The sequence below is a fragment of the Pigmentiphaga litoralis genome, assembly GCF_014651835.1.
In the GTDB taxonomy this organism is placed as follows: Bacteria; Pseudomonadota; Gammaproteobacteria; order Burkholderiales; family Burkholderiaceae_B; genus Pigmentiphaga; species Pigmentiphaga litoralis.
The window spans coordinates 1,596,735-1,653,565 of record NZ_BMXQ01000001.1 but is presented as its reverse complement, the minus strand read 5'-3'; the positions used below and the strand labels follow the sequence as shown (position 1 = coordinate 1,653,565).

At 64.8% G+C, this 56,831-nt stretch carries 51 protein-coding genes and 1 tRNA gene (2 of these 52 cut by a window edge); 26 read left to right on the top strand and 26 right to left on the bottom strand.

Annotated elements, in window-relative coordinates:
* The 3 genes from malQ to IE116_RS07325 form a co-directional block, all read left to right on the top strand.
* On the top strand, window positions 1-2,083 hold the 3' portion of the coding sequence (malQ, locus tag IE116_RS07335; protein ID WP_189611131.1) for a 4-alpha-glucanotransferase. 53 nt of this gene lie to the left of the window's left edge; the window shows 2,083 of its 2,136 coding nt (coding positions 54-2,136); the start codon falls outside the window, past its left edge; it ends in the stop codon at window positions 2,081-2,083.
* On the top strand, window positions 2,080-4,734 hold the full coding sequence (gene treY, locus IE116_RS07330) for a malto-oligosyltrehalose synthase (protein WP_189611129.1): 2,655 nt from the start codon (window positions 2,080-2,082) through the stop codon (window positions 4,732-4,734). Before malQ ends, treY begins: the two co-directional genes overlap by 4 nt.
* Before the next feature lie 110 nt (window positions 4,735-4,844).
* Complete coding sequence (locus IE116_RS07325) at window positions 4,845-6,140, top strand: solute carrier family 23 protein (protein WP_189611128.1); 1,296 nt, start codon at window positions 4,845-4,847, stop codon at window positions 6,138-6,140.
* Window positions 6,141-6,277: 137 nt separating this feature from the next.
* Here IE116_RS07325 and IE116_RS07320 read toward each other — a convergent pair whose 3' ends face one another.
* Entirely contained in the window at window positions 6,278-6,646 is a 369-nt protein-coding gene (locus IE116_RS07320; protein WP_189611126.1) for a hypothetical protein, read from the bottom strand.
* A 226-nt stretch (window positions 6,647-6,872) separates the two neighbouring features.
* Between IE116_RS07320 and IE116_RS07315 the strand changes: the two genes are divergently transcribed.
* The 3 genes from IE116_RS07315 to IE116_RS07305 all read left to right on the top strand — a co-directional run bounded on the left by IE116_RS07315 (window position 6,873) and on the right by IE116_RS07305 (window position 12,158).
* The gene (locus IE116_RS07315; RefSeq protein WP_229828410.1) at window positions 6,873-8,600 is read left to right on the top strand and encodes an ABC transporter transmembrane domain-containing protein; all 1,728 of its coding nucleotides are present in this window, start codon (window positions 6,873-6,875) and stop codon (window positions 8,598-8,600) included.
* Between the two features lie 152 nt (window positions 8,601-8,752).
* Window positions 8,753-10,336: a glutamate--cysteine ligase gene (gshA, locus tag IE116_RS07310; RefSeq protein ID WP_189611116.1), complete on the top strand. Its 1,584-nt coding sequence runs from the start codon at window positions 8,753-8,755 to the stop codon at window positions 10,334-10,336.
* Window positions 10,337-10,493: 157 nt separating this feature from the next.
* Window positions 10,494-12,158, top strand: a complete 1,665-nt coding sequence (locus IE116_RS07305; protein WP_189611099.1) for a Na+/H+ antiporter — start codon at window positions 10,494-10,496, stop codon at window positions 12,156-12,158.
* 12 nt (window positions 12,159-12,170) lie between these two features.
* Here the strand turns inward: IE116_RS07305 and cls are convergent, their stop codons facing one another.
* The 4 genes from cls to IE116_RS07285 all read right to left on the bottom strand — a co-directional run bounded on the left by cls (window position 12,171) and on the right by IE116_RS07285 (window position 16,410).
* Window positions 12,171-13,649, bottom strand: a complete 1,479-nt coding sequence (cls, locus tag IE116_RS07300) for a cardiolipin synthase (RefSeq protein WP_373302960.1) — start codon at window positions 13,647-13,649, stop codon at window positions 12,171-12,173.
* Window positions 13,646-14,230, bottom strand: coding sequence for a GTP cyclohydrolase II (locus IE116_RS07295; protein ID WP_189611097.1), 585 nt, complete (start codon window positions 14,228-14,230; stop codon window positions 13,646-13,648). The genes cls and IE116_RS07295 overlap by 4 nt, the downstream gene beginning before the upstream one ends.
* Window positions 14,231-14,242: 12 nt before the next feature.
* Window positions 14,243-15,055 carry an undecaprenyl-diphosphate phosphatase gene (locus IE116_RS07290; protein WP_189611094.1) on the bottom strand — a complete coding sequence of 271 codons (813 nt, stop codon included), beginning with the start codon at window positions 15,053-15,055 and terminating at the stop codon, window positions 14,243-14,245.
* Window positions 15,056-15,612: 557 nt separating this feature from the next.
* Window positions 15,613-16,410 carry an inositol monophosphatase family protein gene (locus IE116_RS07285; protein WP_189611093.1) on the bottom strand — a complete coding sequence of 266 codons (798 nt, stop codon included), beginning with the start codon at window positions 16,408-16,410 and terminating at the stop codon, window positions 15,613-15,615.
* A 78-nt stretch (window positions 16,411-16,488) separates the two neighbouring features.
* Here IE116_RS07285 and IE116_RS07280 point away from each other — a divergent pair, with 78 nt between their 5' ends.
* Both IE116_RS07280 and IE116_RS07275 read left to right on the top strand, forming a co-directional pair.
* The gene (locus IE116_RS07280) at window positions 16,489-17,268 is read left to right on the top strand and encodes an RNA methyltransferase (RefSeq protein ID WP_229828408.1); all 780 of its coding nucleotides are present in this window, start codon (window positions 16,489-16,491) and stop codon (window positions 17,266-17,268) included.
* Window positions 17,255-18,394, top strand: a complete 1,140-nt coding sequence (locus IE116_RS07275) for a PrpF domain-containing protein (protein ID WP_189611089.1) — start codon at window positions 17,255-17,257, stop codon at window positions 18,392-18,394. The genes IE116_RS07280 and IE116_RS07275 overlap by 14 nt, the downstream gene beginning before the upstream one ends.
* A gap of 6 nt (window positions 18,395-18,400) precedes the next feature.
* Here IE116_RS07275 and IE116_RS07270 read toward each other — a convergent pair whose 3' ends face one another.
* The 5 genes from IE116_RS07270 to IE116_RS07250 all read right to left on the bottom strand — a co-directional run bounded on the left by IE116_RS07270 (window position 18,401) and on the right by IE116_RS07250 (window position 22,268).
* A complete protein-coding gene (locus IE116_RS07270; protein WP_189611087.1) occupies window positions 18,401-19,390 on the bottom strand; it encodes a DUF6454 family protein in 990 nt (329 codons plus the stop codon).
* A 178-nt stretch (window positions 19,391-19,568) separates the two neighbouring features.
* Window positions 19,569-20,333, bottom strand: coding sequence for a UDP-2,3-diacylglucosamine diphosphatase (locus IE116_RS07265; RefSeq protein ID WP_373303038.1), 765 nt, complete (start codon window positions 20,331-20,333; stop codon window positions 19,569-19,571).
* A 119-nt stretch (window positions 20,334-20,452) separates the two neighbouring features.
* Entirely contained in the window at window positions 20,453-20,956 is a 504-nt protein-coding gene (locus tag IE116_RS07260; protein ID WP_189611085.1) for a peptidylprolyl isomerase, read from the bottom strand.
* Entirely contained in the window at window positions 20,956-21,528 is a 573-nt protein-coding gene (locus tag IE116_RS07255; RefSeq protein ID WP_189611084.1) for a peptidylprolyl isomerase, read from the bottom strand. Before IE116_RS07255 ends, IE116_RS07260 begins: the two co-directional genes overlap by 1 nt.
* Complete coding sequence (locus tag IE116_RS07250; RefSeq protein WP_189611081.1) at window positions 21,528-22,268, bottom strand: tetratricopeptide repeat protein; 741 nt, start codon at window positions 22,266-22,268, stop codon at window positions 21,528-21,530. Before IE116_RS07250 ends, IE116_RS07255 begins: the two co-directional genes overlap by 1 nt.
* A 141-nt stretch (window positions 22,269-22,409) precedes the next feature.
* Between IE116_RS07250 and cysS the strand changes: the two genes are divergently transcribed.
* The 6 genes from cysS to IE116_RS07220 all read left to right on the top strand — a co-directional run bounded on the left by cysS (window position 22,410) and on the right by IE116_RS07220 (window position 28,457).
* Window positions 22,410-23,798 carry a cysteine--tRNA ligase gene (gene cysS / locus IE116_RS07245; protein WP_189611079.1) on the top strand — a complete coding sequence of 463 codons (1,389 nt, stop codon included), beginning with the start codon at window positions 22,410-22,412 and terminating at the stop codon, window positions 23,796-23,798.
* 86 nt (window positions 23,799-23,884) lie between these two features.
* The gene (locus IE116_RS07240; protein WP_189614493.1) at window positions 23,885-24,547 is read left to right on the top strand and encodes a DNA-3-methyladenine glycosylase family protein; all 663 of its coding nucleotides are present in this window, start codon (window positions 23,885-23,887) and stop codon (window positions 24,545-24,547) included.
* Window positions 24,547-25,515: an acetyl-CoA carboxylase carboxyltransferase subunit alpha gene (locus tag IE116_RS07235; RefSeq protein ID WP_179586655.1), complete on the top strand. Its 969-nt coding sequence runs from the start codon at window positions 24,547-24,549 to the stop codon at window positions 25,513-25,515. Before IE116_RS07240 ends, IE116_RS07235 begins: the two co-directional genes overlap by 1 nt.
* Window positions 25,516-25,546: 31 nt before the next feature.
* Window positions 25,547-26,947, top strand: coding sequence for a tRNA lysidine(34) synthetase TilS (tilS, locus tag IE116_RS07230; RefSeq protein ID WP_189611077.1), 1,401 nt, complete (start codon window positions 25,547-25,549; stop codon window positions 26,945-26,947).
* Window positions 26,948-27,021: 74 nt separating this feature from the next.
* Window positions 27,022-28,278, top strand: a complete 1,257-nt coding sequence (locus IE116_RS07225) for an aspartate kinase (RefSeq protein ID WP_189611075.1) — start codon at window positions 27,022-27,024, stop codon at window positions 28,276-28,278.
* Window positions 28,279-28,365: 87 nt separating this feature from the next.
* Window positions 28,366-28,457: transfer RNA gene (locus tag IE116_RS07220), tRNA-Ser, on the top strand.
* 61 nt (window positions 28,458-28,518) lie between these two features.
* Here IE116_RS07220 and IE116_RS07215 read toward each other — a convergent pair.
* Window positions 28,519-29,430, bottom strand: a complete 912-nt coding sequence (locus IE116_RS07215; protein WP_229828037.1) for a LysR family transcriptional regulator — start codon at window positions 29,428-29,430, stop codon at window positions 28,519-28,521.
* Window positions 29,431-29,600: 170 nt separating this feature from the next.
* Between IE116_RS07215 and IE116_RS07210 the strand changes: the two genes are divergently transcribed.
* The 3 genes from IE116_RS07210 to IE116_RS07200 all read left to right on the top strand — a co-directional run bounded on the left by IE116_RS07210 (window position 29,601) and on the right by IE116_RS07200 (window position 32,325).
* Window positions 29,601-30,347, top strand: a complete 747-nt coding sequence (locus IE116_RS07210) for a class II aldolase/adducin family protein (protein WP_189611071.1) — start codon at window positions 29,601-29,603, stop codon at window positions 30,345-30,347.
* Between the two features lie 2 nt (window positions 30,348-30,349).
* Complete coding sequence (locus tag IE116_RS07205) at window positions 30,350-31,240, top strand: amidohydrolase family protein (RefSeq protein ID WP_189611069.1); 891 nt, start codon at window positions 30,350-30,352, stop codon at window positions 31,238-31,240.
* Window positions 31,241-31,347: 107 nt separating this feature from the next.
* Window positions 31,348-32,325 (top strand): Bug family tripartite tricarboxylate transporter substrate binding protein, encoded by a 978-nt coding sequence (locus tag IE116_RS07200; protein ID WP_189611066.1) that lies wholly within the window; start codon window positions 31,348-31,350, stop codon window positions 32,323-32,325.
* Window positions 32,326-32,341: 16 nt separating this feature from the next.
* Here IE116_RS07200 and IE116_RS07195 read toward each other — a convergent pair whose 3' ends face one another.
* A complete protein-coding gene (locus tag IE116_RS07195) occupies window positions 32,342-32,752 on the bottom strand; it encodes a DUF2442 domain-containing protein (protein WP_189611064.1) in 411 nt (136 codons plus the stop codon).
* A 294-nt stretch (window positions 32,753-33,046) separates the two neighbouring features.
* Here IE116_RS07195 and IE116_RS07190 point away from each other — a divergent pair, with 294 nt between their 5' ends.
* Genes IE116_RS07190 through IE116_RS07180 form a run of 3 tightly spaced genes read left to right on the top strand, consistent with a single transcriptional unit; the run spans window position 33,047 to window position 36,785 of the window.
* A complete protein-coding gene (locus tag IE116_RS07190; RefSeq protein ID WP_189611062.1) occupies window positions 33,047-34,486 on the top strand; it encodes an alkaline phosphatase in 1,440 nt (479 codons plus the stop codon).
* A gap of 26 nt (window positions 34,487-34,512) precedes the next feature.
* On the top strand, window positions 34,513-36,027 hold the full coding sequence (locus IE116_RS07185) for an alkaline phosphatase (RefSeq protein WP_189611060.1): 1,515 nt from the start codon (window positions 34,513-34,515) through the stop codon (window positions 36,025-36,027).
* On the top strand, window positions 36,027-36,785 hold the full coding sequence (locus IE116_RS07180; protein ID WP_189611058.1) for a hypothetical protein: 759 nt from the start codon (window positions 36,027-36,029) through the stop codon (window positions 36,783-36,785). Before IE116_RS07185 ends, IE116_RS07180 begins: the two co-directional genes overlap by 1 nt.
* A gap of 75 nt (window positions 36,786-36,860) precedes the next feature.
* On the opposite strand, the gene IE116_RS07175 is transcribed toward IE116_RS07180, so the two are convergent.
* The 4 genes from IE116_RS07175 to IE116_RS07160 form a co-directional block, all read right to left on the bottom strand.
* A complete protein-coding gene (locus tag IE116_RS07175; protein ID WP_189611056.1) occupies window positions 36,861-37,841 on the bottom strand; it encodes a Bug family tripartite tricarboxylate transporter substrate binding protein in 981 nt (326 codons plus the stop codon).
* A 17-nt stretch (window positions 37,842-37,858) separates the two neighbouring features.
* The gene (locus IE116_RS07170; protein ID WP_373302958.1) at window positions 37,859-39,064 is read right to left on the bottom strand and encodes a M20 aminoacylase family protein; all 1,206 of its coding nucleotides are present in this window, start codon (window positions 39,062-39,064) and stop codon (window positions 37,859-37,861) included.
* 106 nt (window positions 39,065-39,170) lie between these two features.
* The gene (locus IE116_RS07165) at window positions 39,171-40,082 is read right to left on the bottom strand and encodes a LysR family transcriptional regulator (RefSeq protein ID WP_189611052.1); all 912 of its coding nucleotides are present in this window, start codon (window positions 40,080-40,082) and stop codon (window positions 39,171-39,173) included.
* 6 nt (window positions 40,083-40,088) lie between these two features.
* Window positions 40,089-41,087, bottom strand: a complete 999-nt coding sequence (locus IE116_RS07160) for a LysR substrate-binding domain-containing protein (protein WP_189611051.1) — start codon at window positions 41,085-41,087, stop codon at window positions 40,089-40,091.
* A 145-nt stretch (window positions 41,088-41,232) separates the two neighbouring features.
* Here IE116_RS07160 and pcaD point away from each other — a divergent pair, with 145 nt between their 5' ends.
* Together pcaD and IE116_RS07150 are read left to right on the top strand one after the other, a co-directional pair.
* Window positions 41,233-42,018, top strand: a complete 786-nt coding sequence (gene pcaD / locus IE116_RS07155) for a 3-oxoadipate enol-lactonase (protein WP_189611050.1) — start codon at window positions 41,233-41,235, stop codon at window positions 42,016-42,018.
* Window positions 42,019-42,078: 60 nt separating this feature from the next.
* On the top strand, window positions 42,079-43,068 hold the full coding sequence (locus tag IE116_RS07150) for a Bug family tripartite tricarboxylate transporter substrate binding protein (RefSeq protein ID WP_189611048.1): 990 nt from the start codon (window positions 42,079-42,081) through the stop codon (window positions 43,066-43,068).
* 74 nt (window positions 43,069-43,142) lie between these two features.
* On the opposite strand, the gene IE116_RS07145 is transcribed toward IE116_RS07150, so the two are convergent.
* The 8 genes from IE116_RS07145 to IE116_RS07110 form a co-directional block, all read right to left on the bottom strand.
* The gene (locus IE116_RS07145) at window positions 43,143-44,348 is read right to left on the bottom strand and encodes a Gfo/Idh/MocA family oxidoreductase (RefSeq protein WP_189611046.1); all 1,206 of its coding nucleotides are present in this window, start codon (window positions 44,346-44,348) and stop codon (window positions 43,143-43,145) included.
* Window positions 44,345-45,313, bottom strand: coding sequence for a PDR/VanB family oxidoreductase (locus IE116_RS07140; RefSeq protein ID WP_189611044.1), 969 nt, complete (start codon window positions 45,311-45,313; stop codon window positions 44,345-44,347). The genes IE116_RS07145 and IE116_RS07140 overlap by 4 nt, the downstream gene beginning before the upstream one ends.
* 8 nt (window positions 45,314-45,321) lie before the next feature.
* Window positions 45,322-46,284 carry an ABC transporter substrate-binding protein gene (locus IE116_RS07135; protein ID WP_189614492.1) on the bottom strand — a complete coding sequence of 321 codons (963 nt, stop codon included), beginning with the start codon at window positions 46,282-46,284 and terminating at the stop codon, window positions 45,322-45,324.
* Between the two features lie 41 nt (window positions 46,285-46,325).
* Window positions 46,326-47,642 (bottom strand): Rieske 2Fe-2S domain-containing protein, encoded by a 1,317-nt coding sequence (locus IE116_RS07130; protein ID WP_189611041.1) that lies wholly within the window; start codon window positions 47,640-47,642, stop codon window positions 46,326-46,328.
* Between the two features lie 149 nt (window positions 47,643-47,791).
* On the bottom strand, window positions 47,792-48,802 hold the full coding sequence (locus IE116_RS07125; RefSeq protein ID WP_189611039.1) for a Bug family tripartite tricarboxylate transporter substrate binding protein: 1,011 nt from the start codon (window positions 48,800-48,802) through the stop codon (window positions 47,792-47,794).
* A gap of 64 nt (window positions 48,803-48,866) precedes the next feature.
* A complete protein-coding gene (locus IE116_RS07120) occupies window positions 48,867-49,856 on the bottom strand; it encodes a Bug family tripartite tricarboxylate transporter substrate binding protein (RefSeq protein WP_189611037.1) in 990 nt (329 codons plus the stop codon).
* Between the two features lie 86 nt (window positions 49,857-49,942).
* Window positions 49,943-51,418, bottom strand: a complete 1,476-nt coding sequence (locus IE116_RS07115) for an alpha/beta hydrolase (RefSeq protein ID WP_189611035.1) — start codon at window positions 51,416-51,418, stop codon at window positions 49,943-49,945.
* Between the two features lie 211 nt (window positions 51,419-51,629).
* Window positions 51,630-52,586: a LysR family transcriptional regulator gene (locus IE116_RS07110; RefSeq protein ID WP_189611033.1), complete on the bottom strand. Its 957-nt coding sequence runs from the start codon at window positions 52,584-52,586 to the stop codon at window positions 51,630-51,632.
* Window positions 52,587-52,715: 129 nt separating this feature from the next.
* Between IE116_RS07110 and IE116_RS07105 the strand changes: the two genes are divergently transcribed.
* Both IE116_RS07105 and IE116_RS07100 read left to right on the top strand, forming a co-directional pair.
* Entirely contained in the window at window positions 52,716-53,423 is a 708-nt protein-coding gene (locus IE116_RS07105; protein ID WP_189611031.1) for a putative quinol monooxygenase, read from the top strand.
* Window positions 53,424-53,503: 80 nt separating this feature from the next.
* On the top strand, window positions 53,504-53,869 hold the full coding sequence (locus IE116_RS07100) for a DUF1330 domain-containing protein (RefSeq protein WP_189611029.1): 366 nt from the start codon (window positions 53,504-53,506) through the stop codon (window positions 53,867-53,869).
* A gap of 11 nt (window positions 53,870-53,880) precedes the next feature.
* Here the strand turns inward: IE116_RS07100 and IE116_RS07095 are convergent, their stop codons facing one another.
* Window positions 53,881-54,921: an ABC transporter substrate-binding protein gene (locus IE116_RS07095; RefSeq protein ID WP_229828035.1), complete on the bottom strand. Its 1,041-nt coding sequence runs from the start codon at window positions 54,919-54,921 to the stop codon at window positions 53,881-53,883.
* A gap of 215 nt (window positions 54,922-55,136) precedes the next feature.
* Between IE116_RS07095 and IE116_RS07090 the strand changes: the two genes are divergently transcribed.
* Together IE116_RS07090 and rrtA are read left to right on the top strand one after the other, a co-directional pair.
* Complete coding sequence (locus IE116_RS07090; protein WP_189611027.1) at window positions 55,137-55,691, top strand: MarR family winged helix-turn-helix transcriptional regulator; 555 nt, start codon at window positions 55,137-55,139, stop codon at window positions 55,689-55,691.
* Window positions 55,692-55,709: 18 nt separating this feature from the next.
* Complete coding sequence (gene rrtA, locus IE116_RS07085) at window positions 55,710-56,306, top strand: rhombosortase (RefSeq protein WP_189611025.1); 597 nt, start codon at window positions 55,710-55,712, stop codon at window positions 56,304-56,306.
* Here the strand turns inward: rrtA and IE116_RS07080 are convergent.
* Window positions 56,275-56,831: the 3' portion of a Bug family tripartite tricarboxylate transporter substrate binding protein gene (locus IE116_RS07080; protein ID WP_189611023.1), read on the bottom strand. 430 nt of this gene lie beyond the right edge of the window; the window shows 557 of its 987 coding nt (coding positions 431-987); its start codon lies off the right edge, out of view; its stop codon occupies window positions 56,275-56,277. The two genes, rrtA and IE116_RS07080, sit on opposite strands and share 32 nt — an antisense overlap.

Sequence of the window (56,831 nt, the reverse complement as noted above, 5' to 3'; positions counted from 1 at the left end):
GTCGGTCGACTGGCAGGACGCCGCGGGCAAGCCCCAACGCGTGTCGCAAGATGTGCTCAGGAACGTGCTGAATGCGCTGGGCATCGATGCCAGCAGCCCCGAGGCCATTGATCGCAGCCTGGACGCAGTCAACGACGCCGGCGACGATACCGCGAGCCATTTCGTGATCGGCGTCGTGCGCCAGTCGGTCGAGGTGCCGCTTCCCGACACCGTCAGCACACTGCGCTTTCGCATCGAGTTCGACGAGGACGGCGGCGTGGTCGATGGCGAAGCGCGCCGCAAGGACGCGCACACGGTCATCATCCCGGGCATGAATCTGCCGGGGTATCACACCCTGCATATCGGTGACCAGGTGGTGACGCTGGCGATTGCGCCCACCCGCTGCTTCGGTGTCAGCGACGCCATCGGCAAGGCGCAGCCTCGCGAATGGGCCCTGGCCGTGCAGCTGTACGGCTTGCGCCGTCGCGGCGCGTTGTTGGGCGCGCCGGGCGCATCGGGGGGCGTCGGTGACTTCACGGCGCTGGCTTCTCTGGCCGGCGTGGCCGCCAAGGCCGGCGCCACGGGCATTGCGATCAGCCCGGTGCATGCGATGTTCACGGCCGATCCGCAGCGGATCAGTCCGTATGCGCCGTCGAGCCGCCTGTTCCTGAACGTGCTGTATGTCGACCCGGCAGAAGTGTTCGGCCAGCCGGCGGTGGCGCTGGCTGCGTCAGCGCTGGGGCTCAATCTGGATCTGGCCCGGCTCGAACAACTCGATATGGTCGACTGGCCTGCCGTTGCCCGGACCAAGCTTGCCATTTTGCGCCGCCTGTTCGACGGCTTTCCGGGCAATGTCGGCAGCTCGGTGCACGAAGCGTTCACGCGCTTCCGGGAAGAGGGCGGCAGCCTGCTTGAAAACCACGCGCGCTTCGAAGCGCTGCATGCGTGGCGCCTGGCCGAAGGCTTTCCTACCGGCGGCTGGCGTGACTGGCCCGAGTGCTACCAGAATCCCGACAGTCCCGAAGTCGCGGCGTTTGCGCAGGAACATGCCGCCGACGTTACCTTCCATGCTTTCCTGCAGTGGCTGGCCGACCGGGGGCTGGCGCGGGCGCAAGCGGCTGCGCGTGACGCCGGCATGGGCATCGGCCTGATCGCCGACCTGGCCGTCGGCACGGACCCGGGTGGCAGTCACGCCTGGAGCCGCCAGGGCGAAATTCTGGCCAAGCTGTCGCCGGGCGCGCCGCCCGATCTGTACAACGCACAGGGCCAGGCCTGGGGCCTGACGGCATTTTCGCCATCGGCCCTGCGGCGGACCGGCTACCGTGCGTACATTGAAATGCTGCGCGCCTGCCTGCGTCACGCAGGCGGGATCCGCATCGACCACGCCCTGGGACTAAAGCGGATGTGGCTGGTGCCCGAAGGCGCCGCGCCCACCGATGGCGCCTATGTGAATTATCCGTTCGACGACATCATGCGTCTGATCGCCTTGGAATCGTGGCGGCATCGCGCCATCGTGGTCGGCGAGAACCTGGGCACGGTGCCCGAAGGCTTCAACGATCAGATCGGCCGCGCCGGCATGCTGGGCATGGATGTGTTGTGGTTCGAACGTGCGCATGGCGGCGAGAACGCTCCGATCAAGCCGCCGCGCGACTGGCCGGTCGAGGCCATGGCCATGACGACCACGCACGACCTGCCGACCATCGCAGGCTGGTGGACCGGCACAGACCTGCAGTGGCGGGACCGCCTTGGCCTGTTCGGCGACGGCGACTCGCTGGATGCACAGATGGCCAATCGCGCCCGCGACCGGGAGCAGCTGGTGCAATCGCTGGCGGCCGCAGGGATAGAGGTATCGCAGGACACCGACCCCGAGGCGCCGCCGCCGATTGCGGAAACATTCCGCTTCGTCGGCGCGACGTCATGTCCACTGGCGGTCGTTCCACTCGAAGACGTGCTGGGTGATCCCGAAGCGCCGAATCTGCCAGGTACCACCGATACCCATCCCAACTGGCGTCGCCGCATGGCGACGACGATCGATACCTTGCTGGACGATCAGGACGTCAGCCGACGCCTGGCCGCCCTTTCTCAGAGCAGACAATCATCATGAGTGCACCGCGAGCCACGGTCAGGCTGCAGTTCCACGAAGGCTTTCCGATTACGGACGCCATCGAGCTGGTTGAATACTTTCACAAGCTCGGTATCAGCGACATCTATGCCTCGCCGTTGACGCGTGCGCGGGCCGGATCGACGCACGGATACGACACGATCGACTACCACGTCATCAGCCCGGAACTCGGCGGCGAAGAGGCGCTGCGCAAGCTGGTCGCGCGCCTGCGGGAATTCGGCATGGGCCTGATCCTCGATATCGTGCCCAACCACATGGGCGTGAGCCCCGACAACGCGTGGTGGTGGAGCGTGCTGCGCGAGGGCCCCAACAGCGCCTACGCCGAGTATTTCGACATCGAGTGGAATTCACCTGACCCGTCGTTGAAGGGCAAGCTGCTGGCCCCCTATCTGGGCGACCCCTATGGCAAGGTGCTGTCCGAAGGCCAGCTCAAGATTGAGCGTGATCAGAAAACGCATGAACCCGTCGTCACCTACTATGACGCGCGGTTTCCCATTGCGCCCGAGCATCATGAAGAGGTGCTGCGCCTGATGGACGAAACGCCGCAGGCCTTCGATGCCGCGCGCACCGATGGCCGGCAGCGCCTGCACGAACTGCTGGAACGCCAGCACTATCGCCTGGCATGGTGGCGCACCGCGGCGGAAGAAATCAACTGGCGCCGATTCTTCGAGATCAGCGACCTGGCCGGCATGCGCGCCGAGCGGGACGCGGTTCGCGACGATATCCATTCCCTGTTCTTCCGGCTGTACGAAGAAGGGCTGGTCGATGGTCTGCGTGTCGACCACGTCGATGGCCTGGCCGATCCCAAGGCCTATTGCCGCTACCTGCGCGCGGAACTGGAAAAGCGCGCCGACCGCCGCCCGGCCGATGCGCCCAAACGCGTCCCGTATGTGGTGGTCGAAAAGATCCTGGCCGCGGGCGAACCGCTAGCCACGGCATGGGAGACCGATGGCACGACGGGCTACGACTTCATGAGCGAAGTCGGGCAGTGGCTGCACGATCCGCAGGGCGAAGCCACCCTGACCACGATGTGGCAGTCCATTTCCGGCAGCACCAAGACCTTTACCGAGCTGTCGCGCACGGCACGGCGTCAGCTGATCCAGCAGAACTTTGCGGGGGAATTCGACGCGCTGGTGCGGCTGCTGCATCGGATTGCGCATTTCGATCTGATGACGCGCGACTGGAGCCCATCGGCAATCCGTCGTGTACTGACGGAATTGCTGGTGTACTTCCCGGTATATCGCACTTACGCCGACGTGCAGGGCCGCACGGAAGATGACGAGGTGCCCTTCACCAAGGCTCGTGAAGGCGCGCATGCCAGCCTGCGTCCGGCCGACTACGATCTGCTCGACACCATGGCCGGCTGGCTGGGCGGTCAGGCGCCACAGGATTTCCCGGAAGACCAGCGCTCGGTGCGCCTGCAAGCCATTCGCCGCTTCCAGCAACTCACGTCGCCCCTGGCCGCCAAATCGGTCGAGGACACCGGCTTCTACCGGTATGGCCGCTTGCTGTCGCGCAACGAGGTCGGCGCCGATCCCGCGATCTTCTCGATGGAAAGCGACGAGTTCCATGAGCGGGTGCGGGGCCGTGCCGAATCATTCCCGCTGGCGCTGCTTGCCACCGCCACACACGACCACAAGCGCGGCGAAGATGGCCGGGCGCGACTCGCAGTCCTGAGCGAACGCGCGACCGAGTGGGAAGCCCTGGTCACCCGCTGGTGCGAACGTCATGCGCGATTCAAGCACGAAGCCGGCGAAGAACCCGCGCCGTCCCCGTTGCCCGCCGACGAATACATGCTTTATCAATCGCTGATCGGCGCATGGCCGTTGGATCTGTCGGTCAACGATGAAGACGGCATTCGCGAATTGGCCGGCCGCCTGTCGGACTGGCAGACCAAGTCGCTGCGTGAAGCCAAGCAGCAATCGAGCTGGGTCACCCCTGACGACAGTTACGAAAACGCCTGCAACGGCTTCCTGTTCCAGATGCTGGATCCGCAGGCCAATGCCGACACCTTGCTGGAACTGATTGAGTTCATCAACCGTATCGGTCCGGCCGGTGCAGTCAACAGCCTTTCGCAGACCCTGCTGCGCATGACGATCCCTGGGGTGCCCGACCTGTACCAGGGCACCGAAATGTGGGACTTCAGCCTGGTCGACCCCGACAACCGTCGTCCGGTGGACTTTGCCCTGCGCAAGCAGGCACTGGACACACCGTTCGACGTTGCCGCCCTGGTCGATCACTGGCGGGACGGCCGCATCAAGTTCGAAGTGGTGCGGCGCACGCTCAACTTCCGCAAGCAGCACGAAGCGCTGTTCCTGGAAGGCGACTACCTGCCACTGACGGTCGAAGGCGCCGAAAGCCAGCACGTGTTCGCCTTTGCACGCACGCAGGGCGATAGCGTGGCGGTCGTGATCGTTCCGCATCGTGTCGCCACGATGGTGCTCGGCACCAACGAGGATGCCAAGCCACGTATCGCCGCCGACAAGTGGGGCGACACGGTGGTGTGCCTGCCGGAAGGCGTCAACGTGCAGCAGTTCAGCAGTGTGCTGACGGACGCCACGTGCCCGGTGGCGGGTGGCCGCATCCGTGTGGCCGATGCGTTGGCGGACCTGCCCATCGCGTTGCTGGGCTGACCGCAAGCGTCTGCCCGCGCTGACAGTGCCCTGACGCGGCGCTGGCCTTGCCACGCCGCTCTCCTTACACTTGCGCCTGTCTGTCATAGGCACAAAAACAGGAGAGGGCAATGGCGGGATCGTATTTTCCGCGGTGGCGCGAGCGCACCGACGGGGTAGCGGGGGGCGTCATCGCGCCAGACGAGCGGCTGCCATGGCCGCAAATGGGCGCGATGGGCCTGCAGCATGTGGTCGCCATGTTCGGGTCCACCGTGCTCGCGCCCTTGTTGATGGGCTTTGATCCCAATCTTGCCATCTTCATGTCGGGCGTCGGCACGCTGCTGTTCTTCGTGATTGTCGGCGGCCGGGTGCCAAGCTACCTGGGGTCCAGCTTTGCCTTCATCGGTCTGGTCATCGCCGTCAGCGGCTATGCCGGACCGGGCTTGAACGCGAACATCGGCGTGGCACTCGGCGGCATCATTGCCTGCGGCGTCGTTTATACGTTAATCGGCTTTCTGGTCATGGCGATCGGCACGGGCTGGATCGAACGTTTCATGCCGCCGGTCGTGACCGGCGCCGTGGTCGCGGTCATTGGCCTGAACCTGGCGCCGATTGCCGTCAAGAGCGTCACCGCCAACTCGTTTGATGCCTGGATGGCCCTGGCGACCGTGCTGTGCGTTGGCGCCGTTGCCGTGTTCACGCGCGGCATGGTGCAGCGGCTTCTGATCCTGATCGGCCTGCTGCTGGCGTATGTGCTGTATGCCGTGCTGACCAATGGCGCCGGCCTGGGCAAGCCCATCGACTTTTCGACCGTGGCCAACGCGGCGTGGCTGGGCATGCCTGCGTTTACCGCACCGGTATTCCGGCTTGATGCCATGGCGCTGCTCGCGCCGGTCGCTGTGATTCTGGTTGCGGAAAACCTGGGTCACATCAAGGCCGTCAGCGCCATGACCGGCCAGAACCTGGACCGCTACATGGGTCGCGCCTTCGTGGGTGACGGGATCGCCACGGTGGTGTCCGGCAGCGTGGGCGGCACCGGCCTGACCACGTACGCCGAGAACATCGGCGTCATGGCCGTGACCCGGATCTATTCGACCCTGGTCTTCGTCATCGCCGCGTGCTTCGCGATCCTGCTCGGCTTTTCCCCCAAGTTCGGCGCCATCATCCTGACCATCCCGACCGCCGTGCTGGGCGGCGTCTCGATCGTGGTGTTCGGCCTGATCGCCGTCTCCGGCGCAAGGATCTGGGTCGAGAACCGCGTCGACTTCTCCGACAACCGGAACCTGATCGTGGCCGCGGTCACGCTGGTGCTCGGGGCAGGCGACTTCACCCTCAACATCGGCGGCTTCGCATTGGGCGGCATCGGCACCGCAACTTTTGGTGCAATTCTTCTCAACGCGATTCTCGCGTCGAGAAGAACAATGTAGCCCCCCGTTGGCGCTCCGCGCCTCCCCCAGGGGCGGCACTGGCGGACTGGCGAAGCCAGATCCGCTGTGCCCTTGAGGGCGCTGTTTGAGTTCGGGGGGCGTGCTGTTGCGACCAGCGGTCTTGAGCGGACGAAGGATCAGGTCCCTGAAGGCAGTCTCGCTTCCCAGCGGCCGCCTTGCTGCCAGAAGTGATAGGTGTTCGTCTCTTCGGTGCGCGAGCCTTTCAGCTCCGCGCTGGTGCGCACCTGGCACGCGACGCCTTGTCCGGCCGGCGGCGTCCGGCAGTTGTCGATGGCTTTGACTTCCAGGGTCTTGACGACGCCGGTGGCGGCGTTGGAATCGAAGCCGGGGCCCTGTTCGGCGTTCATCGCCTGGATCTCGCGCTGCATGGCATTCTGCAGGGCCTGGGTGGCTTGTTCCACATTGGGCGCCGCAACGGCGGCGGTTTGGGCGAGCGCGGCGGTGCAGGCACCGGCCAGGCCAAGGGCCAGTAGGAATCGCTTCATGGCGGTTTGCTCCTGAAAAAAGGGGGTGCGGGGGCAAGGTAGGTGCAGGGTATCCCGCGAGAATGCGCGTCGCTGTAACGCTTTACATCGGCGCCATGCGCCAGTCAGCCTGCCAGTGGCACAATCGCAAGCTCCAGCGTTCTTTGGCAGGTTTATGCCCGACCCCGTCCGTACGTCCTCACTGCCGCCGCTTCCGCATGGCGCGTCGCCCCAATCACTGTTTGCGATGCTGCCATTCCTGCGGCCCTATGCGGGCCGCTGGGCCATCGCCTTCCTGGCGCTGCTGGTCGCCGCGGGCGCGACCCTGGCCTTGCCCGTCGCCTTCCGCTACCTGATCGACCTCGGCTTTTCTGCTGGCAATCGGGCGCACATCGATCGTTACTTTGTCGCCCTGTTCGTCGTGTCGCTGGTGCTGGCCGGGGCTACCGCGCTGCGGTTCTACATGGTGTCGTGGCTGGGCGAACGGGTCACGGCCGACCTGCGCCGGGCTGTCTACGATCGCGTGCTGCGCATGAGTCCCCAGTTCTTTGAAACCACCCAGACCGGCGAAGTGCTGTCGCGCCTGACCACCGACACCACCCTGATCCAGACGGTGGTAGGCACCAGCCTGTCGCAGGGGCTGCGCAACCTGTTCCTGCTGGTGGGCGGCCTGATCATGCTGGCCATCACCAGTCCGACCCTGTCGGCCTACATCCTGGTGACCCTGGTCGTGGTGATTGCCCCCATCATCTTTTTTGGCCGGCGGGTCCGGAAGCTGTCGGGCCTGACACAGGACCGCGTGGCCGGCGCCAGCGCGCTGGCGGGCGAGGTGCTCAACGCCATGCCCACCGTGCAGTCCTACAACCAGCAGCCGTATGAATCGGCGCGCTTTGGCGCCGCGGTCGAACACGCGTTCGATGCGGCCTTGTTGCGCATCCGCGCACGCGCCGCATTGACGGCCATGGTGATCGTGCTCATTTTTGGCGCGATCGTGTTCGTGCTCTGGCTCGGCGCGCGCGCGGTGCTGGCCGGTGACATGACCGCGGGCCTGCTGTCGCAGTTCATCTTGTACGCCGTGGTCACCGCCGGCGCCGTCGGCGCGGTATCCGAAGTCTGGGGCGACCTGCAACGCGCAGCCGGCGCAACCGACCGCCTGCTGCAACTGCGCGGCGCACAGTCGCCGGTTACTGAAGCCACCACCACGGTGCCGCTGCCCGAGCACGGAGAAGGATTGCGCTTCGACCACATTGCGTTTGCCTATCCGTCCCGTCCAGGCACCCCGGCGCTGGCCGACCTGTCGCTGCACGTGCGGCCCGGTGAACATGTCGCCCTGGTCGGCCCGTCGGGCGCTGGCAAGACCACCTTGTTCCAGGTGCTGCTGCGCTTCTACGATCCGCAAGCCGGCCGCATTTCGATCAACGGCGTCGACACGCGCCAGCTGTCGCTGCAGGACCTGCGCGCGCACATCGGCGTCGTGTTGCAGGAAACCGTGATCTTCTCGGGCTCGGTCATGGACAACATCCGCTATGGGCGCGACAAGGCCAGCGTCGATGAAGTCAAGGCCGCCGCCCGCATGGCCGCGGCCGACGGCTTCATCGCCGCCTTGCCTGATGGCTACGACACCTTCCTCGGGGAACGCGGCGTGCGTCTGTCGGGCGGTCAACGGCAACGGATCGCGATCGCGCGCGCCATCCTCAAGAATCCGCCGGTGCTGCTGCTGGACGAGGCGACCAGCGCGCTGGACGCCGAAAGCGAGCGGCTGGTGCAGCAAGCCCTGGACAACGCGACCCAGTCCAGGACCACGCTGGTGATTGCGCATCGCCTGGCCACGGTCAAGCAGGCCGACCGCATCCTGGTGCTGGACGCCGGCCGCATCGTGGCCGAAGGAACGCATACCGACCTGATGGCGACCTCGCCGCTGTATGCCCGCCTGGCCGCGCTGCAGTTCGGGGAAGCCTCGGTTACGATGCCGTAATTGTCCGCTACGGCCAAGGGGATTGCCTTGGCCCGCCCGGGCGCGCACCTATAATGAGCCGCCACCGCGCACGGCCCGCCCGCGACGCACGTTTCCGTGCGTGCGCCGTGGCCTTGCCCCGCCGCTGCGCCATTGCACTTTCAAGGATTTACGTGAGCGATCTGCTAGAAAGCCGCCTTGCTCTGCTCGACCAGCCCGCGCATCGCACCCTGCTGGCGCAGAGCCTGCATGGCATCGAACGGGAGAGCCTCCGGGTCGATCCCCATGGCGACCTCGCCCTGACTCCCCACCCGCGTGCGCTGGGCGCCACATTGACGCACCCGACGATCACCACGGACTATTCCGAGTCGCTGATCGAGCTCATTACCGGCACGCACACCGACCACGGCGCCTTGCTGGGTGAACTGACCGACATCCACCGCTTCGTGTATGCCGAACTGGGTGATGAAATCCTGTGGAACCAGTCGATGCCGGCCCACCTGCCGGCCGAGGCCGACATTCCGATCGCGTGGTTCGGCTCGTCCAACACCGGCATGCTCAAGTACGTGTACCGCCGTGGCCTGGCCTATCGTTATGGCAAGGCCATGCAGTGCATCGCCGGCATCCACTACAACTTCTCGTTTTCGGAAGCGCTGTGGCCCGTGCTGGCCACGCCCGACGAAGCCGCGACCCTGTCGCCGCAAGATCTGCAGTCGGCCAAGTATGTCGCGCTGATCCGCAACTTCAACCGGGTCAGCTGGCTGCTGATGTACCTGTTTGGCGCGTCGCCCGCGCTGTCGGCCAACTTCCTGCAGGGCAAGCCGCACCGGTTGCGGCAACTGGACGACGACACGCTGTACCTGCCGTACGCCACCAGCCTGCGCATGAGCGACCTGGGCTACCAGAACAAGGCCCAGGCCGGCCTGAAGCCTTGCTACAACGACCTGGCCACGTACGTGGCCAAGCTGTACGACGCCGTCAGCCAGCCCTGGCCCGAATATGAAAAGTACGGCACGATTCGCGACGGCGAGTGGATCCAGCTCAACACCAACATCCTGCAGATCGAAAACGAGTACTACTCCAGCATCCGGCCCAAGCGGGTGGCGCGGCGCGGTGAACGCCCGCTGCGCGCGCTGGCGACGCGCGGCGTGCAGTACATCGAAGTGCGTTGCATGGACATCGATCCGTTCTCGCCCGTGGGCGTGTCGGAATCGACGGCCCGATTCCTTGACGCCTTCCTGCTGTTCTGCACCCTGGAAGACAGCCCGCCGTTCGGCGAGTCGGGCCATTGCCAGGCCAGCACCAACAACTTCCTGACCGTAGTCAAGGAAGGGCGGCGCCCCGGGCTGATGCTGGATCAGGAAGGCACGCCCATGCCGCTGGCCACCTGGGGCCGCGACCTGTTGGAACGCATCGGCGCCTGTGCCGCGCTGCTCGACCGCGTACATGGCGGAACGGCCCACCAGGACGTGGTGGCTGCGCAGGCCATCAAGCTCGATGACCCCGCCCACACGCCGTCGGCCAAGGTGCTGGCCGCGCTGCAGGACGAGGGCCTGTCCTTCCATGCCTTCACCTTGAAGATGAGCCAGCAACACGCCCGCACCTTGCGTGACATGCCGCCCTCGGCAGAGCAGGAAGCGCAGTTTCGCGAGCAGGCCGCCGCCTCCCTGGCGGAGCAGTACGCGCTCGAACAGAAGGAAATGGGCAACTTCGACGATTTCGTTGCGGCCTATCAGGCGGGTCTGCTGGGCAACTGAGCAAGGGTAGCGCGGCCGGCTTCCGCGGGCCGCTGCTCCTTCACCTGGCCACGGGCGCACAACTTGCGTTGCCCCCGGCGCATCCCGACCTGGCGACGATCGCGCCGCCGGGGAACCCGATCCCGCCGCGGGGCGGGATCAGCCGACACTGATTGCCATGCAAATCGTCTTTACCGTTCTCATCCTCATCCTGGCCGTCGCGCTGTCCGGCGTAGTCACGCGCGTATCTCCCGTCAAGCTGCCGCTGCCGATCTTCCAGATCGCCCTGGGCGCCGTGCTGGCCCTGCCGCTGTTCGGGCTGCATGTGCGATTCGACCCGGAAGTCTTCCTGCTGCTGTTCATTCCGCCGCTGCTGTTTGCCGATGGGTGGCGTATTCCCAAGCGCGAATTCTTCCGTCTTGGCCGGCCTATCCTGGCCCTGGCGCTGGGCCTGGTGCTGTTCACGGTGGTGGGGATGGGGTATTTCATCCACTGGCTGATTCCGCCCATCTCTTTGCCGCTGGCCTTCGCCCTGGGGGCCGTGCTGTCACCCACCGATGCGCTGGCCGTGTCGGCGATTGCGGGCAAGGGCAAGCTGCCGCCCAAGCTGCAGCATCTGCTGGAAGGCGAAGCCTTGATGAACGACGCGTCGGGCCTGGTGGCCTTCAAGTTCGCGATCGCGGCGGCCCTGACCGGCGTGTTCTCGATCTGGGACGCGAGCTTCAGCTTTTTCGTGATTGCCATCGGCGGACTCATGGTGGGGGCGGCCACGGCGTGGAGCTTCAGCTACGCGCGCCGCCAGGTGCTGCGCTGGAGCGGCGAAGAACCCGCCATCCAGGTCGCCTTGCTGCTGCTGACCCCGTTCGCGGCCTACCTGTTTGCCGAGCATTTCAAGCTTTCGGGGATCCTGTCGGCGGTCGCGGCCGGCATCACGATGACCTACACCGACTCGGCCGACAACAGCAGTTCGGCCACGCGCCTGCAGACCAACAGCGTGTGGTCCATGCTGGAATTCATCTTCAACGGCATGACCTTCATCCTGCTGGGGCTGCAACTGCCCAGCGTCATCGACCTGGCGCATGCCGACGCGGTGGCTGCGGGCAACGTGCCGGTCAGCTACCTGTTCGGCTACGTGGTCGCCATTACGCTGACCTTGATCGCGCTGCGGTTCTTCTGGGTATGGGTCACGCAGCACCTGCGCTTTTTCCGCCGCATCGTGCTGGGCAGCGCCTACCGGCCCATCAATTTGTGGCTGGTGCTGGCCACCGCGCTGGCAGGGGTGCGGGGTTCGATCACGATGGCGGGTGTCATGGCCGTGCCGTTGGTCATGAACGACGGCACGCCGTTTCCCGCCCGCGACCTGATGATCTTTCTGGCGACCGGGGTGATCCTGGCGTCATTGATCGTGGCGAGCATCTTCTTGCCGATGGTGCTGCCCAAGCTGCCGCAGCCGGTCGAAAACCTGCAGGAAAAGGAAGAACGGCGGGCCCGCCTGCTATTGGCCAAATCGGCGGTGGCCGCGGTTGAACAGGCGCACGACCAGATGCTGCACGGCCTGAGCGAGGCCGATGCCGAAATGCTGGAAGAAGTGGCGGGCAGCCTGTTGTCGGTGTACCGGGCCCGCGTGGATGCCGAAAGCGATCTGGCCGACACCAACCAGCGCGCCAACCGTCACCGGCAGTTCGAACGCGAATTGCGGCTGGCCGCCGTGACGGCCGAGCGCAACGAGATCTACCGCTTGCGGGAAACCTTCCAGATCAACGACGAGACCTTCCGTGCGCTGCTGCGCGATTTGGATCTGGCGGAAAACTGGGTAATGAGCCCGCTGGTCAGCAAGCACTGAAGGCAGCCGCCCTTACAGCACCGGCGAGAACAACCTAGCCGTGGCGTCCCCCAGCCGGCGCAGCGGCGACACCTTGCGCCGCGCCTGCACCCGCATGGACTTGCGCAGGTCCATCTCGAACTGCCGGTTCAGGTTCGATGCCATCATCGGCCCGTACATCAGCACCGTCACCTCGAAATTCAGCACGAAGCTGCGCTGATCGAAATTGGCCGTGCCGATGAAGGAATACGTGTCGTCGACCACCAGCGTCTTCGAATGCAGCATGCGATCCTGGTATTCCCAGACCTTCACGCCCGCATCGATCAGCTCGTCGAAGTACGACCGGGCCGCAGCCGTCACGACGCGCGAATCGCTGACACAGGGCACCAAGACCCGCACGTCCACGCCGCGCAGCGCCGCCAGTGTCAGGCTCATCAACGCAGCCGAGGTCGGCACGAAATAGGCCGTGGTCAGCCACACGCGTTCTGTCGCCGCGTTGATGGCCGCCACTTGCATGCGGTGGATGGATTCCCGTGGATCGTCCGGACCGGAACTCAGGATCTGCAGGTAATGTTCGCCCGCCGGGGTATCGGGGAGCAGGGCAGGGATGTCCGCCGGGTCCATCCGTTCGCTCGTGGAATAGGCCCAGTCTTCCAGAAAGACCATCTGCAACCACCGCACCGCGCCGCCTTCGATCCGCAGGTGGATGTCGTGATAGGCATCGGCGCGCACCCGTTCGTCTTCGTCGTCCGTCACGTTGATGCCGCCCGTGAACCCGATCACGCCATCCACGACGAGGATCTTGCGGTGGTTCCGAAAATTGGTCACCGGGCGAAGGCGCCGCCCGATCTTGACGTCGTGGAAGAAGGCCACATCCGCGCCAGCTTCCCGCAGGGGCCGCAGAAAGCGGCGGCCCAGCGACGATGACCCCAGCGCATCGACCAGGAAACGTACGGTCACGCCTTCGCGCGCCTTGGCGATCAGGCGGTCGCGGATCAGGGTGCCGATGCGGTCCGCATCGTAGATGTAGAACTCGATGTGGATGTGGTTCTTCGCCCCGTCGATCGCCTCAAGAAAGGCGTCATAGGTCTGGCCGCCGCCGACCAGCATGCGCAGGTCGGTGGCCGTGGACACGGGCACGTCGCTGGTGCTGGTGCCCAGCCGGATCATCTGTCCGACCGGCAGCGGCACGTCGTGGGGGGATTCCTTCAGCCGCGCCACCTCGGTCTGGCCCGCGATCGCAATGCGGCTGCGCAGCCGCTTGAGCCGGCGGCGCCTGAGACGTTGGGGACCAAAGAAGTAATAGACGCCAAAGCCGGCGTAAGGAAGCAGGGCCAGTGTGAGGATCCACAGCAGGGTGGACACCGGCGAGCGCTTCTGCAGAATGATCCAGATGGCCACTGCGCCCAGATAGATCGCCCAGAGCACCGACAGGGTGGTCACCACCTGGTGCTGCGTGATCGTCACGCCCCAGACGGTCACGTCAGGCAGGACGAGCGGCTCTAGAATCAAAATGGAATCGTGTGGTGTTTGTGGCGAACCTTGGCTTCGAGGTAGCGGCGGTTGTTCGGGTTCAGATAGACCCCGGTAGGTATCGTGCTTTCGATCTCGATGCCGTGCTCGCCCAGCTGCGACGCCTTGTCGGGATTGTTGGTCAGCAGCCGGATGCGGCTGATGTCCATGGCCGTGAGCATTTGCGCCGCGGGCTCGAAGCTGCGAGCATCTTCCGGCAGGTTCAGGTGGCGGTTGGCTTCAAAGGTATCCAGGCCTTCCTTTTGCAGGGCATAGGCGGACAGCTTGGCGTACAGCCCGATGCCGCGCCCTTCCTGGCGCAGGTAGAGCAGCACGCCGCCTTCCTGCGAAAACACGTCGATCGCTTCCTGAAGCTGCGGTCCGCAGTCGCACAGTTGCGAGCCGAACACGTCGCCCGTCAGGCATTCGGAATGCACCCGGACCAGCGGCGTCACCCCGGGCGTGACGCTCGGGAACACGATGGCGATGTGCTCTTTGGTGAAACCGCTGAACGACAGGAATTCCGGCGCCGCCTGTGATCCCTCGAGAGGGATGACAACGCGGCTTTTGATCGTGACCATGTATTGCTCGAGTTAAACCAGCATCCACACCACGATGGCCAGTCCAAGCGCGATCCGGTACCAGGCAAACACCCGGTAGGTGTGGGTCGCGACGAACCGCATCAGCGCGCGGACCACCAGCAACGCGGCAAAGAACGCAGCCATGAAGCCGACGGCAATCGCGGCCAGGTCGCTGTCAGTGAGCAACGCGTGGTTCTTGTATGCGTCGTAGACCGAAGCGCCCAGCATCGTGGGCATCGCAAGAAAAAAGGAAAATTCGGTGGCGGTGGTCCGTTTCAGGCCCACTGCCATACCACCAATAATCGTCGAACCGGAGCGCGAGGTTCCCGGAATCATCGCCAGACACTGCGCACATCCGACCAGCAATGCCTGTTTCCAGGTGATTTCGGAGATGTTCTGCGTCTTGATGGACGTCTGGGGCCGTCGCTCCACCCATAGGATGATAAACCCGCCGACCACCAGCGCCACCGCAACCACCGCCGGCTGGAACAGCACCTGCTTGATCAGCTTCAGGAACAGCACCCCGATGATGGCCGATGGCAGGAAGGCAATGATGATGTTCCGGGCGAACTTCAATGAAAAACTGTCGCCCGTCACGATCCCTACCAGGATATGTGCGACCTTTTCCCGAAAAATCCAGATCACCGCCAGAATCGCGCCGAACTGGATGACCACTTCGAAGACCTTGCCTTCGCCCGAATTGAAATTGAGCCAGTTGCCGATCAGGATCAGGTGACCCGTGCTCGACACCGGCAGGAATTCCGTCAGGCCCTCGATACAGCCCAGAAAGAAGGCCTTGAGCATGTACAACGTATTTTCAGTCATCTGTGGTCCGGTTTGCCCCCCCTAGGCGCTTCGCGCCACCCCCAGGGGCGACACGGGCGGACTGGCAAAGCCAGATCCGCCGTGCCCTCGGGCGAGACGGCTCGGCGCGATGCGCCTTGCTTCAAGGAGGCTGTAAGTCAAATGGGCGTGTCGTATACGCGGGTTTACGCGCGGCGTCATCATAGAGCGATTGATGCACTGCGCAAAACCGTTCAAATGGACCGAGCTATATGGCCCCCCCAGGCGCTTCGCGCCTCCCCCAGGGGCAGCACTGGCGGACCGGCAAAGCCGGATCCGCTGTGCTCTGGATGGCCAGCTCCGCGCTGCGCGCGTTGCCGGTCGCATCACCGGGGTAACGCATGAGGTCGGTCTAAGGCACGCGCATGATAACGGAAGCGCCTGTCATCCTGCTGAGCGCCGCCCCGAGCAAGCCACCGCCGCCATCCAGGGCACAGCGGATCTGGCTCCGCCAGTCCGCCAGTGCCGCCCCCCTGGGGGGGTGGCGCGAAGCGCCGCGGGGGGGGGAGTCCTCCGGGGAAATCTTCCCAGAGTTGCTGTCACTCTTTAAGGAGTGACAGCAACGAAGGAAAGATTTTCGGCGTGGCCGCGACGACGTTGCCGGTTGTCATCCAGTTTTGCTCGCCTTCGAAGTCGCTGACGAGGCCACCGGCTTCCAGCACCAGCAGGCTGGCCGCGGCCAGGTCCCATTGTTTCAGGCCGATGCCGTAGTAGGCGTCCAGACGGCCGGCGGCCACGTTGGCCAGGTCGAGCACCGACGATCCCAGGCGGCGCACGCCCGACGTGCTGGCCGATACCAGGCCGAAGGTCTTGATGGCCTGGGCCAACTGCTTGCCGCTGGACGACGGCGCGAAGCTCGTGCCCATCAGGGCTTCATGCATGCGCAGGCGGCGCGACACGCGCAGGCGGCGGTCGTTCAGGAACGCACCGGCGCCGCGCGTGGCGGTAAAGAGTTCATTGCGCGACGGATCGAACACCACGGCCTGGGTGACCTGGCCCCGCTGCATGAGCGCGATCGACACGGCGTAGATGGGCAGGCCGTGGATGAAATTGGTGGTGCCGTCGATGGGATCGATGATCCACAGGTTTTCCTGCTGGCCTTTGGCATCCGTCGGACCAAGGGCTTCGCCGGACTCTTCGGCTAGAATTCCGTGGTCAGGATATGCCGTCTTCAGAATATCGACGATGGCTGCTTCCGCGGCCTTGTCGACTTCGGTGACGAAATCGCCGGGTCCCTTCTGGGACACCTTGACCAGATCGATGTCGAGGCTGGCGCGGTTGATAATGGCGCCTGCGCGGCGAGCCGCCTTGACGGCGGTGTTGAGCATGGGGTGCATAAGAGGCCGATTGGCTAGAAACGCGAAATAAAACCCCTCTAGTGTAAAGGACGCATGCTTTCCCGAGTCATTTTCATCATGGTCGAGCCCAGTCACCCCGGAAATGTGGGCTCTGCGGCACGCGCCCTGAAAACCATGGGGTTCGCCGAACTGGTCCTGGTCAACCCCAAGATCCCCGACGTCATCACCCATCCGGACGCCGTGTCGCTTGCCAGCGGCGCGGGGGATGTGCTGGCGTCGGCCCGCACTTGCGACACGCTCCAGGACGCCCTGGCGCCCGTCACGCTGGCGTTCGCCCTGACGGCGCGCCACCGCGACCTCGGGCCACCGGTATGCGACATGCGCCAGGCCGCCGAGCAGACGCAGGCGCACCTGGGCGTGTTCGCAGGCAATGCCGCGGGCCAGCCCGCGGCCGATTCGTCCGCGGCCGAGGGGCCACGTGTCGCGATCGTGGTCGGCACCGAACGCTCGGGCCTGACCAACGAGCACGTCGCCCTGTGCCACCGCATCTGCCACATTCCCGCCAATCCGGAATACACCTCGCTGAACGTATCGCAGGCCATGCAGCTGGCCGCGTACGAACTGCGCTACGCCCTGCTGGGGCCGGAAAAGCTGGCCGGCCCGGTTGAAAAAGCCGAAAAGGCCTCGGGCGAGGCGGTCGCGGCGCTGCTCACGCACTGGGAAGAGGCGCTGATCGCGGTCCGCTACCTGGATCCCAAACACCCGAAAAAACTCATGCCCCGCATGCGGCACCTTTTCGCGCGCGCAGGCCTGACCAAAGACGAAACCGACCTGCTCCGCGGTGTCTGTACCGCGATGATCGCGCAGTCCAAAAAAATTCCTGATGGCCATCGTTAAGATCCCCGCCGTCGTCATGCGCGGCGGCACGAACAACGGGGTGTTCTTCAACCAGCGCGACCTGCCATCGGATCCCGCGGCGCGCGATCGCCTGCTGGTGCGCCTGGCCGGGCATCCCGATGCCTGTCCCATGATGGGCGCCGGCGCCGACGGGGCCGAGCCCCTCAAGGTGGTGGTCGTGGGCAAGTCCGTGCGGCTCGATGCCGACGTGGACGTGATGTTCGGTGACATCGACGCCACCGCCGAACGCATTGTGTGGTCATCGCGCTGCGGCACGCTGGCCGGCGGCGTCGGCCCCTTCGCCGTGCAGCAGGGCCTGGTACCGGTGCACGACGGCAGCAACGTCATCCAGGTCTGGCAACAGGACCCGGGCCGCCGCCTGCGCTCGCACGTGGTCGTGCGCGACGGCGACGTCATCGAAGAAGGCATGTTCCTGGAAGACGGCTCGGCCTTTCCGGCGGCCGATGTGCGCCTGGATTACCTGGATGAAGGCCTGGGCGGCATCCTGCCTACCGGCCAGCCGCAGGACACGCTGGACGTCCCGGATCTGGGCACCCTGCAGGCCACCCTGCTCAATGCCGGCGTGCCCACCGCCTTCGTGCGGGCCACGGACCTGGGTTTGACCGGCCGCGAACTCCCCGACAGCCTGCGCCGCCAGGCCAAGGCGCTGGTCGTGCTGGACGCCGTGCGCATCGAAGCGGCCGCGCGCATGGGCGCATCGGCGGGCGTGCGCGCCGCGGCGCGCCTGCTGGCCGACCTGCGTATCGTCTGGATTGCCGCGCCGTCCGCCTATCGGACCGGGCAGGGCCTGGAAGTGCCGCGCGCCAACGTCGATGTGCTGGCGCGGGTGTTCGCGGGCGGCCAGACCCAGCGTTCGCTGGATGGTCCGGCCGCCATCGCCACGGCCGCGGCCGCGGCCTTGCCGGGCTCGCTGGTCTCGCAAGTGGCGCGCACGCTGCCCGGCGTCGCCACTCGCATCGGCCACGCGTCAGGCGTGCTGACGGTGGACGCGAGCGTGGTGCGGCGCTCGTCGGGCTGGATCATGGAACGGGCGTCCATGTCGCGCAGCGCACGGTGCCTGATGAGCGGCTGGCTGCACGTACCCGCGTCAGCCCGAGCCGCGTAGCCAGCCTTACACCGCCACGTCGTACACGTACATCGACGCGGTGTCGTCGTCCGGCACGAAGTACGCGCGGATCCCCGTCGCCGTCGCTTCGAACCAGGTCGCGTTCGTCGTCATCGGGCGGCGGCTGGGGGCGTACAGCTTGATCGGCACCTGATGGGTCGGCAGGCCGGTTTCCAGGTTCACGATCTCGAAGCCGCCGAGCGCAAAGGCGTTGCTGTTCGGGGTCGCCGCAAAACTCGTCAGACCCGTGTACAGCATCTCGTCACCGCCCAGGTACTGGTTGTCCTGGTAGTCGATGTAGAAGGCGTGGTTCAGCTTGCGCAGGTCGGCTGGCGCCACGGCGGCGTCCGGGCTGGCCGCCTGTGCGGTGTCCAAGGCAAAGCGGTAGAAACGGCGCGATCCCCAGCTCACGGCGTGCAGCGTATTGCGCTCGGTGTTGCGCGACAGGCCACCGATGTGGTCGCGGTACGTGAACAGCTTGGTGGCCTTGAGCGTGGTGGGGTCGACCTTGTACAGGATGGACTGGCTGTTCGGCCGGTATTCGGCGGCCGGCACCCACAGGTTGGTGCCGTCAAAGTCCATGCCGCCCGGGTGGTAGATGGTGCCTTCGCCCACGATCAGGTCGCCCTGCTGATTGCCGTTCAGGTCGAACTTGAGCACGTGGCCCCTGCCGGCGCCGGTGGTGCGGTCAAATTCGGTCGGCGGGTCCAGCCGGGTCGGCAGGGAGGTGATTTCCACCGTGGACAGATAGAAGGCATCGCCCACGCGGCACAGGCCCTGAGGGTGGTAGGCCATGAAGTTCAGCTTGGTCTCGCGCGTCAGGGTCCACACGCTGTCGCTGGTCAGGCGCTTGAGCTTGGCGGTCAGGGGATTGGGTGCGGTGGCCGCGTTCGCCTCCGACATGCCATCGCCGCCGCAGGCGGACAGCACGTGCGACAGGCCGACGGCGGCGGTGGTGGCGAGGGAAACGCGAAAGAAGTCTCTACGGTGTGCCATGAACGGGATTCCAGGTGCATGAAGGCATCCCGCGGCGCGGGTGGGCCAAGTGCAGCGATCATAGGAATCCCGCATGACAGTCAGGTTGCAGTGCCCGACTTGTTGATGCAGCAACGGAAACAGTTTGTTCGACGCGGCCGCGACGCCTGTCACGGGCGCCGAATCGGTTACCCGTGGGTCAGTCTTCCAGCCCGATGTCGTTGTACGCAAACCCGTCCCGGTCCGCGACCAGCCAGCCACCGCGCGGCGCCTCGGCATCGTCCAGATCCCAGTCGGGCAGCACCCAGCGCTCGGCGCGGTGCTCATCGAGCATGAATACGTGCCGCTCGGGCCGGTGGGTGTGGCCATGCACCAGCCGCGTCACGCCGGCATCGCGCAGTGCCTGCGCCACGGCATCGGCGTTTACGTCCATGATGTCTGCCGCCTTGCGGCTTTTTTCGGCCACGCTCTTGGCGCGCAGGTCGCGCGCAATCGCCTGCCGTTCGAGCAGGGGGCGCGACAGGAACTGAGCCTGCCACGCCGGGTTGCGCACCATCGCGCGAAACTGCTGATAGCCGATGTCGTCGGTGCACAGGCCGTCGCCGTGGCACAGCAAAAAACGTCCGGCGGCGCTGTGCACCACCGACGGTTCCATGAGGCGATGGGTGCCGGTGGCCTGCGCCAGGTGCTCGCCCATCAGAAAATCGCGATTGCCGGGGCCCAGGTACACCGGGATGCGGGCGGCGGCGCTGCGCAGGGCGTCAACGACTTCGGCGAGCCAGGAGGGCGCGGCATCGATCATGTCGTCGCCGACCCACGCATCGAACACGTCGCCCACCAGCAGCAAGCTGTCGGCGTCGGTCGCAGCCACGTCCAGGAAGGCCAGGAAGGCTTCGCGCGTTGCGGGCATCTCTTCGCACAGATGCAGGTCGGACGCCAGCCAGACGGTGCCTGGAAGGTCCAGGACGGGAAGGGAAGAAGAGGGGGTAAGGGTATCGGAGGGTGTGCCGGGCACTGACTATCCTTGCTTTGAAACGCATCGAGGCGCCAGTGCGCCTCGATGGAACGACTCAGCCGCGTTGATTACGCAGCGACTTCGGCCTTCGTGATGATCACGTCCTCGGACGGCACGTCCTGGTGGCCGCCCTTGCTGCCGGTCTTGACGCCCTTGATCTTGTCGACCACTTCCTTGCCTTCGACCACTTCACCGAAGACCGCGTAGCCCCAGCCTTGTGGCGTGGGGGCGCTGAAGTTCAGGAAGTCATTGTTGGCGACGTTGATGAAGAACTGCGAGCTGGCCGAGTGCGGGGCGTTGGTGCGCGCCATTGCCACGGTGTAGGCGTTGTTCTTCAGGCCGTTGTTGGCCTCATTGTCGATCGTGGCCTTGGTCGGCTTTTGCGCCATGCCCGGTTCAAAGCCGCCGCCCTGGATCATGAAGCCGGGGATCACGCGGTGGAACACCGTGTTGTCGTAATGACCGTCCTTGACGTACGACAGGAAGTTCTCGACCGTCTTGGGAGCCTTGTCGGCATTCAGTTCGATGACGATGACGCCGTGATTCGTGGTGAGATTGACGCGTGTGCTCATTATTTCAGGACCTCTGCTTTTTGGATCGTGATGGGTTGAACCGGGTTGTCGGAATACGGACCCCGGGTGGTGGTCGGGGTCGCGCTGATCTTGTCGACCACCTCCTTACCCTGGACCACCTTGCCGAATACCGCATACCCGTAGCCACTGGCTGTCGCGGCGCGGTAGTTCAGAAACGCATTGTCGGCAGTGTTGATGAAAAACTGCGCGGTCGCGGACTGCGGATCGGATGTCCGAGCCATGCTCACCGTGTACTTATCATTTTTCAAGCCATTTGAGGCTTCGTTACGTATCGGTTCGCGCGTTTTCTTCTCGCCCATGTCGGCCGTGAAACCGCCGCCCTGGACCATGAAATTCGGGATCACGCGGTGAAAGATCGTGCCGTTGTAGTGCCCGGCATTCACGTAATGGAGAAAGTTCGCGGTGGTCGCGGGGGCCTTCTGGTCATCCAGTTCGATCACGACCACGCCGGCGCTGGTGGTCAGCGCGACCTGCGGGCCGGCCAGGGCGGCGCCGGTAGGGGCGGCCAGGGCGGCCAGAGTCACCGCTGCAGCAGTAAGGAAGGTCTTCATTAACGGTTCCGGGGTTGCGGCGCCGGCGTCCTTGCCTCGAGCAACGACTTGATGCCGGCTTCCTTGTTGCGCGCCCCGGCGTTCTGGGGCGCGAGGCGCAGCGCGTCGTTGTACGACCGCGCGGCCATCATCATAAACAAGTCGCCCATGTTCTCGTGCGCGACGGGGTAGTTCGGGTCGTTGCGCAGGGCAGCGTCCAGCGCCATCTTGGCCTGCTCCAGCCGGCCATCGGCCACTTCCAGGGCCGCCAGGTTGTTCCAGGGCTCGGGCAGTTCCGGAAAGCGCTGCGTCATGTCGGTGTAGACCGCCTTGGCTTCCTGCGGACGGCCAAGGATATTGAGCGCGCGGCCTTTCAGGAACAGCATCTGCACGTCTTCCCCCTGGCTTTCGCCGGCCTTGCTCTTGGCCAGGCGGGCATCGATCTCGGGCAGGGCTTCGGCCGCCTTGCCGGACGCCAGCAGGCCTTCCAGCCGGACCGTGGCGGCGCGCGACGACTCGGGCAGGCGGGTATCGACGCGCGGCTTGAGCGACTCCAGCAGATTGGTCAGCCAGGGCGAGACGTCGGCATCGGACGGCACGGTCGGGGGCGGCGTGGCGGCGCGGGTCTGCGCCACGGCGGACGGGCCGCCCAGGCAGGAAAGCGCCAGCACGGCGGCGGCCAGGATGCCGGAAAGCGGGGTGCCGACACCCGGCGTGGGACGGGTCGGCGCGGCGGGACTAACGAGGTCTGTCGGTGCCAAAAGTGGTTCTGCCCAAGAGTGAACGCGCGGTCGGAACGGGACAGGCGCGCTCGATTGATATAATTTGCTGCAATTCTAGCCCCGGCCGAGGTTTCAATGCGCCGGGGCTTCCCGTTTTTCAGCCTAGCGCACCGCCCACACATGCTCCAAATCTACAATACGCTTGCCCGTGCCAAACAACCGTTCCAGCCTCGCCAGGCCGGGTGCGTAAGCATGTACGTGTGCGGGATGACGGTGTATGACTACTGCCATCTGGGCCACGCGCGCATGCTGGTCAGCTTCGACATCGTGCAGCGCTGGCTGCGTGCCAGCGGCTACCAGGTCAACTACGTCCGCAACATCACCGACATCGACGACAAGATCATCCGCCGCGCGGTCGAGTCCGGCAAAACGATAACCCAGGTCACCGAGTTCTTCATCGACGCGATGCATGAAGACGAAAAGGCCCTGGGCGTCCAGCCGCCCGACCACGAGCCCCGCGCGACCAAGCACGTGGGCAAGATGCTCGACATCGTGCGCCTGCTCGAAGACAAGGGCCTGGCCTACCGGTCCAGCGACGGCGACGTGAATTACGCGGTTCGCCAGTTTCCCGGCTACGGCAAGCTGTCGGGCAAGTCACTCGACGACCTGCGTGCCGGCGAACGGGTCAAGGTCGACACCGCCAAGCGCGATCCGCTCGACTTCGTGTTGTGGAAAGCCGCCAAGCCCGCCGAGCCGCCCGAGTCCAAGTGGGAATCCCCGTATGGCGTGGGCCGCCCGGGCTGGCATATCGAATGCTCGGCCATGAGCATGGAACTGCTCGGCATGCCGCTGGACATCCACGGCGGCGGGCCTGACCTGAAATTTCCGCACCACGAAAACGAAATCGCCCAGAGCGAAGGCGCCTATGGCGGCACGTTCGCAAATACCTGGATGCATTGCGGCCCATTGATGGTCGATGCCGAGAAGATGTCCAAATCGCTGGGCAACTTCTTTACCATCCGCGACACGCTGGAACACTACGACGCCGAAGTCATCCGGTACTTCATCGTGCGGAGCCACTACCGCAGCCCGCAGAACTACGCGGGCGACAACCTGGCCGACGCGCGATCGGCCCTGACGCGGCTGTACACTACGCTCGCCAACGTCGCCCCCGATGATGCCGGCGTCGATTGGGATCACCCCACCGGCCAGGCCTTCAAGGCGGCCATGGACGACGACTTCAATACGCCCGAAGCCGTCGCTGCCCTGTTCGAGCTGTCGGCCGACGCCAACAAGTCCGGCTCGGCTCGTGCCGCCGGACAGCTGAAAGCACTGGGCGGCATGCTGGGCCTGTTGGGTCAGTCGCCGCGCGAATTCCTGCAGGGCAAGGTGGGGGGCGCCGACGCCGATACCGGCGCGGCGGCCATCGAAGCACGCATCGAGGCGCGCGCCCAGGCGAAAAAAGACAAGAATTTTGCCGAGGCCGATCGCTTGCGTGCCGAGCTGCTGGCCGAGGGCATCGTCCTGGAAGACAAGCCGGGTGGTGTCACCGTGTGGCGCCGCGCCTGATGTCCGTCGGTCGAGAACAGAGAACCGAGTTCCCTATGAAGTCGCACGTGATAGACGAGTCCGGCCCGGTGCTGGACGGTGGAGTGATGGACGACCGGCCGGCGGACGACGGGCCTGCCGACGACCCCGGCAAGCCCGACTATTGGGACGCGGCCGTCGCGCACCTGATGAAGCGCGACCGCATCCTGCGCAAAGTCATCCCGCAACACCCCGAAGTCCACCTGCTGACGCGCGACGAGCCCTTCGTGACGCTGGCGCGCGCCATCGTCGCCCAGCAGATCTCGGCCAAGTCGGCCGAAGTCGCCTGGGAAAAATGCGTGACCGCCTGCCACCGGCGCGTCACGCCGTCGGCCGTCGTGCGCGCCGGCCTGGACGGGCTGCGCGAGGCGGGCCTGTCCCAGCGCAAGTCCGAATACGTGCTCGACCTTGCGACCCATTTCCATCAGCGGCGCGTCCATCCCCAGCAGTGGGCGGAGATGGACGACGAAGCTGTCATCACCGAGCTGACGGCGATCCGGGGTATCGGACGCTGGACAGCCGAGATGTTCCTGATTTTTAATCTGCGGCGGCCGGATGTCCTGCCTTTGGACGACCCCGGCCTGCTGAGAGCTATTTCGCTGCATTATTTCAGCGGCGAACCGGTGTCACGCTTCGAGGCGCGGGAAGTTGCGCAAGCCTGGAAACCGTGGTGCACCGTAGCAACCTGGTATCTCTGGCGTAGCCTGGATCCCGTACCCGTGGAGTACTGATGCGCAACGCATTTCTAGAATTCGAGCAACCGCTCGCCGAACTCGAAGGCAAGATCGAGGAACTGCGCTTCGTGCAGGCCGATTCCGCCGTCGACATTTCCGAAGAGATCAGCAGGCTCCAGACCAAGAGCCAGACGCTGGCCAAGGAAATCTATTCCAAGCTGACGCCCTGGCAGACTGCGCTCGTCGCGCGCCATCCGCAGCGTCCGTACACGCTGGATTACGTCCGCGAGCTGTTCACCGACTTCCACGAGCTGCACGGTGACCGTCAGTTCGGCGACGACAAGTCCATTGTGGGCGGCATGGCCCGCTTCAATGGCGCGCCCTGCATGATCATTGGCCACCAGAAGGGCCGCGACACGAAAGAGCGCGCGATGCGCAACTTCGGCATGCCCAAGCCCGAAGGCTATCGCAAGGCCCTGCGCCTGATGCGCCTGGCCGAAAAATTCAACATGCCGGTGTTCACCTTCGTCGACACGCCGGGCGCCTATCCCGGCATCGATGCCGAAGCGCGCGGCCAGTCCGAAGCCATCGGCCACAACATCTATGCGATGTCGGAACTGAAAGTGCCGATCATCAGCACCATCATCGGCGAAGGCGGCTCGGGCGGCGCGCTGGCGATCGCCGTGGCCGACGTCGTCCTGATGCTGCAGTACTCGACCTACTCGGTGATCTCCCCCGAAGGCTGCGCATCGATCCTGTGGCGCAGCCAGGAAAAGGCGCCCGACGCCGCCGAAGTGCTCGGCATCACCGCGCACCGGATCAAGGCCCTGGGCCTCATCGACAAGATCATCAGCGAGCCCGTGGGCGGCGCGCACCGCGATCCCAAGCAGATGGCGCAGTTGCTGCGCCGCGGCCTGGTCGACAGCCTGCGCCAGTGCCAGGGGGTCAAGCCGGCCGATCTGGTCCGCACCCGGTTCGAACGTGTGATGTCCTATGGCCGATTCAAGGAGACCGTCCAGCCCTGAACCGGGGCAGGGCGGTGGTGCATCCTCCCTTTTGAACGCGCTGGTCTCGGCGCTGAACGAGGCGCTCGACGCGGTGCCGCCGGACCTCGATCGTCTGGCGGTTGCCGTCAGCGGCGGGCCTGACTCATCGGCCCTGGCAATGCTGGCGGCGTCCGCGGCGCGTGATCGCGGATGGGCCTTGCATGTCTTCCATGTCCATCACGGCCTGCATCCGCAAGCCGACGACTGGGCCCATGTCGCATCCTGTCTGGCCGGTCGCCTGGGCCTGCCCTTCAAACAGACCCGGGTGACCGTCGACGCCTCTGATGGCAGGGGCATCGAAGCCGCGGCCCGCGTCGCGCGCTACGCCGCGTTGGGCGACATGGCCCGCGCGGCCGGTGTGCGCCACATTCTGCTCGGGCACCACCAGGACGACCAAGTCGAAACCGTCATGCTGCGCCTGCTGCGGGGCGCCGGGCTCGACGGCGTCGGCGGCATGGCGGCGGAAAGCCGGCTTGACGGCATCGACTACCTGCGACCCTGGCTGATGGTGCCGCGCAGCCGCATCGTGGAATACCTGCGTGAATACGGCCCCGCCCTGGCGCCCGACTACGTGCCCGTCACCGATCCGTCCAACCTCGATGCCCGCTACGCCCGCGGCGCGTTGCGTGGAGAAGTGCTGCCCGCCATCGAGCGCACCTGGCCCGGCTACCGCAGCACGCTGGAACGCTTTGCGCGGCTGGCCACGGAGTCGGCGCAGGTGCTGCGCGAGGTGGCGCTGGCCGACCTGGAAACCGTTCAGGAACACGTGCCCCCGTACGACCACTGCGTGCGGGTCTCGGCGCTGCTCGAGCTGAGCGAGGCCCGGCAGACCCTGGTGCTGCGGCTCTGGCTGGCCGAACACGGGCTGACCATGCCGTCCGAAGCGCGTCTGCTGGAACTGCAGCGGCAACTGCAACGCGCGGCCCGCGACCGCCAGATCGTATTGCAGCACGAAGCCGTCCACGTGCGCCGGTTTCGCGACTGGCTGGTGATCGACCGTGCAGGAGACCGCTCGACCGACGACGGCACGGCGTCCGCCGACGCGGCCGGCATCGTATGGGCAGGCGAAGCGGACATTCGCGTGGAAAGCCACGGCGGCACTCTGCAGTTTTTGTCAGCTGCCCAGGGAATCGATCCGCAATGGCTGCGCGGCGGCCCCCTCAGCCTGGGATGGCGGCGTGGCCGCGAACGGCTCAAGGTCGGACCCTCCACGCCAAGCCGCAGCCTGAAGAACCTGTACCAGGAACGCGGCATTCCCAGCTGGGAGCGCGAACGCCTGCCGCTCGTGTATCGGGGCGACATCCTGGTCTACGCGGCAGGCCTGGGCATCGATGCCCGTGTCCCGCAGGCCGAGCCGGGCATCCGTCTGAACTGGGTCGCCGATCGTCCGGGCGCAACGGTGGTTTCCTAGGGCTTTTGCGAAGTCGGGCTGGCTGGGCTACCATTTATGGTTAGCCTGCCCCTTAATGATCCGCACACGAGAAAATGGCACTGATCGTTCATAAATATGGCGGCACGTCGATGGGCTCAGTCGAGCGCATCAAGAATGTTGCACGCCGCGTCGCCAAATGGCACGCCGCCGGCCACCAGATCGTGGTCGTTCCTTCGGCCATGTCCGGGGAAACCAATCGCCTCATCGGCCTGGCCAAAGAGATCCAGGAACAGCCCGATCCGCGCGAGCTCGACATGATCGCCTCGACCGGCGAGCAGGTCAGCGTGGGCCTGCTGGCCATGGCGCTGAAATCGCTCGGCCTGGATGCTCGCAGCTACACCGGCTGGCAGGTTCCCGTGCGCACCGACGCCTCGTACACCAAGGCCCGCATCGCGTCGATCGACGACACGCGCATCCGCGGCGACCTGGACCAGGGCCGTGTGGTGATCGTGGCAGGCTTCCAGGGCATCGACGATGACAACAACATCACCACGCTGGGCCGCGGCGGATCGGACACCTCGGCGGTCGCCGTGGCAGCCGCGCTCAAGGCCAGCGAGTGCCTGATCTACACCGATGTCGATGGCGTCTACACCACCGACCCCCGCGTCGTGCCCGAAGCACGCCGCCTGCGCGTGGTGTCCTTCGAGGAAATGCTCGAAATGGCATCCCTCGGCTCCAAGATCCTGCAGATCCGGTCCGTTGAATTTGCCGGCAAGTACCGCGTGCCTACCCGCGTGCTGTCGTCCCTGACCGACCCTTTGATGCCGCTCGACGAAGAAATGCAGTCGGGCACCCTGATTACCTTTGAGGAAGACGAAAAGATGGAATCCGCTGTTGTTTCGGGCATCGCGTTCAGCCGCGACGAAGCCAAGGTCACGGTCCTGGCCGTGCCCGACAAGCCAGGGATCGCGTACTCCATCCTGGGTCCGATCGCCGCCGCCAACATCGACGTCGACGTGATCGTGCAGAACCAGTCGGTCGCCGGCACCACCGACTTCTCGTTCACCGTGCATCGCAACGAGTTCCAGAAAACCATCGACGTCCTGAACCGCGACGTGGTCACGCAAGTCGGCGCCCGCGAAGTCGTCGCCGACCCCAAGGTCGCGAAGGTTTCGATCGTCGGCATTGGCATGCGCTCGCACGTCGGCGTCGCCAGCCTGATGTTCAAGACCCTGTCGGAAGAGGGCATCAACATCCAGATGATCAGCACGAGCGAGATCAAGACCTCGGTGATCATGGACGACAAGTACATGGAACTGGCCGTACGCGCGCTGCACAAGGCGTTCGGTCTGGACCAGACGCAGGCCTGATCTTCCAGGCGTGCACATCAGGGGAATTTGCAGGCGTTTCTGCTGCGAACCCCCTGAACGACGTGATATACTCTGCGTCGTTGTTTCGGAGGCGTGCCCGAGTGGCCGAAGGGGCTCCCCTGCTAAGGGAGTATGCGGCTAAAACTGCATCGTGGGTTCGAATCCCACCGCCTCCGCCAAGATGTTGAAAACCCGCTGGTTCGTCAAGAACCAGCGGGTTTTTTCATTTGGGTGGTTTGATCAGTTGCGCGCCACCGCCGGTTCGAACATCTGGTGAACCGTCTTCCTGAACCACTGGTGACCCGCGTCGTCATTGTTGCGAGGATGCCAGACCGCATCGATCGCCAGCGTCAGGTCGCCTAGCGGCATCGGCCGGATGACACACTTGCCCGATGCAAGAACCGCGGGCATCCAATGCGCAGGGATCGCACCCACCAGATCCGTCTGCTCGATCACTTCCACCATGCCTTGCCAGCTCGGCACCCGCACCATGACTCGGCGCATCCGGCCGTCCGTTGCCAATGTGTCGTCCACGATGTTGCTGCCAACGCCAGTCACCTTCACTTGCGGTTGGGCCAGATAGGCGTCAAGGGTGAACGGGCGTGAGGCGGCCGGATGATCGCGGCGCATTAACACGACAAAGCGGTCATCTAGCAAGCGCAAGGATGCCGACGGGATGGGCGATCCTTTACCTACCGACAGCCGAACCTCCAGTCCTTCATACGCAACGAGATCTGATGTCCGGACCCCATCCAGCGGCTCGACGGCCAGCCCGATGTCAGGCGCGTGGTGACGCAGGTGTGTGCACAGCCGAGGCAGCAATTGCCCGCCCACGTAGTCCGACACGCTCAAGTGAAAGGTGCGGCGCGCCGTCGCGGGATTGAAGTCCCGTTGGACCGTCAGTACGTCTTCAATCTGGGTCAGCGCACCCTTGAACGCGGCCGCCAGTTTGACGGCCTGCGGCGTCGGCTCCATGGCACCCGCGACCCGCACCAGCAGGTCGTCATTCAGCGCGATGCGCAAGCGTTTCAGGGCATGGCTGACGGCCGATTGGGTGATACCCAGGCGGGCCGCCGCCCGCGTCACCCCGCGCTCTTCGATCAACGCTTCAAAAACCACCAACAAGTTGAGATCAATGCTGCGCAGATTCACGTAAGGCTCCCGTCCAGGTATGAACATCGTTCATGTCGAAGATGATAAACATGAACTGGATGCCACGCAGCAAGGCCTTCACACTTCTTTCATTCCGCCGTTGGCATACATGAAAGGAGACGATGATGAACGCATTACCCGCCGCTGTAGATGGGTGTCACGCGATCGCCATGAGGCCACCTGGCTTCAGCCAGGAAGAATGGCAGACACGCGTCGACTTGGCCGCCTGCTATCGGCTGGTAGCACACTTCGGCATGAGCGATCTGATCTACAACCACATCACCGCGCGAATTCCGGGTACGGACCTGTTGTTGATCAATCCCTATGGGCTGATGTACGAGGAGATCACCGCGTCCAGCCTGTTGACGATCGACCTCGACGGCCAGATCGTGCGCAATGCCGATCCGCAGTACGGCATCAACGCGGCGGGTTATGTGATCCATAGCGCCGTCCATGCGCACCGGCCCGACGTGCACTGTGTGATCCACACGCACACCCGCGCAGGCATGGCGGTGTCGGCCATGAAGTGCGGGCTGCTGCCGCTGTCGCAGACGTCCATGCGCTTTTATCGAATCGCCTATCACGACTACGAAAGCGTCGCGCTGGAACTGGACGAGCGCGAACGGCTGGTGCGCGATCTGGGGTCGCACAACGCGATGATCCTGCGCAATCACGGCTTGCTCACTGCCGGGCCCAGCATCGCACAGGCATTCAACACCCTGTACTGGCTGGAGATGGCTTGCAAGGTCCAGGTCGATGTCATGAAGAGTGGACAGGACATTCAATTGCCACCTGAACATGTCCTGGAAAAGACCTGGCACCTGTATCAACCGCAAGTGCGCAGGCCCTTCGGCGAAATGGAGTGGCCGGCCATGCTGCGTCTGCTGGATCGGCGCGACGCGTCGTACCGGAACTGATCATGCTGCCCGAATTTGTCAGCAGTCTGGAAGCCGGTGCCGTCACGTCCTACCTGCCGCATCTGCCGCGTCCATCGCCACCCCGGCAGCGCCTGCCGGTGGGGGCATGCGATTGCCACTTTCATGTCTTCGAGGATGCCTACTCCTACGCCGACCCACGCAGCTACACCCCGACGCCCGCACCAATGGCGTCGTATGTCCACCTGAAGTCGACCTTGGGTATCGATCGCGCAGTGTTGATCCAGCCCAGCGTGTACGGCCGCGATCATGCCTTGTTTGAAGCTGCGCTGGCAGCGCATGGCGCCTGGATGCGCGGCGTGGCCGTGGTTTATGGCGATACGCCCGACAGCAATATCGCACGATGGGATCAGCTTGGCGCAAGGGGCACCCGGTGCAATGCGCTGTACGAGGGCGGTGCCACCCTTGAAGAGATGACGCGCGTCGTCGATCGTGTGCGGCCCCTCGGCTGGCACGTCCAGTTGCTGGTCGATGTGGCAAGGTCCCCGCGCATCGCCATCGACATTGCGGAGCGCGACGTTCCCATCGTCGTGGACCACTTCGGGCACTTTCCCGTGGATCGCGGGGTGCAGGATCCCGGTTTTGCCAACTTGGTGAGCCTCGTCAGGGAAGGGCGGGCCTGGGTCAAATTGTCGGCCGCCTACCGGCTGACCCTTGAGCGGCGCGACTTTTCCCATTTGCAGCCGCTGGTGGATGCGTTGCTGCGCGCGGACGCCACCCGTCTGGTTTGGGGCACTGACTGGCCACACCCTGCCATGCATGCGCCCATGGTGGACGACGGCGCACTTGCCGATGCGGTCCTGAATTGGCTAAGCCCGGCGGATCGTCAGCGCGTGCTGGTCGATAACCCTACCGCCCTGTACTGGCATCGATGATGTCCGGATCGATGACGATCACAACAACAACGATGACGTTCGCAACGATGACCGCTCGTTGACGCCAACAACCATAACGACAACGACACACCGCACGGAGACACCGCATGAACACCCCACGTCGTACCTTCCTCAAGCTCAGCCTTGCCGCGATGCCTGCGCTGCAATCGATGCCTGCATGGGCGCGCAGTTTTCCCAGCAAACCGATTACCCTTGTCGTGCCCTTCGCTCCAGGCGGCAATATCGACGTTGTGGGTCGCAGCCTGTCCGTTCCTTTGTCCAAGCTGCTAGGGCAGATCGTGGTGGTGGAAAACCGCGCCGGGGCGGGCGGTGGCATCGGAACCGCATCCGTGGCGCGGGCCGAGCCTGACGGGCACACGCTGCTGGTGGCGACACCAGCACAAGTCGCGACCTTGCCACAGATGTTCAAGACGGCGTACGACGTCGCCAGCTTCCAGCCCGTTGGCGTCGCCACCCGGACATCCATGATTGTCGTGGCGCGCCGCGACGACGCCCGCTTCAAGAGTTTCGATGACCTCCTAGCGCTGGCCCGAGGCAAGCCCGGCGCCATCAATGCCGGGCATGCCGGCAACGGCACCCCGAATCACCTTGCGTTGCTGCAATTGGAAAACGCCGCAGGCTGCCAGTTCGGCGCGGTTGCCTACAAGGGCTCGGGCCCGGCACTGGTGAACCTGCTGGGTGGGCAGATCGACGTTGTGTTCGACCAGGTGACGAGTTCGATGCCGCATATCAAGTCGGGTGCCCTGCGGCCCCTGGCGATCCTTGGGTCCGTCGCCGATCCGACCTTGCCGGGCGTGCCTACCCTGGCCGAATCGAATGTCGGACGCTTCGACGCAACCACCTACGCCGGTCTGCTTGCACCCGCCGGCACCCCTGGCGCGGTCATCGACGTCCTGTCGCAGGCGCTCAGGAAAGCCCTGGCGGACCCTCAGTTGAACGCGTCCCTGAACGCGCTGGGCAGTTTCACGGAGTCAGGGGATGCAGGCGCGCTCAAGACGTTGCTCGACACCGAGCGCGCGCTGGCCACGAGGCTGGTGGCTGAAGGACGGCTGACCGCGAACTAGCAGCCTCGAGGCGCCTTCACACGATCGCCGACTTTCGCGGGCGTCCCCCCAGCGCGCCGTTGTTGCGGGCGGCCGCTGCCTTTGCAGGAGATGTCGTCTGACCCGCGCGACGGGCCATCCACGCCTGGGTTCCGAAAATCCCCGCCAACAGGCTGGGAATCGCGATGTCGGCATCGAGTGCTTCCCAGTACAGACCAAAGCCATTGCCAATGACCTGGATGTGGGCGAGCTGATCAGGCGTTGCTTTGGCCAGGTCCTGCACCAGGCCAGGGGGAAATCCGAACACGCAGCCGTTTTCCAGCTCTACGGTGACCCGGCCTGAATCAGCGTCGTAGCGCGCTGATGCTGCACGAGGCTCGCTTCTTGCACGCACGATTCTGCCGCGCTCGATGGCGGCATCAATTTCAGCGTTAGTGAGCTTGTCCATGTGTTTCTCTCCGTCGTGTCAGGAACTCGAGGTGTCGCGTTCTTGCGCTGGTCCACAAGCAGCGCGCAAGCGTCTGACGCTTTCAGGAAAGGATGGCACTTATGCAAATGACCCGGTAGATCGGTTGTCCACGCATGGATAAGGCTGAGCAGATTCCTTGATCTGCCTCTCAAATCCAGCGCCAACCGTCACAGCACTGTCACCCCGCCGCCTTACGATTTCCAGATATCTGCTTCCCACACCGCTCGACACGTCGGCGTTCTGCCGTCGTGGCCAAGATCCCGAGGATATCCAATGAAACGCATCGCACTGCCTCTCGCCGTCGCGGGGGCTTCCCTGCTGATGGCCGCCTGCAACGGCGACAATGACAACGACACGCCGTCGACCCCGGTCGCGGCAGGGCCGACCAAGAACGTCGTGTTCTTCCTGGGCGACGGCATGGGCATCACGACCATGACCGCGGCCCGCATCTACAGCGTCGGCGAAGACGGCGAGCTGACCATGGACAAGCTGCCCGAGACGGCGTTTGTGCACACCTACTCGGCCGATGGCCAGGTGACGGACAGCGCGCCGTCGATGGCCGCCTACATGACCGGCGTCAAGATGAACAACGAAGTCATCTCGATGTCGCCGGAGACCAAGGCAACCAACGCCGCCGGCGCGCCGTACCACACGCTGTTCGACAGCACGTGCCCGACGACGGGCAACGGCACGCCGGTCGAGACGCTGCTCGAGATCATGAAGACGGCCGGGTACGGCACGGGCGTGGTCAGCACCGCGCGCATCACGCATGCGACCCCGGCTGCCACGTATGCACATGTGTGCCATCGCGACGCCGAGAACACGATCGCGGCCGCGCTGGTTCCGGGTGGCGCGGGCTACAACGCCAAGCTGGGCGACGGCGTCGACGTCATTCTGGGGGGCGGCAGCAGCTACTTCATTCCCAAGACCACGACGGGCGGCCTGCGCAACGATGGCCGCAATCTGGTCAACGAACTCAAGACGGCCAAGTACGGCTATGCGGCCAACAAGACGGAACTGGCCGCCTTGCCAGCCGATGGCACGACCAAGATCGCCGGCCTGTTCAACGCCAGCCACATGGCGTATGACCTGGACCGCCCGGCCACGCAGGAACCCAGCCTGGCCGAGATGACCAGCAAGGCGATCGACGTGCTGGCAGCCAAGAAGAAGGGCTTCTTCCTGATGGTGGAAGGCGGCCGTATCGACCATGCCCTGCACGCGACCAACGCCCGTCGCGCGCTGCAGGACACCGTGGCCTTCGATGATGCGGTCAAGCTGACGCTGACCAAGATGGCGGCGCTGGATCCGGGCCTGAAAAACACGCTGATCGTGGTGACGGCCGATCATGACCACACCTTGCACATGAACGGCTACGCGCAGCGCACCGGCAAGACCGAAGCCGGCAAGCCGGGCGTGCTGGGTCTGGTGCGGAACTATGTGGATGGCGCGGTGACCACCGATGTCGACAAGAACCCGTACACCATCCTTGGCTTTGGCAACGGTCCGAAACGGCTCGCCACGCGGGGCCCGATCGACGCCACCGCGCTCGAAAGCGCCGACTTCCTGCAGGAAGCCGTGGTGCCGCTCGCAACCGAAACCCACGGCGGCGGCGACGTCTTCCTGGGTGCGCAAGGAATGGGCGCCGACAACTTTGCCGGTTCGCTCACCAACAACGAAGTATTCGGTCTGATCAAGAAGTCCATCGGCCTTTGATGCCGCGAGAAACCAAGGAAACCGACATGACATCCATGATCCGCAAACAGGCCCTGGTGCTCGCGCTGGCCGGCCTTTCCGGCTCGGCCTACGCGGCCGGCGAAGCCAAGAACGTCATCTTCTTTCTGGGTGACGGCATGGGCCCGGTCACCGTGACCGCCGCCCGCATCTACAAGGGCGAAAAGCAGCTGGCCGCCGCGCCTGGCTCGCTGCCCTCCAGCGAACGCGCCAAGCTGACGATGCAGACGCTGGGCAACGCAGCCCGCGTCAAGACGTTCTCGCGCGATGGCCAGACCACGGACAGCGCGCCGTCGATGGCGGCCTACATGACCGGCGTCAAGATGAATAACGAAGTCATCTCGATGTCGGCCGACACACTGGCCTACAAGGCTGACGGCACGCAGTTCATTAGCGGCGAAGATTCCACCTGCGTCGCCGGCAATGGCACGGCGGCCACGACGCTGCTTGAACTGGCCAAGGCCAAGGGCCGCGCGGTCGGCGCCGTGTCGACCACGCGCGTCGGGCATGCCACGCCCGCCGCCACCTATGCGCACGTCTGCAACCGGAACGCCTACAACACCATCGCCGAGCAATCGGTGCCGGGCCATCCGCGCTACAACGCGGCCCTGGGTGACGGCGTCGACGTGCTGATGGGCGGCGGACAACGCAACTATTTGCCGTTGTCCACTTACCCGGCCAGCAAGCGCATCGACAACGTCGATCTGGTCGCCGCGATGAAAGCCAAGGGTTATGCCTACGCTGACACGGCAACAAGTTTGAGCGCGCTCAACGCGGCAGATGCCGCTCGCGTGCCCAAGCTGCTGGGCCTGTTCTCGCCAAGCGAAATGGCCTATGAGCTGGACCGGGTGAACCAGAAACTGGATCAACCCAGCCTGTCGCTGATGACGGAAAAAGCGCTCGATGTCCTGACGCGCAATACCAACGGCTTTTTCCTGATGGTCGAAGGCGGCCGGATCGACCACGCGCTGCACGGCAGCAACGCCAAGCGCGCGCTGGAAGACACGCTGGCCATGGACAAGGCGATCGATGCTGCACTGGCCTACATGGAAAAGAAGGACCCGGGCCTGAAGAACACGCTGGTGGTGGTGACCGCCGACCACGATCACGCGATCGCATTCAACGGGTACACCAAGATCAACTCGCCGATCCTGGGCAAGGCAGTCGATTACCAGACGGGTCAACTGGCCAAGGCCTCCGACGGCAAGCCGTACACCACCCTGGTGTTCGGCAACGGCGGCCGTCCGAACACGAGCGCCAGCAGCCTGGTCAATGCGGAAGACAACAACAAGCCGTGGATCGCACCGGTGCGCGGCGCGACGCGTGACGACCTGACCAACGTGGATACGACCACCGACAACTTCCTGCAGGAAGTCGGCATCAACCTGGGCACGCCCGGTTCCGAAACGCACGGCGGCGGCGACGTCATGCTGTTCGCCGGCGGTGCGGGTGCCAAGATTTTCCGCGGCACCATGGACAACACCAAGGTGTTTTCCAAGGTCCGGGAAGCGGCGGGTTTGTGATGCGTCCTGCTCTCAGCCACATGGCGGTTGCGGTGGCGCTGACCGTGGGCTCGGCCACGCTGGCCGTCGCCCAGCCGCAACCCGCGGCAAATCCGGCTGCGGCCACCGCGCAGGTGACGTCGGCGGTCGACACGACGCCGTCCATCGCCTTGCGCCTGGCCTACGAGAACCGGTCCATCGGCACCGATGGCGTGACACGCGACAGCCGCCATGCCGACCTGATGTTCCGCGACAAGGCCACCGTCTGGATCGAACGCGAGCTGCCGGCGGCGCTGCGCGACAGCGAACATGAAGGGCATCAGGCCGCACATGGTCCGCATGCCGGTCATGCCCATGACGAAGCGCAGGGCGCGCCGCTGCTGATCCAGCGTCAGCCGGACGGCAAGGTGTCGGTCAAGTCCATCCTGCACAAGCAGAAGCGCGTGATCGATGTCGAACTCGCGCATCAGGCCAACGTGGGCTACGGCGGTTCCTGGCCGGCGGCCTATTGGTTGCTGGACCCGGTCGCGCTTACGCGCATGGAAAAGCTGGGTGCCGGTGCAAAGGGTGTCGAACGTTACCGCCTGGTGCAGGGCGAACGCACCACGCTGGTCGACTGGGACGTGGCGGGGCAATACGCTCGCCGCATCGAACAGAAAGACGCACATGGCTTGGCTCGGCAGGTCATGACGGCGTCGGTGATCGCCAAGCCCAAGGCCATGCCCTGGCAAAGACTGACTGGCTACAGCCTGGGCGATTATTCCGATCTGCTGGACTGACGTTGTGTGCAGCGGCGAGGTAACTCACCGGTGCAACTTGAGCGCGCGCCTTCACCAGAAGGTGCGCGTTTTTTTTTATTCCATCAATTTCAATTGCCCGGCCGCCAGCGCCTGGCTGATGTCCTGGACGTCCTTGGTCAGCTTGGCCTTGAGGACATCCGGTGATCCAGGCGCCGCGGTGACCAGCTGACTGTCAAGCACCTTCGTCATCTCGGGCTGTGTCAGCACGCGGTTCAATGCGGCGTTCAACTGCGTCACGATGGGGGCGGGAATGCCTGCGGGGCCGACCAGGGCGATTGCCGTGGCGTACTGAAAGTCGAGACCGGTGGACTGGATCGTGGGCAGGCGCGGCATCTCTTTCAGCGGTGTCGCCGAGGTGACGGCGACCAGCGTAACGCGCGGGTCGTTCTGGTAAGGCACCGAATTGGTCGGTGCGGCAAGCAGGACGTCGATGCGGCCAGCCAGCAGTTCCTGCAACGCGTCACCGCCGCTCTTGAAGGGAACGTGCAGCATGGAAATACCTGCCTTGCTCGACAACTGCGCCGTGGCGATATGCAGGTTGCCGCCGACACCGCTGCTGCCGTAGGACAGGCCGCCCGCCGCTGATCGCGCTTTGTCCAGGAACTGCGCAAAAGTGGTGATGCTGGTTTTTTTGCCGACCATCAGAATCAATGGTGAATAACCGACCATGCCGATCGGGGTGAAGTCCTTGACCGGGTCATAGGGCCGCGTTTTCTGCAGGGACGCCGACACCGTGTGGGCGTCGGTGATGAAGGCCATCGTGTAGCCGTCGGCAGGGGATGCCGCTGTTGCCTTCGAGCCGATGATGCCGCCTGCGCCGGCGCGGTTCTCCACCACGACAGGCTGCTTCAGATCGAGCGCGAGTTGCGCAGCCAGGGGACGCGCTAGGCCGTCGGACCCACCACCTGGCGATGCGCCAACGATCATTTTCAGGGGATGAGTCGGAAAGGTCTGCCCCTGAGCCAAGGGGCCGACGAACGCGGCAAGCAAGGCAAGTGCGACGTGCGTCGCGACGCGGCGGGTGTTCAGTGTCATGGCGATCTCGGATCAGGTCAGGCCGTGTGGCCGGGAGCGGAGGGCTCGGTCAGGAATTGCTCGGCAAGACGCGACCAATAGGCCACGCCCACCTCGATGTTGGCGTCGTTGAAGTCATAGCCGGGGTGATGCACCATGCACGATCCCGGACCGTCGCCATTGCCGATCAGCAGATAGCTGCCGGGGCGTTCTTCCAGCATGAAGGCGAAGTCTTCGCTGTTCATCAACAGCCTGCTTGCTGTCGCGACCTTGTCGACCCCGAAGGTATCGACTGCCACCGCCTGCGCGAAGCGCGTCTCGGCAACCGTGTTGATCAGCGGGGGGTAGGGGTTCGCGCCAGACACAATCTCCGCAGTCAGTCCGAAGCTTTCCGCTTGCAGACGCACCACGCGATGGACGGCGGCCAGCACGGTATCGCGGACTTGCCGTTCGTGGGTGCGGATCGTCACCTGCATGACGGCTTCATCGGCAATCACGTTATTGGCTTTGCCGGCGTGAAGCGATGCCACCGTCACGACCGCGCTTGATTGGGGATCCAGGTTGCGCGACACCACCGTCTGCAGCGCCATGACGACGGCGGCGGCGCCGACCAGCGCATCGGCGCCGTTCTGCGGCTCGGCGCCATGCGCGCTCTTGCCGCGCACGGTGATCGTCAGCCGGTCGTTGGAAGCCAGCAGCGGTCCTGCCGCAAACACCAGCTTGCCCTGCGGCAAGCCGGGTATGTTGTGCATGCCGAAGACGGCGTCGCACGGAAAACGCGTGAACAGTCCGTCGTCCATCATGCGCCGCGCGCCGGCCAAGCCTTCTTCCGCAGGCTGGAAAATGACGTTGAGCGTGCCTGAAAAGCGGCGCGTGTCAGCCAGGTAGTGCGCAGCGCCCAGCAGCATCGCGGTATGCCCGTCGTGACCGCACGCATGCATCACGCCGTGGTGGACGCTGCCGTAGGGCAATCCGGTTGTTTCTTGGATGGGCAGGGCGTCCATGTCCGCCCGGATACCCAGCGAACGGTTGCCATCGCCAACTCTCAGTACACCGACGACCCCGGTGCTGCCGACGCCCTCGGTGACCGCGTAGCCCCAATCGCGCAGCTTGCCCGCAACGAGGGCGGCGGTCTCATGTTCTTGGAAGCCGAGCTCCGGGCGTTGGTGGATATGCTGGCGCAGTGCGACGGCCTGCGTTGCGTACGGGTGAAAGACGTCTTTCCATGCGTTCAAGGGTGGCACCTGCAGATCGATTCGTTGCCCTCTTGCGCGGGCGAACACCGACTGTATGACGGCAATGGCCAGACGCTGATTACCAAAACGACAAGGGCTATAACCGACGCGTGTGTCAGGCGGCTCGATCGGGATACCCGGTGGCCGAGGCTGACAGGGCCGAGATGAAGGCATGGACGACAGGCGGGTGCGTCGCATCCCTGCGCGTAACCAGTGTCGGGAAGGTGGATAGCCGCAAGGCATCGACCTCGAACGGCAGCAGACCGATCGCCGCTGCGTTGGGCAGCAGCGCGCCCGGGCACATGCCGATCAGGTCGCATCGGGTGAGCAAGGGGAAGCTGCCCATGGCGCCGCTGCCATCGAGTTCCACCTGCGCCTTGATTGGAGGCAGCCCGCGCGACGCGAATGCAGCGTCGAGCTGATCCCGCGAGCTGACGCCCGGGCGTGGGACCGCCCACAGCGTGCCGACAAAGTCCTCAATGCTCGGCGCACGGGGCAAATGGAACAGGGGATGTCCCCGGCGTGCGATCGGCTGCATTTGTTCATCCGATAGGCGCAATGCCTGGAAATCCGGGCCAACGCTGGGCGCCGTCGCCAATGCCAGGTCGATCTCCCCCCGGCCCAGGGCGTCCAGCAATTTGTCCGAGAACATGATGCTGAGCTTGAGGCGCGTGGCAGGGCGCTGCGGAAGGAAATCGAGCAGCGCCTGGCCGGCCAGAAATTCCCAGGTCGGCGTCGCGCCGATCCGAATCACTGCGGCGTCGTTGGCGGCAAGATCGCCAAGCGCGCGCATCGCTCCGGCGTATTCGGTGTCCAGCCGCCGTGCATAGTTTGCAAAGGCCAACGCGGCGCGTGTCGGCACCGTGCCTGTGGGGCCGCGTTCGAACAGCCTGGCGCCAAGGGCGTCTTCGAGCCGGTGAACACATTTGCTCAGCGCCGGCTGCGTGAGCCCCATCGCCGAGGCGGCGCGCTGCAAGGACCGATGTTCAAGAATGGCCAGGAAGTAGCTGATGTCTTTGATATGCATGCGTCCTCACCCTTCCATCGCACCAAATAGTCCCGCCGCCACCGACTGCGCGCACGCCTTCAGCACATCCACTTCCGGTATCGGCGGCGCATAGTGCCGGCTGAGCAGCACATACGGCGGCACGCGCAGGGTCATGCCGCAGTCGAGCCGGGTCAGGTCGCGCGACCACATCGGCTTGGCCACTTCGGTGGCCGGCGCGATCGTCAGCATGCTGGAGGCCTGGGCAATCGCCAGCAGGTTCAGCAAGCCGCGACACTCGACCTGCGGCACCACGGGCGGGGCGCCTGCATCGAAGACGGCGCTGTCGAACAGGTTGCGGATGTGCGATGCCGCGTGGGGAAGCGCCCAGGGGCCGGCCAGGGCGTCACGCAGGCTGGCGGTGGCCTGGCCGTGCAGCGGGTGGCCCGGTCCGGCCACCACATACAAGGGTTCGGATCCGAGCAGCGTCTGGTCCAGTGACAGCCCGTTGGAGGCCAGTGTGGCGCGCTCGACATTGCCCAGGACCGCGTCCAGTTCGCCCTGCGCCAGCCGCGCCACCAGGACGTCGAGTGCCCCTTCCTGGATGTCGATGCGCACGTCGGGCAGGTGGTCGCGAACGCGCGCCAGGATGGCGGGCACCGCTCTGCCGATGAGGTAGGGCGACGCGCCCAGGCGCAGGCGCGCCGTGGCCCCGCCATGCTGCAGCGCAATCTGCCGGCCCATGGCGACTTCCTGCAGGGCCACCCGGGTGCGCGCCAGCACCGCACGCGCCGCCGGCGTCAGCCTGGTGCCGCTATGGTCGCGCACCACCAGGGGGGTACCGAAGGCAAATTCCAGATCGTCGATCAGCGACAGGGCAGAAGGCTGCGTAATGCCCAGTTCGATCGCGACCTGGCGCAGGGATCCCACGCGCTGCAGGATATCCAGCGCCTGCAGATGGCGGATGCGCAGGCGCGACAGCGCGCTGGGCAATGCGGCCGAGGTCACGAGGGGCAGGGGCGCATGGTCGTCGTTCGAAGCAGTCATGTCGGGGAAACCCTGAGGCGCGATCCGCGCGTGGTAGCAACAGCTGACAGCGTCAGGCTATCACCTGACACGAATTCCGGGCATTCCTTAGATCACCGGGCCTTCCTACACTGGGGTCTCCATCCATCCTTGCCCGGGAAACATCTTGACCTTCACAACTATCAACGGAGCCCGCCTGGCCTGGCGCGTGGACGGCCCGGCCGATGCGCCGACCGTCATGCTGTCGAACAGCCTCATGTCGACCATGGCGATGTGGGAGCCGCAGATGCCGGCGCTGACCGAACGCTATCAAGTGCTGCGCTACGACACGCGCGGCCATGGCGAGTCCGAGGTGACGCCGGGCCCCTACAGCATCGAGCAGCTGGCAGACGATGCCGCCGCATTGATTGCGCACGCGGGCGTCGGCCCGGTTCATTTCGTCGGACTGTCGATGGGCGGCATGATCGCCCAGCAACTGGGTATCCGGCACCCGCACGCCGTGCGGTCGCTGTCGCTGTGCGATACGGCCAGCGAGATGCCGCCGCGCGCCATGTGGCAAGCGCGCTTTGAAACCGCGCGTGCCGAGGGCATGGCAGGCATGGTCGAGGGCACGATACAGCGATGGTTCGTGCCGTCCTTCCCGACACGGGCGCCCGATGTCATCGCGAAGGTGCGCGCCATGATCCTGTCGATCGACGTCGAGGGCTATATCGCGTGCGGATCGGCGGTGCGCGACATGTCGCAGACCCATCTGCTCAAGCAGATCTCCACCCCGACCTTGATTCTGCTGGGCCGCGACGATCCCGCCTGCACGCTGGCCGCGTCCGAAGTGCTGCACCGCGAGATCGCCGGCGCCGAGATCCACGTCATTGACGACGCGGCGCATCTGTCCAACCTTGAACACCCCGAGCAGTTCAACCGTGTACTGAGGGATTTCGTCGATCGCCACTGAGTGCGCAGTCCTGGCCGCAGTTCCCATAACAGCCGCTGGCCCCGGCACCGGAGACCACCCATGAACCCGCATCCCTTTTCCCGCTTGTCGTGCCGCCTTGTGCTTGCGGCCGTCGCGCTCTGTTTCGCTGCAACACCCGCCCTGGCGCAGGACTATCCTGCGCAGCCCGTCAAGCTGGTCGTCCCGTTGACCCCGGGATCGGGCGCGGACATCGTGGCGCGTATCCTCAGCCGCAAGCTGCAGCAGATGTGGAACCAGACGGTGGTGGTCGAGAACCTGCCCGGGGCGGGCGGCCAGATCGGTACCCGCAGGGTCGTGCAGGCCCCGGCCGATGGCCTGACCCTGCTGGTGCAAAGCGCCTCGCATGCGGCAAATCCGGCGATCTACAAGAAGCTGCCGTACGACCCGCAGATGGACTTGATCGACGTGGCCTTGCTGTCGACCACGCCCTATGTGATGGTGGCCGCGTCTGCCAGCCCGTACAAGTCGGTCAAGGACATTGCCGAGGCCGCCAAGGCCAAGCCGGGCGCGCTCGCCTTTGCGTCGGCCGGCGTCGGTTCGTCGACGCACCTGACTGCGGAGCTGTTCGCGCAGCGTGCTGGCATCTCGATGATGCACGTGCCGTTCAAGGGATCGCCCGATGCCATCACCGACGTTGCGGCCAATCGTTCGGTCTTTTACATGGCGCCGCTGTCCACCCTGGGCGGCATGCTGACAGAAGATGGCCGGCTTTCGGCCCTGGCAGTGACGTCGGCGCAGCGCGTCGCGGCACTGCCGAATGTGCCGACCGTGGCCGAGTCGGGCTATCCGGACGTCAACATCGAATTGTGGATCGGGCTGTGGGCGCCTGCGGGAACGAAGCCCGCCATCATCGACAAGCTGTCGGCGGACCTGACGACGGCCTTGCAATCGCCGGATGTGCAGGCGCAGTTTGCCAAGAGCGGCAACAGCACCCGTATCCTGAAACCCGAGCAGTTCAAGGCCTTTGTCGCCGGCGAGATCAAGACCAACAAGCAGCTTGCGCAGAAGGCGGGAATCCAGGTGGACTGAGATCGGCGGTGGGCGTCAGGTGCACGGCGCCGGCCCGGCCGCGCAGCCCGTCAAGGCCGTCCAGGCCGCCTGTCTCAGTCCGTCCCCTGGTGCATCAGCGTCACGTCCTGGCCCTGATGATCCGACTGCAACATGGCAATGCAGATCTCCAACGTGGCTTTTGCCCACACGCCGTCGTGCAGCGGCGCCACGCCCTCGCGCACGGCGGCGACCAGTTCGTCGATCACTTCCGCACGTGGCACGGTCGGCGGGGGCAGGGGCATCCATTCTTTCGTGTAGTGCCCGTAAACCTGAATGCCATTCGGCATTGGCCGCAGGTCGCCCTGATCGCACGATACGATAATCGGACCGAAGTGCTGGTGCCAATGGCGGGCATCGTTGCCCGTCGGCGGCTTGGGGGGCACGTAGGACGGGCCGCCGTAGGTACCCTTGGCCTTGAGCTGCGCCTCTTCTTGCGCGGACCCCACCGTATCCAGCTTGCGCCGTGCCGCGCCATACGTGGCCGGGTCCTTGACGTTGCCCATCTCGCCGGTCCACTCGGTCCACTCGTCCGAATCGAAGTGGCCGTAGCCGTTGTAGCTCAGCGAGGCGTAGGCGCCATTCTCGAACCACAGCAGCGCCGAATACGCGCCTTCGGTGGGCCGGGCCGGGTCCCAATGGCCGACCGCCGCACGCAGCCGGGTGGGGCGGCTGGCCGCCAGCAGGCGCACGATGTCGACCTGGTGCGCCGCCTGGCTGAACACCGCACCGCCGCCTTCGGACGTCATCAGTTCTTCAGGCCGTCGTGGACGCAGCAGGTAGTCCGTGTAGTTCATGGCGTGGATCATGCGCACCGGGCCCAGGCGGCCGCTGCGGATCAGGTCGCGGCAGGCCAGGTAGGGCGTATCGAAGCTGTGGCAGTGGCCCACCAGCAATTGCACGCCGGCCTCCCTGCACGCAGCGATCATCGTGTCGCAGGCGTCCAGCGACAGGGCCATCGGCTTTTCCACCAGCACATGCTTGCCATGCGCGGCAGCAAGCCGGGTGTGTTCCGCGTGGAATTGATGCGGGCTGGCGATGTAGATGACCTCAACATTGCTGTCGGCAACCAGTGCTTCGATGGCGTCGTACGCGGGCGCATCGAAGTCGCGCGCAAATTGCGCGCGTGCGGTCTCGCGGGTGTCGCACGCGGCCACCAGCTGCACACGCGCGTCAGCCAGAAAGGTGGGCAACATCAACGAAAAGGCGCGCCCCAGTCCGGCAACCCCGATACGCAGTGCCGATGACGGTGCCGCGTTCATAGGTCCAGCACCAGCGGGTCCGACACCGCACGCGACACGCACACCATGATCTGATCGTCCTGTTGTTCGGGCATCAGGACCATGTCGCGGTGATCCGCCACGCCTTCCAGCAGACCGGTGCGGCAGGATCCACACGTCCCGCTCTCACAGGAAAAGGGCACCTTGACCTCGGCCGCGCGCAGCACCGACAGAATGGACTGACCGACGGGAATCTCGAATTCCAGGCCTGACCTGGCCAGCCTGACCGTAAAGGGCGTGTCGTCGGCGCGTTTTTCGCCGCCTTCCAGAAAACTTTCGAAGTGGATGTTCCCGGGTGACCAATGGCCCGTCATGTCGCGGACCGCTTCCATCAGGCCGCGCGGACCACAGCAATACACGTGGCCGCGGTTCGGCTTTTCCAGCACCGGCCACAGGTCGAAGGCGTCGTCCGGATCACCGCCGTCGTGGTGGACCTTGACGTTCTTGCGCCACTCGGGCGCGTTCAGGACATCCAGGAAGGCGGTCGTCTCGGCGGACTGGCTCAGGTAGTACAGCTTCCAGGGCGCGGGGGGCAACTCGCCAAACGATCGGATCATCGACAGGATGGGCGTGATGCCGATACCGCCCGCAATGAAGGTGTAGGCCGATGCCTTCTCGACCAGCGGAAACGCGTTGTCAGGCAATGATGTGGGCAGCGTGTCGCCTTCCTTCGCCTCGTCGACCAGGCTCATCGACCCGCCCCGTCCATTCGCATCCCGCTTGACCGTGATCACATATTTGCTCAGGTCCTCCGGATCGCCGCACAGCGAATACTTGCGGAACTCGTTATTCGGCACCTGCACCTTGACGTGGGAGCCCGGCGTGAATGCCGGCAGCTCGTCGCCGTCGGGGTGCACCAGTTCAAAGCTGCGAATGCCCACGGCCGCATCGGTCGCCTTGGCGATCCGCAGCGGCATCATGCGTTGGGTGTCGTTGGCGTCTTCCATCGCGCGGCCTAGATTTTGTAGGATTCGTAGGTGGCGGGATGGAACAGCTCTTCCACCGGCACCTGGCGCGGCGACAGGCCCTGTGCGTGATGATGGCGCACAAAGGTTTCCAGGGTGCGCAGGTTGGGCTGGACGCCGTACGACCAGTAGTCTTCCCCCATGGTCTCCTTGGCGGCCTTCAACTGCTCTTCCACAAAGGGCAGCGTGACCTTGGTGGCCGACGTGTCGGCCAGCTTGTCCAGCGCGGCAGCCTTGGACTTTTCAAATGCCTTGACCAGCGCCGCCGGCAGCCAGGGGTGCTGCGCCGCCAGTTCCTTGCGCAGGCCCACCACGTGCATGATCGGGAACACGCCGGTGCGCTTGAAGTAATCCTTGGCCACGGCGGTCGGATCGTCGAACAGCCAGCCGACATTCGGGTTGTGCCGCGCCGCGCCGCCTGGCGGACGCGGCGCCATGAAGCCATCGATCCCGCCGCGGTCCAGCAGGTCGGAAATCGTGCTGCCTTCGGGCGCATCGATCATGGTCACGTCGCCCGGTAACTGCAGCTTGATCTTTTCAGGACGGCCCGGCTCGTCGATACCGCCGCGCACCCAGGTCACGTCAGACGGCCTGACGCCATAGTCGTCTTCAAGAATCGAGCGCGCCCACACGTTCGCCGTCAGCTGATATTCGGGCACGCCGATCTTCTTGCCCTTCAGGTCACCCGGTGTCTTGATCCGGTCCTTGCGCACGTAGATCGAGGTATGCCGGAAGGCGCGCGACAGGAAGATCGGCAGCGCGATGTACGGGCATTCGCCCTTCGCATGCTTGACCAGATAGCTCGAGAATGACAGTTCGCTCACGTCGAAGTCGATGCTGCGAAACGCGCGAAAGAACATCTCTTCCGGGTTGAGCAGCATGAAGACCGGATCGACACCGTCGATCTGCACGCCGCCGTCGAACAGTGCACGGTTACGGTCATAGTCGCCCATGGCGATGGAAAGTCGCAGGTTCACATCTGTCTCCGTGACGATCAGGTCGTCTGGTAATTGCTGTCGAGTTGCGGCGCGTTGGCGTCCGTGGTCCACACGGGGCGGGCGGCAAAGTCACGCCAGTCGGTGGTCTTGGGAATGATCGCCTGGAACGAGCATATCTCGGAAGGTATGCGCAGGTCGCCCGTGCCGATGGCCGGCTGGCCTTCCTTGAACGCCTTGACCGCTTCCAGCATCTGGCGACGGAACTCGACAATCGCAAAGTCGCTGGCGCCCAGCCGGTCATCCGACCGGTTGGCGATCGGCCCCATCGTCACCCACATGGCGATGTCCTGATTCGGAAAGCCGGTGATGCCGGTAAAGTTGCCCGCCTTCATGGCCTGGCGGTCCTGCTTGAAGCGGTTAGTCGCATTGCGGAACGGGTAGTACTGCGCATCGACGTCAATGCCGACCTGCGCGCCCAGGAACTTGCGCCAGGTTTCGGTATCCGGCGCCTTGGCCGGATCGCCCCACGAAATGAAATAGAACGCCGTGTTCGTGTCGTCCATCGGCACGTTGATGTTTGCCACGTTGTACAGATTGTTGGGCGGGATCAGCACGGTCGCTGGCGCCACGAACACCGTAGACCGCACATAGTTGTTTTCGGATGCTTTGGTGATCGGCCGGCGGATCGCGGCATAACGAAAGCCATAGGTGCCCCATTGCACCTGCATGCGGGGCGCCTTGTCGGTTGACGGACGCAACCAATTCTTGCCGGTCGCTTCGGCGCCGCCCACGCGTGCCGGCAGGAAGTCGGACGAGTGCAGGCTGTCGCTATGCGCCGAATCGATTGCGCCTTCCAGGATCTGCGCCCAGTTGCAGGGGATCAGGATCTTGGCAATGCTGACCTTGGTGTCCTTCGTGGGCGCCCAGGGCGGGGGCACGAATTCCGGTACGTTGTCCTGGGGGCCCATGTACGCCCACACACAGCCGCCCCATTCCTGCACCTTGTAGGCCTTGTGCTTGACCTTCTCGGTCATGGCGCTGGCCGACGGCTCGGACACCATTTCGATCACCGTGCCTTCCACGTCCATCTTCCAGCCGTGGTAGAGGCAGCGCAGGCCGCACTCTTCATTGCGGCCATACACCAGCGACACGCGGCGGTGCGGACAGAACTCATCCATGACGCCCACGCGGCCCTCGGTATCGCGAAACACCACCAGGTCTTCGCCGAACACCCGCGCCTTGATGGGCATGCCGTCGGGCTCGCTTACTTCTTCGCTCAGGCAGACCGGCGTCCAGTGCCGGCGCATCAATTGTCCCATCGGGGCGTTGCCCTCGACGCGGCACAACAGGTCGTTCTCTTCAGTGGTCAACATGTCTCGCTCTCACCAGGTCGTTGCAATCGGGTCCGGCAGCCGGGTTCGGCATATTCGTTAGATATCTAATTAAATCGGAGTGTAGGGGACGCATCGAGATTTGTCCACTTTGGCCCGTGTCCCTGCTGCATCCGGCGGCGAGCACTCGACTACTCCGCCTTGATCCCCGCCGCCTTGATCGCGCCCTCGTAGCGCTTGCCTTCTTCCGCGATGGCTGCTGCGTAACGATCCGCGGGGCCCCCGACCGGCTCGATGCCGAGCGTGTTCAACTGCTTCATGACCTCGGGCGTCTTGAGCGCACGCGTGACTTCGGCGTTGATCCGCGTCACCGCATACGACGGCGTTCCCGTCGCGGCCAGTACCCCTACCGTCACCGCAAAGTTGAAGCCGGGAATCACTTCCGAGATGGCCGGGATGTCGGGCGCCAACGCCGAGCGCGATGCCGAATTGCTTGCCAGGATCCTGACCTTGCCATTCTCGGCAAACCCCGACAGCGAGGGCAGGGCGGCGAACACCACACCCACCTGATTGCCCACCAGCGCGGGTACCGACTGGCCCGAACCGCGGAACGGCACGTGGCTGATCTGCAGGTTCAACGCGGCTTTCATGGCCTCCATCGTCAGGTGATGACTGCTGCCAATGCCGGACGAGCCGTAGTTCAACTGGCCGGGTTTGCTCCTGGCCAGCGCAACGAATTCCTGCAGCGTGTTGACCTTCAGTTCCGTATTGGCCGCCAGGAACAGGGGCGACGTCGCAACCAGCGACACCGGCACGAAGTCTTTGTCGGGGTCGTAGGCCAGGTTCTTGTAGATGGCTGGATTGATCGACATCATCGACCCGTCCGTGACCAGGAAGGTATAGCCATCGCGCGGTGCGCTCGTCAGCGTCTGCGCGGCGATCACCCCATTGGCGCCTGGCTTGTTTTCCACCACGACGCTCTGGCCCATGTGTTCGGTCAGGCGCTGTGCCACGACGCGGGCGACCGTGTCGGGCAGGCCGCCGGGTGCGTACGGGACAACGAAGCGGATGGTGCGGTTGGGATAGCCGGCGCCGTCATCGGCGGCCGATGCCGACCTGGGGGCGGTGGCAGACAGTGCCCCGACCAGCGCGAGCGCCAGAGTCAGGGGACGCAGCAAGGGTTGAAAGCAGGACAGGGACATGGAAGGCTCCGAAAGCGGATAGGCGCGCGGCAGTCGCGGCCGGGGGTGGGGCGAACAAGCGTGGTTATGGCTGCTGGTCGGCGACGATGCCGGATGACCGGATGACATCAGTCCACCGCGCCAGGTCGCTCGCCGCCAAGGCGCGCAGCGCATCGGGCGTGCTGGCCTTGGCGTCGATGCCTTGCTGCGCCAGGGTCTCGATGACTGCCGGGTCAGCCAGGGCGGTGCGCGTCTCGGCCTGGATCTGCCGCACCACGTCGGCCGGCGTGCCGGCGGGGGCGACCAGGGCGATCCAGATGTCGCTGCGATAGGTCGGATAGCCCGCCTGGGCAATCGTCGACACGTCAGGCAATAGTTGCGCCCGCGACTCGCCTGCGACGGCCAGCGCCCGCAACTTGCCGGACTTGATGTGGGGAAGCAGGGAATTGATCGGCCCGAACAGCACCTGGACCTGACCTGCCAGGACGTCGGCAATGGCCGGCGCGGCGCCCTTGTAGGGCACGTGCGTCATCCGTACGCCCGCCAGCTTGTTGAACAGCTCGGCCGACAGATGTTGCGGCGACCCCGTCCCCGACGACGCATAGTTCAGCTTGCCCGGATTCGCCTTGGCGTAGGTCACCAGCTGCGGCAGATCCCTGGCAGGCACATCAGGATTCACGACCAGGACGATGGGCACGGTGCCCAGCAGGCTGATGGGTGCGAAGTCCTTGGACGGGTCGAAGCCGAGCCGGTACAGGGCCGGATTCACCGACAACACGTTGTTTGCGGCAATCAACAAGGTGTAGCCGTCCGCCGGCGCGCGCGCCACCAGCTCTGCCCCGATGTTGCCGGCCGCGCCGGGCTTGTTCTCGACCACGACGGGCTGGCTCCACGCCTTGCCCAGGTGTTGGCTCAGCACGCGTGCGAGCACGTCGTTGCTGCCACCCGGCGTGAAGGGAACGATCAGCCGTATGGATTTCCTGGGCCAGGGCTGGGCGGTGTCTTGCGCGACCGCGGGCAGCGCGGCAGCCAGGGTGACCACGCCGGCGGCGGCCAGTCGGAGCAGAAAGGGCATGGCAGTTCCAGTCGTGAAATGACCCGCCGCACCGGTCACGGTGCGAGGGCGAAGACGAGGACAAACAGGTGACCGAGCCGGTGGGGTCAGTTGCGAAGACGACGCCCGGACAGGAGGGTGCCCAAGCCGCGCCACCGCGTGACGGCGATCAGCGCTGCCAGGCCCAACAGTGCGGCCAGGGCGTCCAGCGACATGCTCCCGCCGCCCGACATGGCAGGGCTTGCGTCCGCGCGATAGCGCGGCGACGCCCACCCGTCGACGTAATCGAACAGGTTCTTCACGCTGTTCGAATACGCTGCCGCACCGCCCGTGTTCATGCAGTTGCCACAGGGTGTGAAACCATGGGTTGCGCCTTCGATGAACACCAGATCCTTGTCCTTGGCTGCCGACGCGTCGAACTCTTCTTCCGAGTCCCGGATGAAGAGATAGCCTCCCATCCCCATGACCAGCGTTGGCACCGAGATCGCACCCAGCGCGCAGATTGTCGAATTGTTGCTCGAACAGTGCTCGATCCCGTCCAGCGAGTTCGTCGAACGCACCGCCTGGGTCGACAGGAAGGATCGCAGCGACAACTGTTTGGTGCCGCGGTTGAACGACATCGTCGACGCCAGGGCATCGGGCTCGACCGGACTGACAGTCGTAATGAGTTGTCGGTCGATCGAGCCATCGTTGCGGATCAGTTTTTGTGGGCGCTGTGTCTTGCGCAGGGCGATCTGCGGGTCGAGACTATGCAACTGCGACGCGCCCCCCGGCCCGGCTCCCGGATTGCCGCCATGGGGTATCGCGAATTGATCGTTGTCAGGGTAGGGACCCTTGCCGGCGGCGATGTCTTTCGTGCGCCGATCGGCATCCGCGATCAAGGCGTTCATCCGGCGCGACTGGGCAGCGAAGTAGCGGGCCTGGAAGTCCGGCGAGTAGGTCGATGCACCCGCCGGGTTATAGCCATTGGCTGGACTGTAAAGATTCAGCGCCGGATCGAACATGCCCGGGGTTTCGCGCAGTACCGAACCGTTCAGACTGCGCAAAAGAATAACGGGTACGCCAGGGTGTGCATCCGCAAGCACCAGACCGTCAGCCGGGGGCAGGTTTGCCAGATCGTTATTGCACGGAACGATCTTGCGCGCATCCTGACAGAAGCCAATTCCTTTCTCGGCAACGGCCTGATAGAAGCTCAACGTCGGCCCGCCGCCGCTATGGCCAAACAGGATCACCTTCTCGATTCCAGGCTGCTTGCGCAGATACTCGACCCCCACCTTGACGTCGAGCGCGATGCGGTCCCAATCGATCTGGAATTCATTGTTCTCGTAGCGGGTGTTCATGCAAAACACGGCGTACCCGCGCCTGGACAGTTCGCCGCAACCGATATGGCTCAGGTAGTTGGCCGTCCGGTGCACGATCAGGAAGGCGACTTTGGGGTTAGGGTTGGCGTCCGGTGTGTAGTACAGGGCTTTGACGCTGCCGCTGGCGACGTAGGTGGGGCGGCTCTGCGCCTGGGCGGCGCCGCCTGCGCTTGCGCATGCGATCGCCGCCAGCGCACAGGCCAGCATGCTGATGGGTTTCATTGCCCTGTCTCCTGACCGTTTTCTTTATGCGCCGCCGCGATCAAGTCGCGAGCGTGCGTTGCTGCCGGCATTCGAGAATTTACTTAGCTCTCTAATATAGATTAGGAGCGGGGCAAGGCCATGTCAAGCAGGCTGCTGCAGATGAACGAGGGGAGTTACCCTTGGATCACAGCACTCCGTTGCCGCGTCTGGGGTGGCGCTGAAGGAGGCGCTAACGTGCGTGACCCGGCCGAACGCCGGGCAACTCCAGGCGTGGTTCGATCTGGCGTGGCAGTTCGGCGCGCAAGAAGTCCACGACCACGCGCACCCGCCGCGGCAGGTGTTCGCGCGATGTGTACACCAGCCAGATGGCCGCTTCGAAATCCGTGACGGTGGCTTCATGTCGCGGAAACAGATCCACCAGCGTGCCTGCCGCCAGGTCGGGCTGGAGCAGCCAGTCGGCAAGCAGCACCGGCCCCATGCCATCTCGCGCCGCCTGGAGCAAGGACAAGGCCGATGAGGCCGCGAGCCAGCCCGTGACCGGCACCTTCTGGATTTCCGCGCCGGCCTTGCCGCGCTCGCGAAACGACCAGTCGTTGGAATAACCAGGCAGCGCAATCCGCAGGCAGGCATGTCCCGCCAGGTGCGCCGGGGTCTGTGGGGTACCGTGTCGTCGAAGATAAGCGGGGCTCGCGCAGACACGGTAGCGCGATGCGCCCAGTCGCACGCCCACCAGCGAACCGTCGAGCGTCGGGCTCTGACGCAGCGCGACATCCACATGCTGATCGATCAGATCGACCACGCGGTCGTTGAAGCGCAAGTCCAGTTCGACTCCTGGATGCTGGCGATGGAACGGTTCCAGCAAGGGCAGCACCAGCCTCTGGCCGAGCGCCACCGACGCGGTCAGACGCACCAGGCCCCTGGCTTCAGTGGTGCGGGTCTGCAGATCGTCGGCGGCGGCGTCAAAGGCATCCATGACGTCGCACATGCGTGCAAAATATTCGGATCCGGCCGCGGTCAGGCCAGCCTTGCGTGTCGTCCGGTGCAACAGGCGAACGCCCAACTCGGCTTCGATGCCTGCGACGGCACGGGTCACCTGCGACGTTGCAAGATCGAGCTTGCGAGCGGCTGCTGCAAAGCTTCCTTGCCGCGCTACCTCGATGAAGATTCGTAGATGCTGTGTGTCCATGGCATTTTCATTGTTGCTCGATCCGCAGCGGTCCGTTGCTCGGTCTGGGCTGGGCTCCGACACTGCGAACGCAGACAATGCTCACTACGGCCCGACGCGGGTTCGTTGTCATGCAAGGAATCACCAAAGATGAAACGTTTTGCGCTAGGGACCGCCATTGCTGTCGCGCTGGCCGTGTTGGTATGGCGGCTCGCTGTGGCACAGGAGCCCAGGCCCGCCTACCTTCAACTGGCCATCCTTGACATGGACGCCACCCGGCTCGATGCCTTCAAGGTGGCTGCCGCCGAGCACGCCGCGGCGGCGGGTCAGGCCGAACCCGATCTGCTCGCCTTGTATGCCGTGTCGGAAAGAGACAACCCCGGCCGCGTTCGTGTGCTCGAAATATACGCCAACGAAGCGGCCTACCGCGCGCATCTTGCCTCGTCGCATTATCAGACATTCGCATCGACGATTCGGCCGATGCTGACCGACCGGCGGCTGCTGGCTTTGCAACCCGTTTTCATCGGCACCAAATCGGCCTTGCCGTCGTCGCCGCAGGTACGTGTCGCGGAATTGGACATCGCACCGCAACACCTGGCCGCCTACACGACAGCCGTACGTGAAGAGATCGCCGATTCGATCCGTCTCGAGCACGGCGTGATCGCGATCCACGCCACGGCACTGGCGAGCGATCCCGCCAAGCTGATGTTCCTCGAGATCTACGCGGACGAAGCCGCCTACCAGAGCCACATCGCGTCGCCCCACTTCAAGAAGTACGTGGCCACGACCGCGTCATTCATTACCGGCCGCCGGTTGATGGTGACCGAACCACTCGTTCTCTACAAAAAGCCCCAATGAACCCGACGTCGCCGGAGTCGCTGATGCATCGCTTTATGCGTTTTTCATACAAAGTACGGCCTGCCACGGTGCTGTGTGCAATGCTCTCTATCACGCCCGCAGCGTCCATGGCGCAGGCTGTCACTTCGAGCCAGGCCACGACCGCGGCGCCCGTTACCGCCATTTACGTGTCTGAATTCGAAGTCACGGATCCCGAAGGCATCAAGCCCTACAGCGCCGGTGTCGACGCCACCTTTGCTCCGTTCGGCGGCCGCTACATCGTTCGCGGCGGTACCGTGGCGTCGCTGGAAGGCGGCGCCACCAAACGCGTCGTGATGATCCAGTTTCCGAGCATGGAGCAGGCACGCGCGTGGTACGACTCGCCCGCCTACCGGGCGCTGCGGCCGATCCGTCATCAGTCCGCGACGTCGAAGGTGTTTATCGTGAACGGGGTGACGCAGCCGTAGCCAGGCGCGGCCTACTTCACGGCCGCCTGCTTCATCGCCGCTTCATAGAACCTTGCGTCGTAGTACGTCCCCGGCGCCTGCAGCGTCTTTTTCGGCACGCCCCATTTGCTGCGCAGCGCAAGCACCTGCGCCAGGCCTTCGGCGTCCAGCGCCGCCCGCTTCTGAAAACCTGTCTTGGGGTCAACCAGGACGTCATAGATCTTCTGCGCATCCGCGTCGCCGGTGTTGGGGACGTTCTTCTGCAGGATCGCAATGACGTCGTTCCGATTGCCAGGGGCCAACAGCCAATCGACGCCCTGCACATAGGACCGGATATAGGCGGTCAAGGCAGGGCCGTTGGCCGCTGCCCAGGATTGCCGGACACCTGCCACGTAGCCTTGGTAGGCGCCAAGCTCGGTCGATGCAGTCGCCAGCACCTTGTATCCCTGGGGCACCGCTCGCAGCTCGAACGGCGACACCAGCATCGTCGCGGCATGCTTCTTTTCCATCAGAGCATTGAAACGTTGCACGACGCCGCCCGCACGCTCGATGCTGAAGTCGGGCTCGCGCAGGCCGGCGCGGTCCAGCAGTTCGAACAGCACCAGTGCATAGCCCGTATTGCGCGCGTCGACCGACAAGGTCTTACCGCGCAGTGCGGCAATGCTCGGGATGTCAGGTTGCGCGACCAGTTTCAGAAAGCCCCGGTCGCCCCCCATCACCGCCATCACGTCGCCCTGGACGCCCGGCTCTTCGCCTTGCCCTTCGCGATAGGCGACCAGGTTGTCCATGGCCGTCATGGCGATGTCGAAGGTGCCATCCAGCAGCCCTTTCATCTGGAAGACAGACGTGGGCGTGGGCGTGACCTTGATGGCGATCCCGTTGGCCTGAAAGAAACCCCGGTCCTGGGCCACCCAGATCGGCAGGTTGAAGCCGCCGGGAAAGACGATGACTTCAAGCGGCCTGGTGGGGGTGGAAGACGGCCCGGCCTGGGCGTGCGCGGTGGCCGGAAGCAAGGCCGCGAGCAGGGGAAAGGCGATGCCCAGACGGGCAAGGCGGTGGCGCATGGAATGCATGGAAGTCTCCTGCGATCCTGAGGACCGCTCGTTATCGTTGTAGCGGGTCGCGCATCGACGAGTGTGGAGCGTGCGGATGCCTGGCGTCCAGACGCGCCGGTTAATTGTTTGCTATTGCTGCCGTTTATAGTTATTGCCTTGCAGCAGACCGGCTATGCTGTGCCCGGTCCGGCCGTGATGCCAGTCCATTCCTTAACCTGAACGCATCGCCAAGCATGAATTCAAACGAAGAAACGCGAAAAGTCCTTGACCATTGGCGCGAGGCCGTCCCTGACGATCGCCTGGCCCACCTCGTGAAAGATGCGACGCGCGCGTTGGTGCGCGGGCTGCAGATGCGGTTGACCGAGCATGATGTGTCTTTCGGGCACTGGGCGTTCCTGCGGATCCTGTGGGAGTCGGACGGGCTGACGCAGCGCGAACTGAGCGAGCAGGCCGGCGTGCAGGAGCCGACCACCTATTCGGCGATGAAGGCCATGGAAGCGCTGGGCTATGTCGAGCGCAAGCACCTGCCGGGCAATAAAAAGAACGTGCACGTGTTTCTGACGCGCAAGGGCAAGGCGCTGAAAAAGAAGCTGGTGCCGCTGGCCGAAGAGATCAACGATATCGGCACGAAAGGGCTGAAGCCGGCCGAGATTGCCACGGCGCGCAAGGTGCTCCTGACCATCATCACGAACCTGGCGGAAGATGAGGCGCATGTGAACAATGCCGAGCGGCGCATGCCGTCGACGCGTGAACTGTCGCGCCGCATCGCCGAAAGCGGCGAGCTCTGACCGCCAAGAACGCCGACCATGTCACCGGCTCGGCACGCATTGGAACGCGGCGGCCCGCTAAGGCGGGTGATCCGTACACTGATCGTCTGGATCGCGGTACTGCTGGCGCTTCAAGTCGGTGCGCCGGAATCGACGTTGGCGCTCCGTTACGACCGTGCCGCGATTGTTGACGGAGCGGTATGGCGGTTGTTGACCGGTCAGCTGGTCCACCTGAGCTGGGCGCATTGCCTGCTCAATGCGGGTGGATTGCTGGTGTGCGCAGCCTTGTTTCCCGACCGGTTCGCCCGTCGGTGGTTCTGGGTCGAAGCCCTTGCCATTGCCGTGGGCGTGGGACTGGGGCTGCTGTGGCTGGACCCACAGTTGGCTTACTACGCAGGACTTTCCGGCGTGATCTACGGTGTGCTGATCCGCGGCGCCTTGCCGTCCGCCGGACGCGATTGGCGGATGGCCATCGTCCTGCTTCTGGTGGTCGGACGGCTGGCATGGCAGCTGTGGGTCGGACCCGATGCGGCAGAAGAAACGATGATCGGCGGGAACATCATCGTGCACGCGCATGTATACGGTGCGGTGATGGGCATGGTGCTCAGTTGCTGCCCGCAAGCCCTGCGGCGGTGACAGACTTGGCAAACCGCTGCATTTCTTGCCGGATGTGGGCGGCATAGGCGTCGGCCGGCATGTCGGCCGCCTGGATGCCCAACTCGTTGAAGCGCGCCAGGGTGTCGGGTTGCCTGAGGGCATCGGCCAGGGCATTCGACAGGGTGCGGATGACATCGGGCGGCGTGCCCTTGGGGGCAATGACGCCGATGTCTGCCGACACGTCGTAGCCGGGCACGCCGCTTTCGGACAGGGTGGGCAAGGAGGGTGCCTGCGGCGCACGCCGGGAGGTGCTGACCGCGATCATGTTGAGCCGGTTGCCGCGCACGAATCCTTCAATCGATGGCAAGCCGGCAAGAATCATGTCGACCTGGCCCGCCACGACCGGGCCCGAGGGCTGTTCGCGAAAGGGCACATGCAGGATGTCCATGCCTGTCGCTGCCTTCATCTCCTTGAAGGCGATGTGGTGCAAGGACCCCACGCCAATCGTCCCGTAGGTATGTTTGCCGGGCGCGGCTTTGACCATGGCCACCAGTTCCTGAAAGG

Bases quoted from the DNA above. Each gene is read 5' to 3' on its own strand.
- treY (WP_189611129.1), top strand. From the start codon at position 2,080: ATGAGTGCACCGCGAGCCACGGTCAGGCTGCAGTTCCACGAAGGCTTT.
- IE116_RS07325 (WP_189611128.1), top strand. From the start codon at position 4,845: ATGGCGGGATCGTATTTTCCGCGGTGGCGCGAGCGCACCGACGGGGTA.
- IE116_RS07320 (WP_189611126.1), bottom strand. From the start codon at position 6,646: ATGAAGCGATTCCTACTGGCCCTTGGCCTGGCCGGTGCCTGCACCGCC.
- IE116_RS07315 (WP_229828410.1), top strand. From the start codon at position 6,873: ATGCTGCCATTCCTGCGGCCCTATGCGGGCCGCTGGGCCATCGCCTTC.
- IE116_RS07305 (WP_189611099.1), top strand. From the start codon at position 10,494: ATGCAAATCGTCTTTACCGTTCTCATCCTCATCCTGGCCGTCGCGCTG.
- IE116_RS07295 (WP_189611097.1), bottom strand. From the start codon at position 14,230: ATGGTCACGATCAAAAGCCGCGTTGTCATCCCTCTCGAGGGATCACAG.
- IE116_RS07290 (WP_189611094.1), bottom strand. From the start codon at position 15,055: ATGACTGAAAATACGTTGTACATGCTCAAGGCCTTCTTTCTGGGCTGT.
- IE116_RS07285 (WP_189611093.1), bottom strand. From the start codon at position 16,410: ATGCACCCCATGCTCAACACCGCCGTCAAGGCGGCTCGCCGCGCAGGC.
- IE116_RS07280 (WP_229828408.1), top strand. From the start codon at position 16,489: ATGGTCGAGCCCAGTCACCCCGGAAATGTGGGCTCTGCGGCACGCGCC.
- IE116_RS07275 (WP_189611089.1), top strand. From the start codon at position 17,255: ATGGCCATCGTTAAGATCCCCGCCGTCGTCATGCGCGGCGGCACGAAC.
- IE116_RS07270 (WP_189611087.1), bottom strand. From the start codon at position 19,390: ATGGCACACCGTAGAGACTTCTTTCGCGTTTCCCTCGCCACCACCGCC.
- IE116_RS07260 (WP_189611085.1), bottom strand. From the start codon at position 20,956: ATGAGCACACGCGTCAATCTCACCACGAATCACGGCGTCATCGTCATC.
- IE116_RS07255 (WP_189611084.1), bottom strand. From the start codon at position 21,528: ATGAAGACCTTCCTTACTGCTGCAGCGGTGACTCTGGCCGCCCTGGCC.
- cysS (WP_189611079.1), top strand. From the start codon at position 22,410: ATGCTCCAAATCTACAATACGCTTGCCCGTGCCAAACAACCGTTCCAG.
- IE116_RS07240 (WP_189614493.1), top strand. From the start codon at position 23,885: ATGGACGACCGGCCGGCGGACGACGGGCCTGCCGACGACCCCGGCAAG.
- IE116_RS07235 (WP_179586655.1), top strand. From the start codon at position 24,547: ATGCGCAACGCATTTCTAGAATTCGAGCAACCGCTCGCCGAACTCGAA.
- IE116_RS07225 (WP_189611075.1), top strand. From the start codon at position 27,022: ATGGCACTGATCGTTCATAAATATGGCGGCACGTCGATGGGCTCAGTC.
- IE116_RS07210 (WP_189611071.1), top strand. From the start codon at position 29,601: ATGAGGCCACCTGGCTTCAGCCAGGAAGAATGGCAGACACGCGTCGAC.
- IE116_RS07205 (WP_189611069.1), top strand. From the start codon at position 30,350: ATGCTGCCCGAATTTGTCAGCAGTCTGGAAGCCGGTGCCGTCACGTCC.
- IE116_RS07200 (WP_189611066.1), top strand. From the start codon at position 31,348: ATGAACACCCCACGTCGTACCTTCCTCAAGCTCAGCCTTGCCGCGATG.
- IE116_RS07195 (WP_189611064.1), bottom strand. From the start codon at position 32,752: ATGGACAAGCTCACTAACGCTGAAATTGATGCCGCCATCGAGCGCGGC.
- IE116_RS07190 (WP_189611062.1), top strand. From the start codon at position 33,047: ATGAAACGCATCGCACTGCCTCTCGCCGTCGCGGGGGCTTCCCTGCTG.
- IE116_RS07185 (WP_189611060.1), top strand. From the start codon at position 34,513: ATGACATCCATGATCCGCAAACAGGCCCTGGTGCTCGCGCTGGCCGGC.
- IE116_RS07180 (WP_189611058.1), top strand. From the start codon at position 36,027: ATGCGTCCTGCTCTCAGCCACATGGCGGTTGCGGTGGCGCTGACCGTG.
- IE116_RS07175 (WP_189611056.1), bottom strand. From the start codon at position 37,841: ATGACACTGAACACCCGCCGCGTCGCGACGCACGTCGCACTTGCCTTG.
- IE116_RS07165 (WP_189611052.1), bottom strand. From the start codon at position 40,082: ATGCATATCAAAGACATCAGCTACTTCCTGGCCATTCTTGAACATCGG.
- IE116_RS07160 (WP_189611051.1), bottom strand. From the start codon at position 41,087: ATGACTGCTTCGAACGACGACCATGCGCCCCTGCCCCTCGTGACCTCG.
- IE116_RS07150 (WP_189611048.1), top strand. From the start codon at position 42,079: ATGAACCCGCATCCCTTTTCCCGCTTGTCGTGCCGCCTTGTGCTTGCG.
- IE116_RS07145 (WP_189611046.1), bottom strand. From the start codon at position 44,348: ATGAACGCGGCACCGTCATCGGCACTGCGTATCGGGGTTGCCGGACTG.
- IE116_RS07140 (WP_189611044.1), bottom strand. From the start codon at position 45,313: ATGGAAGACGCCAACGACACCCAACGCATGATGCCGCTGCGGATCGCC.
- IE116_RS07135 (WP_189614492.1), bottom strand. From the start codon at position 46,284: ATGGGCGACTATGACCGTAACCGTGCACTGTTCGACGGCGGCGTGCAG.
- IE116_RS07130 (WP_189611041.1), bottom strand. From the start codon at position 47,642: ATGTTGACCACTGAAGAGAACGACCTGTTGTGCCGCGTCGAGGGCAAC.
- IE116_RS07125 (WP_189611039.1), bottom strand. From the start codon at position 48,802: ATGTCCCTGTCCTGCTTTCAACCCTTGCTGCGTCCCCTGACTCTGGCG.
- IE116_RS07120 (WP_189611037.1), bottom strand. From the start codon at position 49,856: ATGCCCTTTCTGCTCCGACTGGCCGCCGCCGGCGTGGTCACCCTGGCT.
- IE116_RS07115 (WP_189611035.1), bottom strand. From the start codon at position 51,418: ATGAAACCCATCAGCATGCTGGCCTGTGCGCTGGCGGCGATCGCATGC.
- IE116_RS07110 (WP_189611033.1), bottom strand. From the start codon at position 52,586: ATGGACACACAGCATCTACGAATCTTCATCGAGGTAGCGCGGCAAGGA.
- IE116_RS07105 (WP_189611031.1), top strand. From the start codon at position 52,716: ATGAAACGTTTTGCGCTAGGGACCGCCATTGCTGTCGCGCTGGCCGTG.
- IE116_RS07100 (WP_189611029.1), top strand. From the start codon at position 53,504: ATGCTCTCTATCACGCCCGCAGCGTCCATGGCGCAGGCTGTCACTTCG.
- IE116_RS07095 (WP_229828035.1), bottom strand. From the start codon at position 54,921: ATGCATTCCATGCGCCACCGCCTTGCCCGTCTGGGCATCGCCTTTCCC.
- IE116_RS07090 (WP_189611027.1), top strand. From the start codon at position 55,137: ATGAATTCAAACGAAGAAACGCGAAAAGTCCTTGACCATTGGCGCGAG.
- rrtA (WP_189611025.1), top strand. From the start codon at position 55,710: ATGTCACCGGCTCGGCACGCATTGGAACGCGGCGGCCCGCTAAGGCGG.